Genomic DNA, 53,755 nt, shown 5'->3' on the forward strand with positions numbered 1-53,755 from the left:
TACGCGCTTCGAGGTTCCCGACGGCCGCGCCGAGGTCGGCGTCGTACTCGCCGACGCGGTCGGCGAGATCGACGGCCTCTCCGGCGTCCTCGTCGTCGGGGGCGGCGCCGTCCGTCGTCGTTCCGTCGGCCGTATCCTCTTGCATACCCGAAGGAAACGCCTCGGGTCGCTTAAGGCTTGCAGAACACGCTCACTGATACATCCCGAGCGGCCGCGCCTGCGAACTCGTCTCCTCGGCCTCCTGCATCTGTCGGGCCAGTCGGCGCTTGGCTCGCCTGATCTCCTCCGCGCTGTCGGTGAGTTCGTCAACCGGAATCTCCACGCCGAGCAGCGGGCCGATCCCGCTCTGGAGCAGGTGTGCGGCCGCCCGCGGGTCCGGGAACTGCGGTGTCGACTCCACGATCAGCCCCAGCGCCGTCGTCCCGGTGCGGACGGCGTGGCTCAACAGCGCTCCCGTCGGCCCCGAGACGAGCCCCGACTCGTCGGGAGCCTCGATTCCGACGGCTGCGAGGCTATCGTCGGCGTCGCCCGTGGCGATGCCGTACAGCCCCGGCGTCGTGCCGTCATCGCGCTCCCGACCGATCCCGCTCAGGTAGATGGGAGTCACCTCGTCGCCGTCCGCCCACGCCGACAGACATTCGGCGAACTCCAAGGCCGCCGGGGGTGTCACTGGGACGTCGCTCCGGAGTGCGAGCAGGTCCCGTTCCGCGTCGGCGTACAGCCGAACCGGCGTCGTCAGATCGTGGTCGCCGCTCTGATAGGTCGCCACCGGCGGCAACCCCTCGCAGTGGACGTCCGCGTAGTGGACCATGTCGAACGTCTCTGCGAGGTGGTCGGTCGCGAGTTTGCCCACGAGGCCGACGCCCGGGAGTCCCTCGACCAGCGTCGGCGCGTCGAGCGATACGTCGTCGTGGTGTATCTCGATCCCGCTCATGCGAACGCCTTCGACCGGGAGTCCCGTAAGGATGGTGCGTGGGATGATGTCCCCCCGGGCGTCGGGATCGGCCCCAAAGGCACAAATCCACCCACGCTCTACGGCGCGCATGGTCACGTTTCTCGCCGGCGGGACGGGCACGCCGAAGCTCCTCGACGGGGCCGAGGCCGCCTTCGATCCCGCGACGATCACGGCCGTCGCCAACACCGGCGACGACGTGGAACTCGGCGGCCTGCTGGTCTGTCCCGACCTCGATACCGTCCTCTTTCGGGGTGGCGGCGTCCTCGACCGCGAGACGTGGTGGGGGATCGACGACGACACGACCGCCACTCACGCGGAACTGGGGCGGATCGCCGCCGCCGCCGGACTCGACGACGGACCCCGGTATCTGCCACCCGACCGGCAGACTGCCGGCCGTCGCCTCGCCCGCTGGCGGCGCTTCTCCGGCGTCGCCGAATTCATGGAGATCGGCGATCGGGACCGGGCGGTCCACCTCACCCGGACCAGTCTGCTGGACGAGGGGTCGACTCTGACCGAGGCGACCCACCGTCTCTCCGACGCCTTCGACCTCACGGTCGATCTCCTGCCGATGAGCGACGACCCCGTGGCGACGATCGTCCACACCGAGGCGGGGGCGATGCACTTCCAGGAGTACTGGGTGGCTCGCCGGGCCGCGCCCGCGGTCGAGGACGTCGAGTTCCGGGGGGCGGCGTCGGCCGACCCTACCCCCGCCGTCCGCGACGCCCTCGACGGCCCGGTCGTGATCGGCCCATCGAACCCCGTCACGAGCGTCGGGCCGATCCGGGCGCTTCCCGGTGTCGAGGCCGCCCTCGACGACACACCGGTCGTCGCCGTCTCCCCCTTCATCGAGGACCAAGTGTTCTCGGGGCCGGCCGCCGACCTCATGCGCGGGGTCGGTCTTGATCCCTCGACCGCCGGCGTCGCTGAGGCCTACCCCTTCGCCGACGCGTTCGTCCTCGACGACGCGGACGGCACGGCGCTCGACCGCCCGGTCGTGCGGACCGACACCCGGATCGACGGGCCCGACGACGCCCGGCGGGTCACTCGCGCCGTCGCCGACGCACTCGCGGAGGTACGCTGATGCTCGCCCTCGCCAGCCTCAGCGGCGCGGCCGACGCCGCGTGGGCACGGGAAGGCGCCGCGTTCGCCGACCTCGCCTTCCTCGGCGGCATCGCCGTCGACGACGACGCTCGCGAGGCGGCCCGCGATCTGGTCGCCCGCGGACGCGAGGAGTTCCTCCCCGAGGACCCGGTCGCCTTCGTCGAGGCCGAACTCGCCGCCCTTTCCGACGCGCCGATCCGCCCCGGGATGAACGTCCGAAGCGCGACCGTCGACCCGCTCCGGGAGGCCGCAGCGATCTGTGCCCGCCACGACGCGGTCGTCGAGATCAACGCCCACTGCCGACAGGACGAACTCCGCGCGGTCGGCTGTGGCGAGACACTGCTTCGCGATACGGCGCGTCTGGAACGCTACGTCGCCGCGGCGGCCGACGCCGGGGCGACCGTGAGCGTGAAAGTCCGCGCCGAAGTCGACGGCGTGGACCTCCCGACGACGGCGCGGCGGCTCTCGGCGGCGGGAGCGGACGCCATCCACGTCGACGCGATGGACAGCGAACCCGTCGTCGCCGCCGTCGCCGCCGCCGCACCCGACCTCTTCGTCCTCGCGAACAACGGCGTCCGCGACCGGCGGACGACCTGGGAGTACCTCGGCTACGGCGCCGACGGCGTCAGCGTCGGTCGGCCGAGCGACGACCCCGCGGTCCTTCGGCGGGTCGCCCGCGCGGTCGACGCCTGGGAGTGCCGGAGCGCCGGCGACGCGTCGACGCTCCGGGGCGACGGGGAGGTGCCCGGATGAGCGATCACCCTCGCCCCGACATGACGCCGGTCGACCACGCCGAACTCGCCCTGTTGCTGGAGGTGGCGAGCACGCCCAAGCCGGGCAACGTGGACCGTCACCGCGACCACGACGACCTCCGGTTCGAGCATTTCCTCGCGGGAGCGGTGGGCGCTCGCCCCGGACTGCAACTGGCCGCCGACCCGGAGCGCCCGCCGATCGGCGACGCCTTCGAGCGCGCGGTTCGCGGCATGAGCCAGCAGGACGGCGACAACACGCAGTTTGGCTGTTTGCTCTTGCTCGTCCCGCTGGTTCGGGCGGCTGCGACGGATCGGCTCTCCCCCGCCGGCGTCGCCGAGGTGACCGAAGCGACGACCGTCGACGACGCCGCGGGCTTCTACCGCGCGTTCGACCACGTCGACGTGGCGGTCGACGACCCGCCGCCGGACGCGGACGCCCTCGACGTACGCCGCGGCGCCGACGCGGTCCCGGCGCTCCGGGAGCGCGACCTGACGCTTTCGGACGTACTGTCGTTGAGCGCCGAGCGCGACGGCAACGCCCGCGAGTGGACGACCGGCTTCGAGCGCACGTTCGCGGCCGCCGACCGGGTGCTGGTGGACGAGGGTCCCGTGACCGACCGCCTCGCTCGGATCTTCCTCGACCTGTTGGCCGAACGTCCCGACACCCTCGTCGCGATCGAACACGGCGACGAGCGAGCCGCAGCGGTGAGTCGACGGGCCGACGCCGCCCGCGGGGATCTGGCGGCCGCCGAGGAACTGGCCGAGGCGTTCCGCGAGGAGGGGATCAACCCCGGGACCACCGCCGACCTCACTGCGGCGGTGGCCTTCGTCGCGCTCGAACGCGGGGTGCCGGTGTGACGGCGTCCGGCGACTGGCCGGTCGACCTGCGCGGCGTCACCGAGTCGGTCGTGGCCACGCTCGGCCCGAACGATCGCTGGAACCAGGCGGCGCTCGGCCTCCACGCGCCCGACGACCCGGCCGATCCCGTGACCGCGACGACGTGGGGACGGACCCGAACCCGTGGCAACTTCGAGCGCCGCGGCGGTGGCGTCGTCCAGTTCACGACCGACCCCCGGGAGTTCGTCGACGCCGCCCTCGACGTGACCGAGACGGCCGACCCCGTGCGACCGGGCGCCGCCGCGTGGGTCGAGGTGACGGTCACGCGCCTCGACGAGGGCGTCGAGGACGGCACCGAGTGGGTCCAGTGGAAGCTCTCGCCCGGCGACCCGACGATCCGATCACGGACGGTCCCCACGATCAATCGCGGGTTCTACGCCGTCGTCGACGCGACGGTGGCCGCCTCGCGGCTCGACGTGCCCGCCTACGACACTGACAGGCTGCTCGACCGCCTGGCGTATTTCGCCGAGACGGTCGAGCGCTGTGGCGGGACGGGGGACCGCGAGGCCTTCGCTCGCATCGACGACTTGGTCGGGTGGCGTGAGCGATGGAACGACCCGTAGCTCGCGCGTATCGGTTGGGATGTCGGCTTCGGTACCCGGTAACCGATCCTCGACCGACCGGCCGGACGACGATTCCGAAGCGTCGTCCGCGGGAAGGTCGTCTCCGTCAACCGGTGATCGGATCCTCAGTACAGATCGCTGTTCATCGCCTCCAGTTCCGTCTCGATGTCGTCGAGGATACCGTTCGTCCGCCGCATCACCTCGACCTCCGAAGTACTTGACGAGACTCGTCGTATTCTATCGAAGGCGTCCACCAAGTCGATCGTTCCACCGAACGAATACTCGTTGCCGACGATGTCACTGCATTCGACCGTCCACGACAGAGACGGCTCCACTTCCGTCCCTCGTTGGTTCCGCAGGGATAGCTCCTCGGCCGCCACCAGTGGTTCGAGATGATCGACCGTGAGAGGGTCCTCGTGACCACGACCGTCGGTGATCGTGACGGGCATCCAGTAGTCCCTCCCGGACGAGAGAAACGGCGATCGCCAGGCGTCCTCGCTCTCTCCGAGCTCCCATTCCGCGGTAAGGTCGACGGCCGCTTCGCGCCCGGTATTTTCTATCAGAAAAACGATAGAATCGTCGATGACGTCGATATCCGCCCGGATCAACGGCTGATACTCCTTCTCCATGAGCTTTTCTTGGTTCCGAAGGATCTCCGTCTGTCGTTGATAGATGGAGACGAGGATGAACGTCAGCAACAGCGAGAGGGTCCCGACCAGTATGTCGGCTATCTCGCCGGGCGAATAAGGCAGACGTATCGCGACGAGGTTGAGGACGCCCGTGGTTTCCGCCGCCGCCCAGATGGCCAGAATCGTGGAGACGACGACGATTTCCCGTCGGTGGGTTCGAAACTGTGTGCGTATGATCTTCGATAACTGTGTCTCGAAGTCTTCTTCGTCCCCATCTTTTCGCATATATCGCCTCGTTTTTTTGCTTCCGGACATGTCGTTTCATAATCATTTCTTCCGTATATAGTCCACTGCCGGATGGATCGAACTCTTTTGACTTCCGCGGCGCCAAGACGAAACTTTACTAAACGCTCCCGAGGGTATGAGAGATATGGCTATCAAACCCAAATACGTCAAACAGCTCGGCGGGATCCTCCTGGAGCGATATCCGGAGGCGTTCAACACGGACTTCGAGACGAACAAGGAGAGCGTCTCGAAACTGACGAACGTCGAATCGAAGGGCGTTCGCAACCGGATCGCGGGCTACATCACGCGGAAGAAGTCGGGCGCGGCCGCAGAGGCCTGAGCCGGAGATCTTCTCGGTCCACCACGGTCGGGAGCGGCGGCGTCGCCCGCCTCGGTCGGCACCCTCAGTCGGGCCGCGGGAGTTCGACGTAGAACACGACACCGCTCGGATCGTTGGCTTCGGCCCACACGCGGCCGTCGTACCTGTCGACGAGGATGTCGACGATGGAGAGTCCGAACCCGCCCCAGTCGCGACTGTGTTCGAATCCGCCGCCGTCGAACAGCGCGTCGCGCCGCGCCGCCGGGATGCCGCGCCCATCGTCGGCGATGCTCACCGTCACCGTCTCCGCGTCCGCTTCGATACCGACGCTCACCCGGAGCGACTCGGGATCGTTGTGTTTGCACGCGTTCGTCAGGAGGTGATCGAACACCGTCTCCAGCATGTCGTCGGCGCGGACGCGGAGGTCGGCGTCCGGCGGGGATATCTCGACGGTCGCCGTGGGATACGACTCCCGAACGCTCTCGACCGCCGCCAAGAGCGGGTCGGCGATGAGGACTCGACGCTCGCTCGACTCGCCGGTCACGTCGGCCGCGAGGCGCCGTGCGGTCTGGACGAGGTCGACGATCTCCTCGCTCAGGTGGCGGGCCACGTCGACGTCTTCACGTCGATCCGACGGAACGGCGGCGGCGAGCGAGTCGAGTTTCGCCAACACGAGGTTCATGCCGTTGAGGACGTTGTGACGGAGCAGTCGGTTCAGGAACTCGATCCGGGCACGCTCCTCGGCGAGTTCGTGCTCGCGTTGCGTGCGCTCGGTCACGTCTCGCAGCGCCGAGAGGTGACGTCCCGGGAGGACGTTCGCGGTGGCGGCGAAGGCGACCGTTCGGGTCTCGCCGTCAGGACGGACGAGGTCGACCTCGCCGCGCTGACCACCGGCCTCGAGAAACGTCGACCACTGTGCCCCAGTGCTCGCGTCCTCGGGCATGAAGTCCTCGATCCGCTTTCCCACCAGTTCCGTCCGCGAGAGGCCGAACAGCTCTGCGGCTGCGGGGTTGGCGGCCACGTACCGTCCCCGGTCGTCCGTGATGACGAGTGCGTCGAGTGTCCCCTCGAACACCGCCCGGAACTGGCGCTCCTGTTCGCTCAGCCGCCGGTGGCGACGCCGGGAACGCACGTCGTACCGACTGACGAGCAAGCCGGCGACGGCGCCGGTCGCGGCCACGTCGTAGGCGAGAAACAGCGGCGACTCGACGACGTGGCCGTGAGCGACGTGCGCGGTGAGCACGTACAGCGAGACGGCTCCGGAGGCCGCGAGACCGGTCACGACCCAGAACGCCGTCACCAGCGGCGCCGTGCCATCGTCGCTTCCCCAGCGGAGCCACAGCCCCGTCAGAAGCAACACGGCACCAAAGGAAAGCGGCAGCAGGTCGCCGGCGACGGAATCGACGGTCGTGGCGTGTCGTGCGGCGTGGAGCACCGGAATCCCCATCAGAAAGAGCCCAACGCCGGCCACGGCACCGCTTCCGAGACGCCGCCGCCAGGGTACCGGCACGTCGTCGACGACCGCCCCCAGCCACCCGATCAACCCCGCCCGCCGGGGGTGCTCGCCGAGACGGGTGGTGAAGTCGCCTCCGACGGGCTCTCCGACGCGGTCGTCGGCGTTCCCGTGTCGTTCGCTCACGGGAGTGGCGTTCGAAGGGCCGCCGTATATGCGTATTGAACTTCGACGGGGCGGAATCCGGGCGCTTGGTCAGAACCGGTCGGTGCGGCCGGACGCGGTCCAGGCGTCGGTCGGCACGTTTCCGGGGACGCGGACCGACCGGTGCTGGAGCCCCTCGATCCGCCCGGCGAACGTCCAGGGATCCGTGGTCCGGGCGTCGTCGGACGACTCCGCGGCCGCCGCCGCGGCGAGATAGCCGTCGCGGACGTGTGCTCCGACCGCGGCGGCGATGGCGGCAGCCTCGTCGTCGGTCGCGTCGTCGGGAATCTCTACGTGCATCTCAGATCGGGATGTTACCGTGTTTCTTTTCGGGGTTCGACACCCGCTTGGTGGTGAGCATCCCGAGGTCGTCGACCAGTCGCGACCGGGTGTTCTGGGGTTCGATCACGTCGTCGATGAACCCGCGGTCCGCGGCCGTGTAGGGGTTGGCGAACTCCTCGCGGTACTCGTCGACGAGACCCTGACGCCGAGCCTCGGGATCGTCGGCGTCGGCGAGTTCGTCGCTGTAGAGGATGTTCACGGCCCCCTCCGGCCCCATCACGGCGAGTTCTGAGGACGGCCACGCGTAGTTCACGTCCGCGCCGAGGTGTTTCGACGCCATGACGCAGTAGGCGCCGCCGTAGGCCTTACGCGTGATGACGGTGAGCAGTGGAACGGTCGCCTCGGAGTAGGCGTACAGAAGCTTCGCGCCGTGGCGGATGATCCCCCGGTGTTCCTGGTCGGTGCCGGGCATGTATCCGGGCACGTCGACGAAGGTGAGGATCGGAACGTTGAACGCGTCACAGAAGCGGACGAACCGCGAGGCCTTCATGCTGGCGTCGACGGTGAGCGTCCCGGCGTTCGACCGGGGTTGGTTGGCGACCAGACCGACCGAACGCCCGTCGAGACGGCCGAACCCGACGACGACGTTTTTCGCCCAGTCGCCGTGGATCTCGAAGAATGAGCCCTCGTCGACGATGGCGTCGATCACGTCGGTCATGTCGTAGGGTTTCTGTGGCTGATCGGGCACCACGTCCGTGAGTTCGTCCGCCGAGCGGTCCGGGTCGTCCCAGGGATCGACCCGCGGCGGATCCTCGACGTTGTTCTGGGGGAGATAGGAGAGCAGGCGACGGATGTTGTCGAGGGCCGTCTCCTCGTCCTCGAAGGCGCGGTGGGCGACGCCGGTCTCCGAGGCGTGGGTGACCGCCCCGCCGAGTTCCTCGAAGGTTACCTCCTCGCCGGTGACCGTCTTGATGACGTCCGGCCCGGTGATGAACATGTGGCTCGTGTCCTTCACCATGAAGACGAAGTCGGTGATGGCGGGGGAGTAGACCGCACCGCCGGCACAGGGACCCATGATGCCCGAGATCTGGGGCACGACACCGCTTGCCTGCTCGTTGCGGTGGAAGATGTCGGTGAAGCCGGCGAGGCTCCGGACTCCCTCCTGGATGCGTGCACCCGCGGAGTCGTTGAGGCCGACGATCGGCGCCCCCACGTCCATCGCCTTGTCCATCACCTTGCAGATCTTCTCGGACATGACCTCGCCGAGCGACCCGCCGAAGACGGTGAAGTCGTGGGCGAAGACGAACGTCTTGCGGCCGTTCACCTCCCCGTATCCGGTGACGACGCCGTCGCCCGGGAGTTTCTTCTCCTCCATGCCGAACTTGTGGATCCGGTGGGTCCGGAACTGGTCGAACTCGGTGAAGGTCCCGTCGTCGAGGAAGTAGTCGATCCGCTCGCGGGCGGTCATCTTCCCCTTGTCGTGTTGGGACTCGATCCGGTCTTCACCCCCGCCGAGGAGCGCCCGCTCCCGTTTTTCCCGGAGTTCCTCGATCCGCTCGTCCATGGTCATGGCCGACCACCTATCATTGTCCACAAAAGGTCCGACCGGCGGCAAAAGGATTCCGCCGCGCTCACACCGCCGCGCGACCACGCCGCAGGCCGAGAAGCGCCAGACCGACGACGGCGACGGCGGCGCCGGCGGTCGGCCAGAATCCGACACGGGTGTCGACCCCGAGCGTCGTCAGCAGCGTAAACACCAGAAAGAGGGGAATCGCGACGCCGATGGCCAACAGCCACGGGATCCCGAGCCGTCGCGACAGCGGCCCAGCGCCCGTCGCGTACTCCGCGACCGCGTCGCGCCCAAGGACCCACCCCGCGAACAGCAGGAAGGCGATCAGCCCCCCGGTGAGCAACAGGTCGACCAGCGTGCCGGCGACGAAGTCGAAAAGCGACGGTCGAAACGCGGTGATCGTCCCGGTCGTCGCGATGAGTGCCAGGAGCACGCCGACTGCTTTCCGGCGCGACCATCCTCGTTCGTCGACGAGGATGGAGACCGGAATCTCCAGCATGCTGATCGAACTCGACAGCGCGGCGAAGGCGACCACGCCGAAAAACAGGACGGCGAGGAGCCCGCCGCCGGGCAGCGCCGCGAACGCACCGGCGATGCCGACGAACAGCGCACCCGGGCCGCCGCTCCCGGGATCGATCCCCTGCGAGAAGAGCAGCGGGAAGACCACGAGCCCCGCGAGGACGCCCACACCCGTGTTGAGCAGGGCGATGACCGACCCGTCGAACGGCAGCGATCGATTCTCGTCGATGTAGGAGGCGTACGTGATCATGGTGCCGGCACCGACCGAGAGGGTAAACAGCGCCTGTCCGGCGGCGGGACCGAGGATCGAAAAGAAGTTCCTACGGATGGTTTCGAGGTCGAAAGAGAGAAAGAAGTCGTACCCGGCACCGGCGCCCGCCCGCGTCGACACCCAGACGGCCATCCCGACCAGAAGCGCGAGGACGGCGGGCATCATCACCTTCGTCCCGAGTTCGATTCCGCGGCGGACTCCACCGAGGACGATCAGGCCGGTGAGCGCGAGAAAGAGGAGGTGGAAGCCGGCGGCCTCGACGCCGAAGGAGATCGACTCGAAGTAGGGTCCTGGATCGGCGAGGTATGCCGCGCCGTCGGTGACGGCACCGACGATCGAAACCAGCAGGTACCGCAGGATCCAGCCGCCGCCGACGCTATAAAAGGAGAGAAGCGCGACGCCGGTGATCGCCGAGATGCCGCCGACGGCGGCCCAGCGTCGCGAACCGGAGAGGTCACCGAGGGCGCCGACTGGGTTGCGCCGCGCCCGCCGTCCGATGACGAACTCGCCCAGGAGGCCGGGCACCCCGACCGCCAGCACGACGACCAGATAGACGAGCAGGAAGGCGCTGCCGCCGTTCTCGGCGGTCATCCATGGAAAGCGCCAGATGTTCCCCAGGCCTACCGCGCTTCCCGCGGCGGCCAGGATGAAGCCCGTTCTCGTCCCCCACGTCTCTCGTGTCATTACCACACCCTGCGTGGATGCCCGTGAAGTGGGTTTCGAGTCCGAAGCCGTCAGTCAGGTTAGACCAGCGGTGCCGCGAGCAGTCCCGCCTTGACCGCGAGGCTCTGGAGGCCGAGCAGGAGCGTCGCCAGCACGCCCAACGGGACGAGCGTGCGGACGAACAGGAGCCACGCGACGGCGCCCGACTCGCTCAGGCCGGTCCCGCGTCGGAGTTCGGCGACGGCGTCGTCGGTGTCCACCCAGCCGACAAAGAGGAGCAGGCAGAGCACCGACAGCGGAAGCAGGAGGTTGTAGGCGACGGCGTTGTACCACGAGAGGATGGGAACCCCCAGTGCGCTCGGCACGCCCAGAAGGAAGATGGCGACGCCGAGGGAGACGGCGAGCGTCGAGCGCGAGCGGTCGGTATTGTCGACGAGGTAGGACGTCACCACTTCGAGGAGGCTGATCGCGGAGGAGAGCGCGGCCAGCAGGAGGACGACAAAGAAGACGACCCCGAGGAGGCGGCCGGCGGGTAGCTGTGCGAACGCGCCGGCGAGGGTGATGAAGGCCGCGCCCAGTCCGCCGCTCCCGGGTTCGATGCCCAGCGAGAAGAGGATGGGAAAGACGACCAGCCCGGCGAGCAGCCCGACGAACGTGTTGAGGAGGACGATGGTCGCGCCGTCGGCCGGCAACGAGTCGTCGCGCCCGAGATACGAGGCGTAGGTGATCATCGCGCCCATCCCGAGCGAGAGCGTGAAGAAGGCCTGTCCCACGGCGGCGGGGAGGATGGTTCCGAAGTTCGCGATCAAGGCGTCGACGTCCGGCGAGAGGTAGTAGGCGTAGCCCGCGGCGCCGCCGTCGAGCGTCCCCGCCCAGGCGGCCAGGCCGCCGAGCAGGAGAACGATGCTCGGCACCATCAACTTGGTCGACCGCTCGATGCCGTCCGTGACGCCGAAGGCGACGACGCCGACGGTCAGCGCCATGAAGAGGGCGTGGAAGCCGACCGCCTCGGGGCCCGCGGCGATGGCGCCAAAGTACGCCTCGGAGCCGGAGAAGTACGCACCGGTGGCGCTCCCGAGGACGTACCGGACCACCCAGCCGCCGACGACGCTGTAAAAGGAGAGGATCCAGAACGCCGAGACGGTGCCGATGAGTCCCACGATACGCCAGTTACGGTGGCCCAGGCGGGCGAAGGCGTCGATGGGGTTGCGCTCGGCGCGCCGGCCGACGACGAACTCCGCGAGCATGGCCGGAAAGCCGATCAAGAAGACCGCAGCGAGGTAGACGACGATGAAGGCGGCGCCGCCGTTTGCTCCCGTCTGGAACGGGAACTGCCAGACGTTGCCCAGTCCGACGGCGCTGCCGACGGCCGCGAGAATGAATCCCACCCGCGTCGCCCACGTCTCTCGTTGTGACATGGGCCAGGGGTACCCCCACCACGGAAAAAAGGCTCACGGTCCGCGGCGACGGCTGTCACTGTCGTTACAGGCCGTCAACCCGACGGTCAGGCCTCCCCGTAGACCGGGACTGCGGCCCCGCTCGTCGCCGCCGTGGCCTCCGAGGAGAGCACCAGTACCGTCCGCGCGATGGTCGCGGGGTCGACCCACGCGTCGTGGTCGGCGTCGGGCATCATCTCCCGGTTCATCGGCGTGTCGATGACACTCGGCATGATCGCGTTCGCCCGCACGACGCCCCGATTCTCCTCGGCGACGGTCTCGGTCAGGAGTCGGACACCGGCCTTCGAGGCGCGGTAGGGACCGTCGCCCTCACCCCCCGACAGCGACGACCGCGCCGAGACGCTGACGATCGTCCCCTCGGTCGCCTGGAGATGTGGGAGCGCGTGTTTCGACGCCAGAAACGCGGTCTTCAGGTTCACGTCGAACAAGAAGTCGAACGTCTCCACGTCCGTCTCGTGGATCGGCGTCCCTCCGCGCCACGTCCCCGCGACGTTACAGAGGTGATCCAGCCGACCGTGTGTCCCGACGATTTCGTCCAACACCCGCGCCACGTCGTCCTCGTCGGTGAAATCCCCCTGGTAGTAGTCCACCACGTCCGGGTCGACGAGTGACTCCTCGTCGTCCGGCGCGACGATGTCCGCGCCACAGACGGTCGCTCCGGCGTCGTCGAAGGCAGTCGCGATCGCGCTCCCGAGCGCACCGCTCGTGCCCGTGACCAGGACCACCCGATCCGTGAAGTCGAAGGATGCCGACATGCGAAACCGTTCGGAACCGCGACACAAAAGCCCGAGGGAGGACGGCCCGCCGAGGCTATTTGTCGGTGGCGGCCGTCGCGGACGACGTGAACCCCGAATCGTTCTTCCACGTCGCACTGAAGGTCGAGGACGTCGACGCGTGTGCCGCGTTCTACCGCGAGCAGTTCGGAGCCGAACTGCTGGAGCGGGGCCACGCCGGCGACGGGGAGGGGGCGACGGCGGTCGAGCACGCGGCGCTCTCGGTCGCCGACAAGCGCGTCTACCTCTTCGACCGGGCACCCTACGAAGCGGCCGGACTGACCGACGACCTACCGACCGGCTTCCTCCATTTCGGGTTCGTCGTCGACGACGTCGAGGCGGCCCACCGGGAACTGGCGGCGTCCGGCGTCGAGTTCCTGATGGAGCCGTCCGTCTTCGGCGACCTGAAGATCGCATTCTTCGCCGATCCAGCCGGGGTCCGGATCGAACTCCTCGAACACCGGTGACGCGACCGCCGCGATCGGCCCGCACCCGCCGCGGGTGTGGCGGAGCGGCGCTCAGGGCGTCACGACTAGCTTCCCGAGGACGCTGTCTTCCATCACGTCTCGCTGGGCGTCGGCCACGTCGTCGAGGTCGTACGTGCGCGCCACCTCGATGTCGAGGTCGCCCGTCCCGAGCAGGGAGGCGACCCGCGCGAGCGGATCGCTCAGGTTGGGCGTGTTGAACATACTCATGAACTGGTAGGTGAGGTCCTTCCCGCGGGCGACGCCGTCGTTCGTGAAGCCGACGGCGGGGTCGTTCTCGCCGATGCCGACGATCCGGCCGTCGTGGGCGGCCACGTCGGCGTCGAACTGCAGGTAGTCGTCGAGGCGGTGATCGAGGATCACGTCCGGTCCCCCGGCGCTCGCCTCGGTCACGGCCGCTCGGAGGTCGTCCCGTGCGTAGTCGAGGACGGTGTCGGCTCCCAACTCGTCGAGTCGGTCGTGGTACGCGGGGTCGGCGGTGGCGACGACCCGTGCACCCGCGGCCGCAGCCACCTGTACCGCCGCGTGGCCGACGCCCCCGCTTCCGCCGTGGATCAGCGCCGTCTCGACGGGTTCGAGTCCCGCGTGGTCGATCAGCGCCCGCCACGCCGTGACCGCGGCGACGCCCGCGCCGCCGGCGGCGACGGGGTCGACACCCGACGGGAGCACTGCGAACCGGTCGTCCGGCACCGCCACGTACTCGGCACAGCCGCCGTAGTGGTCCTTGCTCAATCCCGTCGCGACGACGGCGTCGCCCACGCTCGCGCCCGCCACGGCGTCGCCGACGGCGACCACCTCGCCCGCGGCGTCGACGCCGGGGATCATCGGGAGCGTGAACGGTTCGTAGGAGCCCTCGCGGAAGTAGGTGTCAACGGGGTTGATCCCCGCAGCCGCCACTTGGAGCAGTATCTCGTCGGGGGCCGGTTCGGACCGGTCGACGTCGTCGACTCGCAGTACTTCGGGACCGCCGTGTTCGTGGTATCGAACCGCGCGCATGGGGGGGCGTAGGCGGAGCGGCCGAATAAAGCCACGCAGTCCCTGCCTCGGCGTCGCCGCCGAACGGTCCGTCTCCCAGGGGTTACTTGACCGTCTCCAGCACCCAGTCGTCCGGCGTCGCACGTCGCACCTGGACGTCGAACGACTCGCGTGACTCGTCGGCGACGCGACTCAGGAAGTCGCCGACCGGCGTCGGATCGCGGTCGCTGACGAGGACGAACCGGTCGCCAGCCGCCAGCGACTCGAAGCGGTCCCGAACCCGTTCCTTTCGCTCCTGCGGTGCGACCCCGCGGATGTCGACGGCGTCGTCCGGCACGTCCACCTCGCCCGCGCCGTCGAGGGCGTCGCGAACCCGTTCTCCGAGGTCTGCCACCGCGGCGGGCACGTCGGCGGGGGCCGGCCGTCCCTGCAGGTCCTGCGTGAAGGGCAGTTCCGCGAGGACGGGCGCGTCGAACCCGTCGAGGGCAGTCTCGTCGAACAGGTCGTTCGACTCGCCACAGCAGTTACAGACGTATTCGGCCATGTTGACCACGGCGCCGAGGACCGGCACGTCGTTGTCTCGGAACAGTTCCACGGTCCGTTCGGTGTCGCTGACGGCGGCGTGAAACGGCGTCGTGACGACGACGACGCCGTCGACTGGCACCTCCTGGAGCGTCGTGAGCACCACGTCGCCGGTTCCCGGCGGCAGGTCAACTACCAAGACGTCGTCGTTGCGCCACGCCGTGTTCCCGAAGAGATCCGAAAGCGCGTCGTGGGCCATCGCGCCCCGCCAGGCGAGGGGTGCGCCGGACTCCATCAGGCCGACGCTCATCACGTCCATCCCGTCGCGGCGGATCGGGAGGGGGTCGCCCTCCTCGCTGGAGCGCACCGGCCCGCTCACGTCGAGTAGCCTCGGCACGTTCGGGCCGTGAATGTCGGCGTCGAACAGCGCCACCTCGGCGTCCGCCGCGAGCGTACAGGCCAGGTGGGTCGCCACCGTCGACTTCCCGACGCCGCCTTTCGCGCTCGCGACGGCGATCACGTGGTCGAACGCCTCGACCCGGGCGCTGTCCTCGCTCGACGGTGCCGCCTGCTCGACGTGGACGCTCTCGACGCCCTCGACGTCGTCGACGGCCCGCAAGGTCGCTTCGATCACCCCCTGTCCGGTTTCCTCGTCGACGGCCGTCAGGTCGGTCTCGACCGTCACGTCGCCGTCGTCGACGGTCAGGTTCTCGACGAAGCCGGCCTCGAAGACCGAGAGGTCGGCCGCCGGATCGCGAACGGTTCGCAGCGCCGCTTCGACGCGGTCTTTGAGTGTCGTGGTGTCGGTCATAGATCGGGCATACGGTTGAGTCGGTCCTCGCCGGGCAGTAGCCGGCCGTCGTTCTCCAGGGCACCGAAGTTCCGGCGGAACCGTGCCGGGTCGGCGTCGAGCGCCCGTTCGGCGGTCTGGCGGACCACCGTGGCCGGATCGTCGGTCAGTTCCTGCAGCCGGTCGCGGGCGCGGTTCTCGTCGACGCCGCCGAGCATGTGCGCCGCCCACTCACGGACCCGTTCGCTCTCGTCGTGACTCAGGTCGAGCAGACGGTCGGCCATCGCCGCCCCCCGGAGCTTGAACAGCGAGACGGCCGCGTTCCGGCGCACGGCGTGGTGGTCGTCGTCGACGGTAGCCGCGATGTCGTCCTCGTGGGCCTCCCGGTCGAGGTTGTCGAGGGCGACGACGGCCTCGGCGCGCACCCAGGGGTCGTCGTCGTCGAGGAGTTCGACGGCGACGGCGGCCGCGCGTTCGCCGCTCGTGCCGGTCCCGTCGCCCCCGTGGGCGGTCAGCGCCTCCACCGCGAACTGCCGTACGTCGGCGTCGTCGTCGGCCGTGGCTGCCCGCGCGAGTCCGCTGACGACCGCCGACGCCGTCGGTTCGTCCTTCAGCGCGAGGGCGGCGCGGCGGCGATCGACCGGGTCGTTCGCCTCCAGATCCGCGAGGAGCGCCGCCGCGTCGCTGTCGGCGACCGGTTCCGTGTCGGCCGCGGACAGTTCCGCCGGCGACGCCTCGCCGATGGTCACGTCCTCGCGACCGACTTCGATGTCCTCCAGTGCCTCGATGTCGCTCCCGACGCCCGGGCTCCGCATCGGATCGAGTTGTGGGTCCGGCTCCTCGTCGAGGTGTTTCTCGAACTCGTCGTCGTGACCGTCGCAGGTCATCGGTCCACCTCCTGGAGCGCGAGCGTCGCGACGCCGAGGGCGAACGGCACCGCGCGGCCGAGCGTCGCCGGGACGCCGGCGCCGGCGACCAGCGTTATCCCGGCGAGGAGTAGCCACTCGCGTCGCCGCGCCGCGGCGCTCGCAGCCGTGACGGCCCCGCCGGCGGCGAGCGCGACGACTGGGAGCGGTGTCCCGACGACGCCGCCGGCGACCAGCGTGATCGCGCCGACGACGAAGGGCAGCGACAGGCCGACGCCGACGACGGCGGCGGTCGCGACGCCGCCGTCGAGCAGGGACCGGGTGGTCGGTGCCGCGACGGCCGGCGTGATGGCGACGGCCGCGAGGGCGAGCGTCGAACCGGCCGGCCTGAGCGCAGTGACGCCGCCGACGCCGCTCGCGAGGCACACCGCCAGCGCGACCAGCAGGGCGCCGATCGCGACGCCGTGGACGGTTGGAAGCCGGTCACGGCGGGTGATCGCGACGGTGGCCGTCCCCCCGACGACGGCGACGGCCGCGGGAACCGCGACGGCAGGCACCGCGAGTGACAGGAGGCCGAAGACGCCGACGAACAGGAGTCCAACCCCCGCCACCGGATCGGTCTCGGTCAGTGCGAAGCAGATGGTGCCGGCGCCGGCGAGGGCCGTCGCGCCGACTGCCACGGGTTCGACGACGGCGGCCGTCGGTCCCGTGGGCGCGTTGACGAGCGTCACGATCAGGACGCGAGCGAGAAGGCCGAGGGCGGCCACCCCCGCCGCGCCCGTGACGACGGCCCGCCGCCTGTCGTCGAGGATCGACGGGTACTGCCTCCGACCCTCGGCAGTCGCACTGGCCGTCATTCCGACCCCTCCAGACGGGCCGCGAGGTCGTTGCGGTCGGCCCGGACGAACGTTTCCAGCAGGGTCGCGAGGTCGCCGTAGACGCCCGTCCCGGGTTCGCCGTCGAGCCGATCGGCGACCCCTGCGGCGGCGTGACCGAGGTGGCGGTCGTGGAAGTCGAGTCTGGCCGCGGCCGCGTCGGTACGCTCACCTGCCATCGCGGCCTCCCGCCTGGCGAGATAGCCCGCGAACTCCAGTTCGTATCGCAGGGCGTCGTGATTGTCGCGGGCTGACGGGTCGATCTCCAACCCGTAGTACTCGTAGGCCCGCGCCAGGTCGAGGTTCACGTCGTTCCAGGACTGATCGGGCCGGTACTTCGACTCGTAGAGGGGCACTGGCGGACCCTCGGCGTCGAGCGTGCCGTCCGTCCGATCCTCGTACTCCGCGTGGCCGATCGCGAACAGGTCGTTGTATCGGGCGGCCAGCGTCTCGTAGTCGTCGTCGGTTGCGAGTGTCGGGACGGTCACGTCGAGGGGCGTGAGATCGAGACATCGCGTCAGATCGGCGTACAGGCGACCGTCGGTGACGGCCTCGTGGAACTCCCGGTTCGGGTGTCGGAAGGCGCCGGCAAGCGTCGCGAACACCGTCCCGCGGGCGGCTGGGTCGGTCTCGACGCTCCCGCGGTCCTCGGAGCCGTCGGCCGTCGCCATTAGGACCCACCCCCGTCCCCGCCGTGGGTACGGAGGACGCCGAAGGCCGTCACTCCGATCACGGCCACGATGGCGACGCCGGCGACGGTCCACAGGAGCGTCTGGTAGGGCGCCCCCTCGGCACCCTCGCCGGTCGGGAAGTAGTGCCACTCGCTGACCGCCTTCCGTCCGGCGCGTTCGCCGTTACCCCCGTTCCAGACGGCGACGGCGACGTCGAGTCGGTCGTCGTCGTCGAGTGTCGTTCGATTCTCGCTCGCGCCGGTCACGTCACGTGTGTAGACGACCGTCCAGGTGCCGTTCGTGTAGGTGGCGTTCGCGTCGACGGTCGGCGACTGGAACGTCGTCGTCGAGCCCGCACCGCCTGCCAACAACTCCTGGGTTGCGCCGTTCCCGGCCCAGTACCAGACGTTCACGCGGTTGTCCCGTCCACCCATCGCGATCGGCGGGCGCGAACTCGTGTCCACGGGGAACTGGATGGCCGCAGCGTCGGGGAAGGCTCGCGGCGACCCCGCGGTGACGTTCCGCGTCGGATCCGACCACTGCAGACGGACGTGGAACTGCTCGCCGCTCCGGGCGGCCTGCACGTGGACGCGGTCGATGGACGTGTCGCCGGCGTTCGGGACGCCGCTGGGGGCGCTCGCGAGGGGTACGTCGGCGGCGGGCACCCGTGACCAGTCGGGGGCGCTCGGCGTCGAGAGGTCGGCCTCGGGCATCGTACTCACCGGGATTTCGTGGGCCGGGCGGGCATCGGCGGACGGAACCGCCACGGTCGCCGAGACGACGAGCGCGCCGACGAGCGCCGCAACCAGTAGCGCACGGGCCCGTCTGTTAGTCATCGTCGAAGACTCCCAGCCGGTACTGTTTGGCCGGATTCTTGTGCTGGAGCAGTTCCATCAGTTCGCTGTCGTCGCCCTGCCGGGCGCGCTGGCGCTCGCGCTCGATGGTGTTGAGCGCTTGGTCGACGCCGTCGCCGAAGAGTTCCCGGAGATACCCCCTGGGAATGCGGTCGACGTCGACCGATTCGCCGTCCTCCGTATGCTGACCGGGGGCGTACGGCGGGATGTAGTAGACGTTTGGCTGGGTGCGGAACTCCGGATGCAGGGGCAGCGCCACCTCGTACTCCTCGACGAGCTTGTAGATGGGGCCGTCCTCGTCGTCCAGAAACCCGACCAGCCGCAGTTGGGGCGGGCACTCCTCGGCACAGGCGGGCGCGTACGTCTCCCCGTCCGGCCCCTCGCCTTCCAGCCGCGGGTAACAGAAGATGCACTTCTCCGATTTCTTCGAGACGGTGTTGTAGTACACCTTCTTGTACGGACAGCCCTCGACGCAGTAGCGATAGCCCCGACAGCGCTCCTGGTCGACGAGGACGATACCGTCCTCCTCGCGCTTGTAGAGCGCCTGCCGCGGACAGGCCTCCACGCAGGAGGGGTGGGTGCAGTGGTTGCAGATCCGGGGCAGGTAGAAGTAGTAGCTGTTTGGGTACTCCCCGGCGCCTTGGTCCTCGTCCCAGTTGGGACCCCACTCCGCCCCCTCGCGCGGGCGGAGAGGCTCGTCGCTCCCCTCGTACATGATCTCGGAGTGGTTGAACTCCCAGGGGCGGCCGTAGTCCTCGCGGGAGGGAATCTCGCCCGCGACCCGTTCGGAGCCGTCGTCGGTCCACCCGCCGCCGGACTCCTCCCAGCCGCGGGGATAGCCCTCGCCGGGCTTGGTCTCGACGTTGTTCCAGTACATGTAGTCGGTGCCGCCCCCCTCCGTCCAGAGGTCCTTGCACGCGATGGTACACGTCTGACAGCCGATGCACTTGTTGAGGTCCATCACCATCGCCACTTGGTGGTCGACCCCGTCCGCGACGTTGATGTTCGTGTCGTCCTGGGTACTCATGAGTCCTCACCTCCGTCGGCGTCGCCGGCGGGCCGCACGTCGACGTTCACGTCGCTGTTGACGCCGGTCGGCCCCCAGTAGTTCGGGAAGAAGTGGAGATGCTCGCCCGTCTCGGCGGGGTACTGCACCAGTTGTGTCGGCTTCATGTACATCGGCACGAGCGAATTGAAGTTCTCGCGGTCGGGATACTGGAACTTCTCCCACGCGAAGAACTGTCGGAGCGTCCCCGGTTCACCCGAGGGATAGATCTTGGCCTGTACCTCGACGCTGGCGAGGTCGTTGTACACCTCGACCGTGTCCCCGTCCTCGATGCCCCGCGCTTCGGCATCTTCGGGGTTGAGGTAGACGACGGGTTCGCCACGCTGGAGGCGGAGCATCTTCTCGCTGTCCCGCCACGTCGAGTGGATCGACCACCGACCGTGCGGGGTGTTGTACGAGAGGGGGTAGTCCCCGCCCGTCGACGACGGCGGCTCCTTGTGGGTCGGCAGTTCCTCGCCGAGTTCGAGGAACCAGTCGTGGTCGATGTAATACTGCTGGCGGCCGGTGAACGTCGGCCACGGCTCCTTGTCGTGGACGTAGCGCTGCCACGGGACGTACGCCTCGCCCTCCTCGATGTCGGAGGTCCAGTGGTCGCCGGCCGCGAGCAGTCGCTGGGGTTGTTCGACCGTGTCCTCGAAGGTGATCCGCTCGTCGCTATCGCTGGGGTTCGACTCCTCGGAGTGATCCAGGATGAACTCCGCGGCTGCGCGGTCCTCGACGAGCGCGCCGTCCTGGTCGGTCTCCCAGTCGCGCACGTAGTCGTCGTGGACCGTCGTGAGGTCGATGGTCCGGTCGAACTTCCGATCATCGACGGGGTCGACGCCGCGTTCCCGGGCCCGTTCCTGAATCTTCGCGGCCAGGTCGCGGAAGATGGCCCAGTCCGTCCGCGCCTCCCCCAGCGGTTCCACCGCCGGAGTGAACGGGTGAACGTAGGTGTGCATATCCGTCTCCGAGAGGTCGTGTTTTTCGTAGTGGCTGGCCGCCGGGAGGACGATGTCCGAATACAACGCCGTCGAGTCCATCCGGAAGTTGATATCGACCACCAGGTCGAGTTTGGGCCACAGTTGCTCCTCGACGGCGACGTTGCCCTTGGCTTGGTTGAAGAGGTTTCCACGCCAGACGAACAGTGTCGAGGGATCGGGCCGGGACCCGTCCTCGCGCTCGCTGGGGTAGACCGGCATCCATCCCCGGTCGATCGACTCGCGGATCTTCTCGGCCGTGTCGGGGTCGGTGTTGTCGAGGATGCCGGCGTGGAAGTACGTCCACAGCGTCGTGGGTACGCCGCGAACCGAACCGGTCGGGAACGAGAGTACCTGCCAGCCGTGGAACGTCCAGATCTTCTCCTGACCGACGTAGTGATCGAGACCGGTCCCGGGATCACCAAGGTTGCCGGTCAGCGTCACGAGCAACTGGATCGCTCGGTTGCCGAGGTCGTTGTGGTACCAGTCGTTGACGCCCTTGCCGTGGATGATCTTCGCGGCGTCGGCCCCCGCGAACTCGCGGGCGATCCGCTGGTAGGTGTCTTCGCCGACGCCCGTCTCCTCGTGGACGAACTCGGGGGTGTACGCCGCGAGTTCGTCCCGCAGGTTCGTCCACACGGAGCGCACGGCGACGGAGCCGTCGGCGGCGTCGACCGACCGATCCACCGACAACTGAGGATCGAAGCCGAGTTCGATGCTCGCCGCGGAGTCGTGTTGGCCGTCGCGGTCACCGAGCGAGCCCGGGGCCGCCCGGAGGCCGCCGTCGGCGTCGACCATCACGAACACCTTCTCGGGGTCGTCGGCGTCGGTCGCCAGTCCCACCTCTCCGGCCCGGAGGAACTTGCCCGTGTCTTCGCGGACCAACAGGGGCATGTCCGTCTGCTCTTTCAGGTGGGCTTCGTCGTACAGCCCCTCTTCGACGATGGTCCGGGCCATGCCGAGCGCGAGGGCGGTGTCGGTGCCGCCTTCCGGGGCCAGCCACTCGTCGGTGTGGATGGCGGTCTGGGAGTAGTCCGTGAAGATCCCGACCCGCTTTGCCCCCTCGTAGCCCGCGTCGAGGAAGTACTTCGCGTCCGGGATGCGGGTGACGTTGATGTTCGACCCCCACGCGATCAGGTAGTCGGCGTTGTGCCAGTCGGCGGATTCGGCGTTGTCGGTCTGGGTTCCCCAGGTGATGGGTTGCCCCGGCGGGAGGTCGGAGTACCAGTCGTAGAAGCTGTGGGAGACGCCGCCGAGGAGGTTGATCAGCCGGCTCCCCGACGCGAAGGAGACGGGGCTCATGGCGGGAATGGGCGTGAACCCGGAGATGGCGTCGTAGCGCCCCGCCTGCACCTCGTCGATGACGTGGTCGGCGATCTCGGTCAGCGCCTCGTCCCAACTGATCCGCTCCCACTGGCCCTCGCCGCGCTCGCCGGTGCGACGTAGCGGGTGGAGGACGCGCTGGTCGGCATTGACGTAGTCGGTGTAGCAAGCGCCCTTCTGACAGCCCCGCGGGTTGGGATCGGGGAGGCTCTCGTCGAAGGTGGGGTAGTCGCCGGCCTGTTCCTCGCGCCAGACCTGGCCGTCCTTGACGAAGACGTTCCACGAGCACGACCCCGTGCAGTTGACGCTGTGGGTCGACCGTGCGATCGAGTCCCAGTCCCACTCCTCGCGGTAGAGGTCCTCCCACTCGCGGTAGGGGTAGTTCCCGATGGGGTCGTCGACGGTCTGGAGGCCGCTCATGCCGTCGTCCGCGAAGGAGAGGCCGGTCGCCCCGAGGAAGGAGGCGACACCGAGGCCCTTCACGAAGTCACGTCTCCCGATTCCCGTGCTGTCCGTCCAATCGTCGTCCGCCGTGTTGTCACTCATTGGTCACGAACACCGTCGCGGTCGCACAGACGGCGCCGGCGACGGCGAGGGCGAGGCCGGCGGCCGTGCCGCCGCCGACGTCGAGGCCGACGGCCACGAGGCCGAGGCCGAGCAGTTTGCTCGCCGTATCTAGCAGACTATACTCCCGGTCCGACAGCGGGAGTCGGACGAGCGGGTCGGTCTCAGTCATCGCTCCCACCTCCTGCCGTCGGGGCGGTGCCGCCCTCCTCTGTCCCCGACTCCTCGCTGGCGTCCCGGAGGAGCAGGTAGGTGATCCCGCCGAACAGGGGCGGCACCCCGAGCAGCGCCGCCGTCAGGATTGGGTTGACGACGCCGGTCGACACACCCAGTACCTGCGCCGCGAGGATGTTGTTCATCCCCGCGATGGACGCGATCATGACGAACGCGACGGCGGCGACGCCGACGGCGGTCTGTCGGGGGCGCTCCAGGGGATCGGTCGTGAAGTGGGTCGGGCCGGTGCGGTCCACGAAGGGCCACGCCACGATGGCGGCGAAGACGAGGCCGGGGAGGACGATACCGCCGACGAACTCGGTGGAGACGTGGACCGGCCCGACCGAGAAGGAGAGCCACGTCGGCAGGAGTTTGAGGAAGCCATACACCCACATCAGAAACCAGTCGGGCATGATGAGCGCCGGCGTCGACGCGGGGTCGTTCGGGCCGTACTCGGCGACGTTGTGAACCGGGAGGAGGCCGGCCAGCGCCGACAGCGTGGCGGCGGTCAGGAAGAAGACGACCGCCGAGACGGCGGCCTGGTTCGGGAACGCCGGCAGGCCGACGATCACGCCGTCGTCCTCCCGATCGACCGTCCGCCCGCCCCCCTGCACGTCGCTCTCGCGTGGCGCCTCGGTGTGTTTCTGCCGAATCAGGAGCGCCATGTGGACCGCCAGTCCCACGGCGATGGCCGCCGGGATGAGAAGGACGTGCATGAAGTAGAGCCTCGGGATGGTCGCGCTCGTCGGGAACTCCCCGCCGAAGACGATCTCGCCGAGGAAGTCGCCGACGAGCGGCACCGAGACGGTGAGGTTGTAGCCGATACTGGTCGCGGTGGCCGCGAACTCGTCGAAGGGGAGGGCGTAGCCCGTGTAGGCCGCACCCATCGCCAGCACCGCCAGTCCCGTTCCCACCACCCAGTTGATCTCACGGGGGTTGCGATACGCCCCCGTGAAAAACACCCGTAACATGTGTAAGCCGATGGAGGCGACGAAGAGGTGGGCCGCCCAGTGGTGGAGCCGTCGGATGAACATGCCGAACGGGACGGTGTAGGTGATGTGCAACACCGAGGCGAACGCCTCGGGCATCTCCTCGCCTTGGAACTCGGCGACGCTCCCGTCGTACTCCACGTCCGACGTGGAGGGTTCGTAGAAGAACCCGAGGAAGACGCCGGAGAGGACGAGAAAGAGGAAACAGAACAGGGCGACTTCGCCGAGCAGGAAGGAGTCCTCCGCGGGGAACGCCTTTCCAAGGAACGACTGACCGCTCCGCAGGTCGAGGCGGGCGTCGAACCAGTCGTACAGCCGCTCGGCGCGCGAGTCGGCCACGACTACCCACCTCCCGGCCCGACGGCGGCCTCGAAGTCGCCCGTGGCGACGAGGACGCCCTCGCTGGACAGCGTGATCGGTAGCTGTGGGAGCGGCCGCCCCGGCGGGCCGCCCACGACCGCCGCGCCCGCGGTCGGGTCGAACTTCCCGAAGTGACAGGGACAGACCAGTGTGTCGCCCTCACGGTCGGAGACCATACAGCCGGCGTGAGTACACACCTTCGAGTAGGCCGCGTAGCCACTGACGGTGAAGGCCATGTTTGTCCCGCCGCCGTAGGCGTTCTCGGGGTATCGCACCAAGAGCGTCGGCGCGTTCTCGATGCCCGGCCGCGGTTCGGGGAAGACGGTGAGCTGTTCGCCCTCGGCCAGCCGATCCTCGGTGACGGGCGTCCCGTCGCCGTCGACGAGAGTGATGCCGTCGGAGTAGATCGGTCCGCTGTACCCCCGCTCGAACACCTGGGTGAGGCCGGCGAGCGGGGCGGCGAGGCTGCCGATGGCGGTCAGTCCGCCGGCCGTCGCGAGCAACTTCGCGACGTCCCGACGGCGGACGGTGGTCCGCGCGCGCTCGTCCGCGAAGATGCTCGGCCGTGTCGTCTCACCGTGGCAGGGACAGTCCTCGCAGTCGTCGTCCGACGCCGTCATCCGTCGTGCCCCCGGCGTTCGGCCACCTCGATGTGTGGCATGAACCACGCGTAGTAGGCCACGGTCGACAGCGCCAGCGAGGTGAACATCCCCGCGGCGTATAGTCCGAAGTACTGGGTCCGGGCGAGCGTCAGATACTCGCCCGTAAAGAGCGCCGCGAAGACGATGGCGAGGACGGTCAGCCCGCCCATCGCGATCAACCCCTCGATGGCGTCGGACGCGTCGTGGTACTCGACGATCCAGCGACGCCCCGTCTCCAGCCACGGCAGGGTGACGACGCCGCCGTCCGTCTCAGCGGCGGCGTCGACGTCGTCCGGGGGCCTCACCGCGTCGTTCATGAAGCGATGCGCCGCGGTCAGCGCGCCGACGAGGCCGAAGAGCGCGACCCAGACGACGACGCCGACCTGGCTCGGCGACAGTTTGTTCGGCGCATCGACGAAGCCCTCCAGCGGCCGAATCTCCGTGACACTCTCGTCGATGGCGACTTCCTCCGAGGGCGGTTCGCCGTGGAGCGCGACGAACCACATCGGCAACAGGACCGTGACGATCATCGCGCCGATCAGTAGCGTGTTGCGTCTCATGGTTGGGAATCGTTGGCGAGCGAACGATGCACTCTCCGCCCACGGATGACCTCACCTGTCGCCGCAATAAACTATCCTGAGAATTGTAATGATTTGGGAACAACGTTCGGGGCGGGATTTATGCGTGGGCCGGTTCCCAGTCGGGGACGCGGCGGGCAGCGGACCGGATGATCGACACTACTAACTCCCGGTCACGGGAACTCGGGAACGACCCGAACATGAAACTTCACGAGTATCAGGCGAAGGGCGTCTTCGCCGACGCCGGGATTCCGACGCCGGACTCCCAGTTGGCGACGAGCGTCGACGAGGCCGTCGATGCCGGGGACGCCCTCGGCTATCCGGTGGCAGTCAAGGCACAAGTCCAGGTCGGCGGGCGGGGCAAGGCCGGCGGCATCGAGATCGCGACCGACGCGGACGAACTCCGCGCGGCCGCCGAGAACATCCTGGGCATGGATCTCAAGGGATACCACGTCGACCGCGTCCTCGTCGAGTCTGCCGTCGACTTCACGAACGAACTCTACCTCGGCGTGACGATGGACCGCGGCGAAGGCGAACCCGTCGCCATGGTCTCCTCCGAGGGCGGCGTCGACATCGAGGAGGTGGCCGCGGAGACACCCGAGGCCATCGCCCGCGAACACGTCGATCCCGCGTTCGGGATGCACTCCTACCAGGCCCGGAAGGCGGTCTACGAGGCGGACATCCCCCGCGACGTCTCGCGGGCCGTCTCCTCGGTGCTGGAGACGCTGTACGACCTCTGGGAGGCCAACGACGCCAGCGAGGCGGAGATCAACCCGCTGATGGTGACCGACGGCGGCGACGTCGTCGCCGCGGACGCCGTGATGAACGTCGACGACGACGCCCTCTTTCGGCACCCCGACCTCGCCGACATGGAGGAGGAGTCCTACACCGACGACCTCGAACGCAAGGCCGGCGAATACGGCTTCGACTACGTCCGTCTCTCGGGGAACGTGGGCATCATCGGCAACGGTGCCGGTCTCGTGATGGCGACGCTCGACCTCGTCGATCATTACGGCGGCGAGCCCGCGAACTTCCTCGACATCGGCGGCGGCGCCAAGGCCGAACGTGTCGCCAACGCCCTCGATATGGTCTTTTCGGACCCGAACGTCGACTCGGTCGTGTTCAACATCTTTGGCGGCATCACTCGCGGCGACGAGGTGGCCCGCGGCATCAACGAAGCGCTCTCACAGTTCGACGAGATTCCCAAGCCCGTCGTGGTCCGCCTCGCCGGTACCAACGCCAGCGAGGGGATGGAGATCCTCGATACCAGCCTCGTACGGGTCGAGGAAACCCTAGAAGAGGCCGTCCAGCGTGCCGTCGACGACGCCGCGGAGGTGACGAACTGATGAGTGTGTTAGTCGACGCTGACACCCGCGTCGTCGTCCAGGGCATCACCGGCGGCGAGGGCAAGTTCCACGCCGGGCAGATGATCGAGTACGGCACGAACGTCGTCGCCGGCGCGGTGCCCGGCAAGGGCGGCCAGGACGTCGACGGCGTCCCAGTCTACGACACCGTCCACGAGGCGGTCCGAAAGGAGGACGCCGACGCCTCCGTCGTCCTCGTCCCACCGGCCTTTGCGGCCGACGCGCTGTTCGAGGCGCTCGACACCTCGCTGGATCTGGTCGTCGCCATCACCGAAGGCATCCCGACCCAGGACATGGCGAAGGTAAACCGTCGGCTCCGCGAGACTGACACCCACCTCGTCGGGCCGAACTGTCCCGGCGTCATCACGCCCGGCGAGGCGAAACTCGGTATCCTGCCGGGCAACATCTTCGCCCCGGGGAAGGTCGGGCTAGTCTCCCGGTCGGGCACGCTGACCTACCAGGTCGTTGACAACCTGACCAGCCGAGGCATCGGTCAGACGACCGCCATCGGCATCGGCGGCGACCCGATCATCGGCACCTCCTTCATCGACGCTCTCGAACTCTTCGAGGCCGACGAAGAGACCGAGGCGGTCGCCATGTGCGGTGAGATCGGTGGCGAAGACGAGGAGGAGGCCGCCGAGTACATCGCCACGCAGATGGACACGCCCGTGGCGGCGTTCATCGCCGGGCGGACGGCCCCGCCGGGCAAGCGCATGGGCCACGCCGGCGCCATCGTCTCCGGGAGCGGCACCGGGACGGCCGAGAGCAAGATCGACGCGCTCAACGCCGCGGGCGTTCCCGTCGGCGACACCCCCGAGGAAGTCGCCGACCACATCGAGGGCTACCTGTAGCGACTTTCGCCCCGACTGCCCGCTCACGGGCGTGACCGACCCCGCCCGGCCTACGGTGCCGTCGACGACTAGTCGTCGGTCGCTTCGTCGGCGGACTCGGCGGTCGCCTCCGTCCTATCCAGGGGCGGCAGCGACGACAGGGGCCCGTGGTAGGTCGACCGATAGCCAAAGAGGACGTCGTGACCGTCGTCGGACATGAGGACGGGCCAGAACTCCTCGTCGGCGACGAGCGAGTCGCCGTCGACGTCGGCGAACCGGTCCCCGGGCGCGACGCGTTCGAAGTTCTCGCCGCGGAAGTGGTACGTCCGCCCCGGTTCCTTGTAGATGGGTTCGGTCACCTCGTAGAACTCCGGGTTCGGATCCGGCGGATCGCCGGGGAGGACACCCGTAACCTGGAGGAAGGCAACCAGACAGTCGTAGGCGTTGTCGGCGGCCGCCGCCGACCCCTGGTGGCCCGCCTCGATGTCGACGAAGCCCGGCAGTTCGGCGGATCGGCCGTCGGCGACGACGGTGAAATCGACCACCTGTTCGACGGGCAGGTGAGCCACGATCCCGCGTTCCCGTCCGTCCAGACACGCCACGTTGGCGAAGGGACGAGCGTACGAGACCGTCGAGTGGATGCCGAGCGCGGTACAGCCTCGCACTTCGGCCATGAGTTCGTGCGCCAGTCGCTCCTCGTACTGGTCGCTCTCCGGATCGCCGGGGAGACACCGGTTGAGATCCGTATCGACGTAGCGGACGCCCCGTTCGAGGGCACGTTCGTTGGCGACGATCAGTTTCGCCGGGCGGTCGACGTCCGGGTCCTCGTCGAGGAATCGCTCGATGGCACGGGCACCACAGGGTTCGTCCCCGTGGATCGCCCCGACGACGGCTACCTCGGGGGTGCCCTCGCCGAGCGTGTAGACCTGCATGGGCGTGTCTCCGACGCCCGTGACCGAAAAACTGTCCCATCGGGAGCGCCGATAACAAGCTTGATACTCGTCGCCGGGGACCGTTCGGCCAATGAGCACCCGAGTCAGCCGTCGGGAGGTGAGGACGACGACCGGCCCGGACGGTCGTCCGGATCGGTGATCCCGTCGCCGCCGCGGGCCATCGCCCGCCGACTCGCCGCGACGGCCCGTTTATCCACGGCGAAGCGGGCGATCCTGGGATACTACGCGGAGACCGGCCGTCTCGATTACCGTGCGCTCCGGATCAAGTCGGCGGTCGACGACACGCTCGATGCCATCCTCGACGACGTGTACGACGAGATCGAGGTCGCCGTCGCCGACGAACTGGGCGTCGACGAGGACGGAGTGACGTTCGCCTACGAGACGAAGCTCACGCTGCCGGCGGAGCTGACCCTGGGCTATCTGTACCGTCGGGCGCTCGGCCGGTCGACGGCGGGCTACGATCCCGTGGCCGACGAGACGACGGGTCTTCGCGGACGGGTCGGACTCGTCGATCCGTCGGCCCCCGCGAACCGCGAGGCCCGCGAGTACGTCGAACGGGCGGAGGAAGCGACGGCGCTCATCGTCCAAGCGCTGCTCGATGGCGACATGCGCGACGCGATCAACGACGACGAGTTCGCGGACTTCGAGGTGTCGGTGGCCGGCGACCCGGTTCCCGACCCCCGCCGGGTCGCCGAGATCGCACAGGCACACCTCCAGGACGTCGTCGAGACGGCGTTCGACCGCGCGCCCGATGCGGTCAGGACCGCCTACGACGACGCAGTCGAGCGATCGGAGGCCCACCAGGAACAGGACGACCGCTTCCGTGACCTGCTGGCGGCCGCCCTCGACGGCGACGTCGACGCTGCCGGGCGCATCGACGCCGAGTACAAGTTCGCGCCCGTTCCTGCGGACGCTCCGCTTCCAGCGCGCGAGCACGACCTGCCCTATCTGCGGACGCAGTACGACCGCGTCGGCGTCATCTACCGGGGGATGCTCGACGCCTACCGCGGCATCGGCTTCGAGATCCCAGACGCGTTCGGCACGTCCATCGTCCTCGCGATCATCGGCGCGCAGATCTGGTTGGACGACGTCGACGACTACCGGGACGACGTGGCCGAGGGACAACTCACGCCCGTCACCGCCGAGTACGTCCTCGCTGGGGACGACGCGACGGCCTACGAGAACGTCGTCTCCATCACGGAGCGGTATCTCGATCTGGCGCGGGCCCACGCGGAGGCGGCCGGGTCGCCACTCAACGGCATCGCCATCGAGTACATCCTTCGCTCCGGGGAACCGGGGCGACTGCCGGGAAGCGAGGCGTAGCTACCCGGGAGCGCCGCCGCCGCCACCGGCGTACATCCGGCCGACCTCCTCGAGATCCGTCGAGCCACAGTTGTCACACGTGACGGATTCCTGCTCTTCGCTACTCGTGAAGGTCGTCTCGCACTCTTGGCACTCGTAATCGTAGAGGACCGTCTCCCCTTCGTCCGGAGCCAGTAGTTCTTTCACCTTGTCCATGAGGCTCATACGGTACCACCATCCGAACGTTATCAGTTATCATTCATAATTGTTCGTGTTGTCCATCAGTTGCGTCCCAGGTCGAGGGTCGAGCCCTCCGCCACCAGTACGCCGCGGTCGATCGCGGTCTCGATGATCCGCTCACACTGGGGTTCGGATACGTCGTACGCGCCGGTCACGAGTCCGGTCAGGTCGGCCCGATCCATCGGGAACTCGCGGTTCTGGAGGAGACGGAGGACCTTGTAATACTCCGCGGGAACGTCGTCATCGTCGTCGGCCTCCCGCGTTCCTTCGCCCCCACTCGGCGACCCTTTGTCGTCGGTGGCCGATCCAGCCGCCGCCGCTCCGTCCTCCTCGGTCGTCGCGTCGTCCGCCGCGGTGCCAGTCGGGCCGTCCGGGGGCCCCGCCGAGTCTCCGTCGTCGGTCGCCGACTCGAAGGTGACTTCCTGGTGTGACGCGGGGGCTGGATCGACCGATCCCTCACCGGACTCCGGATCGGCCGCCCCGGCCAGCGGTTCCACCACCCGGCGAAGCTTCTCGTGACAGTCCGAACACAGCACCGCCGACCGTCCGTCCCCGGAGGGATCGAGGCGTTCCGGTACCACCTCGTACTCTCGAAGCGAGTCGCCGACGGCGCCACAGAAGTAACACGACCGCAACTGGACCATACCCGCACCTCCTGCAGGCGCGTGCTAAGTGTTTTCCCTCCGGCCTCACCACGGCCTGTGTGACCGTTCGTCAGCATACATCGCAGATATTTCCACGTCCATCCTCGAACACCACGAAAATATTTAATTAGCGACGGTACGTTGGTGGCTGTGTGATGGCACGCTACGTCTGCCCCGGCTGTGATCGGGAACTGGAAGCGGGGCCGTTTCGGATGACCTGTCCGACCTGTGGCGGACGGCTGATCAACTACCGACGGTCCCGGTCCTGACCGACGCCATCGCGCCTGCCGCGGTCAGTGGACGAGTTCGTCCCGATCGACCGGTTCGGCCGTCTCCCAGTACTCTCCGAACGTTTCCGTCGCCCAGGTACGAACCGCCGTTTCGTCGGTGTCGACCGATGCTTGGAGGACGCCGTTCGTATCCCGCAGGAGCATGTGTACGACGCCGTCGGCGACGGTGACGGCCAGTGGAATCTCCCCGTCACGGACCCGCACTTTCGCGGCCGGCGTGTCGAGCAACGAGTCGAGTCGTCGCCGCAAGCCGTCGTCGTCGGCGACGGCGTCCAGGGCCCGTCGGGAGAACACTCCTCGGGACGTCATCTCGCCGGCGCTTGCCCGCTCTTCGATCACCGTGAGGCTCCCCTCGTTGAACGCGTGGGAGAACACCCGGACGCTCTCGGCGGTGCGGAGGATGTCGAGCACCCGCTTGACCGGTGCGTTCGGCTTCGTTCCGCTCGGGACGGTGATCGTCGCGTCCTTGAACCGTCGCAGATCGACCCCGAGCGCATCGGTCGGGAGATACCGAACGATCGGACGGAGTTCGCCCTCGATCTCCATGATCTCCAGCAGATCGAGGAAGCCGTCGGCGACGAGTTCCCCGGTCGCGGTGGCGACGTATCCTCCCTCGGCGCGTCGAATCCACGACCGATCCTCGAAGTCCCGGAGGATCCGCCCCAGTGTCGCCTGCGAGGCGCCGGTTGCCACCGCGAGATCCGTCCGGGTGTGTCGCTCCCTCACGAGGCGTCGAAGCACTGCCACCCGGTTCGACGAGAGGGCGAGGAACTCGATCTCCGACAGTGCGGACTCCATACCCGCAGTCCTCCCCGACGAGACAAACCACTTTCGCCCCGTGAAATCGTTGCACGCTCCGCAGGACTGTGACGGTCTACGCCTATTTCTTGCCATGAAATAATTTATGAATTAAAATATACGTGGGCGGCACGTACGGTGGTCAATGAGTCACCTACTGCGGTTCTCGGCTTACGGAACGGGCGGTAACCTCCCCTTCGACGGGGTGGGGGAGTGAACGCGGCGAATCGCCGCTCGCTCGCCGCGTTCGCGGTGGCGGGTATCCTCTTTGGCGGCACCTTCGTCGCCGCGAAAGCCGGCCTCGCGTACTTCCCGCCCCTGCTTTTCGTCGCCCTCCGGTTTGACGTCGCCGCAGTGGCGCTGCTCGGGTACGCCGCGCTCACGACGGACCGCGTGGACCTGTTTCCCCGGACGTGGCGCGACGCCGCCGGCATCCTCGCTACCGGCGTGGTCGCCATCGGGATCACGAACGCCCTGCTGTTCGTGGGACAGGAGCACACCACGAGCGCCGTGGCCGCCATCGTGTTCAGTCTCAACCCCATCCTGACGCCCCTCTTCGCGTCCCTCCTGCTCGCGGACGAACGACTCTCACTCCGGGGCGTTGCGGGCATGGCCCTCGGCTTCGTCGGCGTCGCCATGGTCGTCAACCCCGATCCAGCGACCCTGATGGCCGGCGGCGTCGGCAAGGCCATCCTCTTTACCGGTGCGGTCTCCGGCGCACTCGGCAGCGTCCTCATCAGGTGGGCCGGTGGCGGGCTGTCGAGCACGGTGCGTACCGCTTGGGGACTCCCCTTCGCGGCCCTCTGTTGTCACCTGTTCAGCGTGTGGGCGGGCGAATCCCCCGGCGCGATCACGTGGGCACCCGAGGCGGTCGCCGCCCTCACCTACGTGGGCCTACTCGCCGGGGCAGTGGCGTACATCGCCTACTTCGGCCTCCTCGACGCAGCGGGCGCCATCCGTGCGAACCTCGTGTTCTATGTGGTGCCCGTCGTCGCCGCGGTTGGTGGCTGGGCGCTCCTCGCCGAGACGATCACGGCCCTCGCCGTCGTCGGGTTCGGAACCATCTTCGTCGGCTTCGCGGTGATCGGCAGCGAGTCGATTGACCTTCCGTCGATCCGCCACCGGATCGTGGGCGGCAGCAGCGAGTCGCTCGACGTTGGGACCGACGAACCACGGGGGTTCGAGGCGGACTGAGCGCGGTTATCGCCTACGCGGACGATGTGGACGCCGACGTGATCGTTCTCGGGCATCGAGGGTTGACCTATGGGTGGTCCACTCACCTCGGGAGCGTGGCCGACTGCGTCGTTCGGAACGCGGGGCGGCCCGTCCTCGTCGTCTGAGGCTTCGGTTCGACTTTTCTCCCTCCGTCTCGTAGTCCCAATATGGATCACGTCGACTACGTGTACACGACCGGGATGGACGAATCCGACCTCGATACTCGTCTCCGGGAGGAAACGAGCGCCGTCGTCGCTCTCGCCGACGGCGACGAAGCCTACGCAGTCCCGCTGAGCGACCATTACGACGGCGACCGACCCTCCTCCGTATCAGCACCCACGACGACAACGCCGAGAAGCGTCGCTTTCTGGAGACCACCGAGACCGCCACGTTCGTCCTGTACGCTGACGACCCCGGATCGTCCTGGAGCATTCACGTCCGCGGGCCGATCCGAAAGTGGGACGACGACCCCGACGAGACGACGCTCAACCAGTGGTTCCCGCCCTTTCGGCTGTTCGACGAGGCCGTCGGAGACGTGTCCTTCTCGCTGTACGAACTGGAGATGGACACCGTGATCGGTCGGGAACAGGTGTGAGCGGTCGTCGAGTGGGACGTGACTTCCCGCCTCGGGCGTGTTTCCCGGTCGGAAACGGTTGGGGGCGTCGTATCGATCGGCTCCGAGACGCGTATGCGATCACACATCGTCGGTAGGAGTAGGAGCCAGGGGTGGGATTCGAACCCACGAAGTCTCGATTACAAGTCGAGTGCATGAACCGCCCATGCTCCCCTGGCACGCCGACAGCTTATCCGTCCCCGCGGGAGCGTTTATCGTTTTCGACCTCCTGCTCCAACGTGATCCGGTCGGGTCGATATCCCCGTCGCTCGTACAGGCGGATCGCGTCCTCGTTGTCGGCCATCGCTTCCACGCTGATGACGTCGGCACCCCGATCACGAAGAGCCGTCTCGGCGGCGTCCAGTAGCGCCGTGCCGACGCCGGACCCCCGCTGCTCGGGGACGACATAGAGGTCGTGGACGCGTCCGCGGACCGCGTCCTGCACGAGCGGTCCGCGCTCGATGCCGTACCGGACGAAGCCGACGAGCGTCGCCGCCGCTCGGGCGACGTCGAGGCGTCCGTCAGCGGCCGCGCGGGCCATCCTCTCCCTGATCGGCTCCCGACTCGCCTCCGCACGGATGTGGGATCCGTACCGACGCTGGCCGGACGCGAGCGACACCCAGAAGTCGGCAACCTGCGCCGCGTCGGCCGGTTCCGCCGGTTCGACGGTGACCATGTTCGGTCTACGGGGACGCCGCCGAAGTCAGTTCCGTCCGGTCGCATCCTCGAACTGTCCATCAGTTAAAAGAAAGGTTTATACTTGCGTCACGTTCCCACACAGCACGAGAGGATCAATGGGATTTACCGAATCGTTCACGGGCGGGCGACGGCTGACGGCCGACCGAATCCTGGCGGCCGTGTTCGTCGCCGTCGGGCTCTTTCTCGCCGGCGATCTACTCTGGGGGCTGTTGGTCTCCGGTGCGATCCGCTTCTCTCGCGTCGGCTCCCTCGTCTGGGACGGCATCATGCGTGGCCTCGTCGTCGGGCTGGCCGGCATCGGCCTCTCGATGACCTACAGCATCCTGAACTTCGCGAACTTCTCGCACGGTGACTACATCACGAGCGGCGCGTTCGCCGGGTGGGCGACGACCTACCTGCTCGCCGGTCTGGGCCGAGCGGACGTGGGGTCGCTCCTGCTCGTCGGTGCCGGTGGTTCGGTCCTCGGCGGGGCACTCGGCATCGGCGTGACGACGACGCCCGTGGCGGTCGCGGCTGGTGTCGTGGTCGCCGGCGTCGTCACCATCCTACTTGCGCTGGCGCTCGACCGGGTCGTTTACGAGCCCATCCGCTCGGAGAGCGGGATCACCCTGCTGATCACGAGCATCGGCGTCGCGTTCGCACTTCGCTACCTGATCCAGTTCGTCTTCGGCTCCAGCGTTCGCGGAACCACCGCTGCCGGCGCCATCCCGCAGGTGCCGCTCTACTTCGTCGACGGGGTCGTCCGCGTCGACGCCCACGACGTCACCCTCCTCGTCGTCTCCGTGGGGCTGATGCTCGCCGTTCATCTCCTCCTCCAGCGGACGAAACTCGGCAAGGCGATGCGGGCGATGTCCGACGACGAGGACCTCGCGCGCATCACGGGCATCCCGACCGAACGGGTCGTCCGTGCGACTTGGATCGTCGGCGGCGGCCTCACCGGCGTCGCCGGCTACGTGTTCGTCCTCTGGAAGGGGACCCTCGGGTTCAACGACGGCTGGCTGCTCCTCCTCCTGATCTTCGCGGCGGTCATCCTCGGCGGGATCGGCTCCATCTACGGCGCCATCGTCGGCGGCCTCGTCATCGGCGTCACAGCCTCCGTCTCCGTGCTCTGGATCCCCGCCGCCTTCTCGCGGGCCGCCGCGTTCGTCGTGATGATCGTCATCCTGCTCGTCCGCCCCCAGGGGCTGTTCTCCGGGAGGTCGACCGCATGAGCGCCGTCGACTCCGCGAGACGGCTCTGGGAGGAGGACGCGGCCAAGATCACTGCCGTCCTGTTCGCCATCTACGCCGCGTATCTACTGAGCGGGCTCGTCCTCGGCTACAGTCTCCGTGGCCAGTTGAACTCCCTTGCGTCGCTGACTTTCTACATCGGCGTCTTCGCCACGCTCGCGCTCGCGCTGAACCTCCACTGGGGGTACACCGGCCTGTTCAACATCGGCGTCGTGGGCTTCATGGCCGTCGGCATCTACGTGATGGCGTTCGTCTCCAAACCCCTGTACGGCTCCGGCGGCGCAGCCCAGGTCGGCGGCCTCGGTCTTCCCATTCCGGTCGGCATCCTCGCCGGGATGGCCGCCGCCGCGCTCCTCGGGTTCGTCGTCGCCCTTCCCGCGCTCCGCCTCCGCGCGGACTACCTCGCCATCGTCACCATCGCCATGTCAGAAATCGTTCGCTTTACCTTCCTCTCCTCGACGTTCCAGCGGTTCCAGGTCCCTCACACCCTCGCCGGAGACACCACCCGCGTCGGCTTCGGCGGTGGGAGCGGCCTCATCCTCGATTTCCCCGACCCCCTGCTGGCGTTCATCGACATGCTCGGTCTCTCGGGCGTCTACGGCGGCCTCGTCGCACTCGTCGGGCGGGTAGTGCCGAACAACCCCGACCCCATCGTCCACAGCCTGGTCTACGGGATCGTCCTCCTCGGGATCGTCGCCGCCTACTTCTGGCTCCTGAAGCGGACCGGCGAGTCGCCGTTCGGCCGCGTGCTGAAGGCGATCCGTGAGGACGAGGACGTGGCCCGCGCCCTCGGCAAGAACACCGACCGGTTCAAGATCAAATCGTTCATGCTCGGTTGTGCGCTGATGGGTCTGGTCGGCATCCTCTGGCTGATGGGACAGGGGGCAGTCACGCCCAACTTCTTCCGCCCGCGACTCACCTTCTTCGTCTGGATCGCGCTCATCATCGGCGGCGCCGGATCGAACACCGGCAGCGTGATCGGGGGGGCCATCTTCGCGGCCGCACTCTACCAGGGACCGCTGTACTTCCAGAACCTCGTCACGAGCGTCTTCCAGCCCGGCGACGCGCCGGGGAGCTTCGGGCCCGCCGTCGCGCCGCTGATCGCCGAACTCGATCCCGTCCCCTTCCTGGTTTATACGCTCGACTCCGTCCGCCAGCTCCAGCTCGTCGTCATGGGCGTGGTGTTGGTCTGGCTGATGCACAACCGCCCCCAGGGGATACTCGGCCACCGCAAGGAGACGGCGGCTGCCATTCCTCTCGTCGGTCGATCGGCCACCGAGGCGGCCGGGAACGAGGCCGCCACCGAATCCGACGGAGGTGAGGAGGGTGAGTGACGCCGCGGAGCGGTCGCGACCCGAGGTCACCGACACGCCACTCCGGGTCGAGGGACTGGAGAAGCGCTTCGGCGGCATCACCGCCGTCGACGGTGCGACGTTCGAGGTCGAGCGGGGCACCCTCACGGGGCTGATCGGGCCGAACGGTGCCGGCAAATCGACGACGTTCGATCTCATCACCGGGATGCTCACCCCCGACGCCGGGAGCGTTGTCTTCGACGACGAGGACATCACCGGGCTCGACCCTCACCGGATCGCCGACCGCGGTCTGGTCCGCACCTTCCAGATCGCCCGCGAACTCAAGGAGATGACGGTCCTGGAGAACATGATGCTCGCCCCGAAGGCCCAGCGTGGCGAGCGGCTCTGGCGGTCGTTCCTCCCCGGCGCCCGCGGGAGCGTCGTCGAACAGGAGACGGAACTGCTCGATCGGGTGTGGGAGACCCTGGAGTTCTTCGAGATCGAGCACCTCGCCGAGGAGTACGCCGGCAACCTCTCGGGGGGGCAGCGAAAGCTGCTCGAGATGGCGCGGGCGCTGTTGACCGATCCCGACGTCCTGCTGCTCGACGAGCCCTTCGCCGGCGTCAATCCGACCCTCGAGAGCCGACTGCTCGAACACGTCCACGAACTCCGGGATCAGGGGTATACGTTCCTGCTCGTCGAACACGACATGGATCTCATCATGAACAACTGCCGGCACGTTATCGTGATGCATCAGGGACGGATCCTGACCGAGGGGACCCCCGCGGAGGTCAAGGCGAACGAGGAGGTCATCGAGGCGTATCTGGGAGGCGACGTATGAGTGTTGACGGTGACTTGCTCGTCGTCGAGGACCTCGACGCCGGCTACGACGACCTGCAGATCCTCGACGGCGTCGACCTGACCGTCGACGACGAGGAGTACGTGACCATCGTCGGCCCGAACGGCGCCGGCAAGTCGACCGTGATGAAGTCCGTCTTCGGGCTGACGACACACATGGGCGGGACGATCCGGTTCGACGGCGCGGACATCACCGATCGCTCGCCCGAGGAGATCATCCACGAGGGCATCGGCTACGTCCCCCAGTCCGACAACGTGTTCGCGTCCCTCTCCGTCCGGGAGAACCTGGAGATGGGCGCGTACATCCTCGACGAGATCCCAGAAGAGCGGCTCGGGGCGGTGTTCGAGCGCTTCCCGATCCTCGAAGAGCGACAGGCCCAGTCCGCGGGGACGCTCAGCGGCGGGCAACGCCAGATGCTCGCGATGGGACGGGCGCTCATGCTCGATCCGGGACTCCTCCTGCTGGACGAACCCAGTGCCGGTCTCGCCCCGGATCTGGTCGACGAGATGTTCGATCGAATCGACGGGATCAACGACGCCGGGACCGCGATACTGATGGTCGAACAGAACGCGAAGGAAGCACTCCGGCGGTGTGATCGCGGCTACGTCCTCGCCAACGGACGGAATCGGTTCGAGGGCGACGGACGGACGCTCCTCGACGACGAGGAAGTCCGCCGCGAGTTCCTCGGCGGCTAGCCCGACAGCGCCGTCTCGATGACCGAGGAGTACGACGACTCACCGATGTTGAACGCCACCTGATCGGTGACCGTCCCGTCGAAGGCGTTCTCGAACACTTCGGTGAAGCGATTCGAGAGCTGTTGGCCGTAGTCGTTGTTGACGTAGAGCGTCGCAGCCGTCGAGTTACCGAGCCGATCGGAGGCTACCTGTGCCATCACCCGTCCCTGTAGCTGATCCGAGGGGGCCGTCCGGAAGATGTAGTCGTCGTCCTCGAGGTTGGTGACCGAGAGCGCGGTACTCGACGGCGAACAGCCGACGATCTGGTTGGGGATGAACACTTCCTGTGAGACGGGGACGTTCACGCCCGAAGACGCCGAGCCACAGACGCTCGGCATGCCCGCGTTGACGAGCGTCTCCGCCGCCGTGACCCCCGCCGAGGGCGAGGTTTGGGTGTCCTCGACCTGCGCGTTGACCTCCAGATCCAGGTCCGAGTCGTTGACCTGCCGGGCCGGCAACTGGGCCGCCTGGATCATCGGGCCGCCGACGGACGCGAGGTCACCCGTCTCCGGCAGCAGGATGCCCACGTCGATGGTCCGGCCCACCCCGCCCGGTCCGCTGTCGGCGCTCGGCCCGCCGCCATCCGGGTTCTCGCTCTCGAAGTTCTGGACCTCGATCTGTGTGGTTCCTTCGGTGTCGGCGCCCTGGAACTCCCAGATGGAGTAGGCCGCGGAGGCGGGGTCGCCCGCCGAATTGAAGTTGGTCGAACTGGAGGCGCCCTGGTAGTTGATGTCCTCGCCGTTCGCCGCCGCTTCGACGGCGTCGAGGAAGTTCTGGGGGCCGTACTCGTCGCCGCCGGGGTTGGCGATCCGGCGCATCTGATCCTTGACGGACGTCCCGTCGTTCTCCCCCGCCGCCGCGTTCGCGAGGATCTGAATGGCGACCGAGTCGTAGGACTGTGAGGTGAACACGCCCGGCGAGGAGTCATACTGGTTCTGGAACAACTCGTTGAACGCCTCCTGGTTGGGCCCGCCCGCGGCGGGCGCCGTTCCGATGACGTTGGCCATGTCGTTGCCGACTTGTCCGGGCATGGCACCGTCGCGGAGGCCGTCCGGGACGAGGATGTCCTGTTCGCCACTCGACATGGAGTAGTAGTCGCGGAACAGCTGGATCCCGCTCTCGGGGTAGCCGATGACGACGAGCATATCGGGTCCGCCGTCGCCGCCGTCGCCGCCGCCGTTACCGTTGCTGCCGATACATCCTGCGAGTCCGACGGTACCGGCCGTTCCGGCACCGACCAGGAAAGCACGTCGACCGATATCGCGTACCATACAGTGTGCAACGGTCGGATAATTTATAAACTCTTCCGAGAACTTTCCCCAGTCGCTGGCGTTGCCCGCCGCGACGTCTCCGCGACGCGTCGTCGGTTGGTACCGGAGGGGCCGCGCGTCTCAGGCGTCGCCGACGAACGCTTCGGCGCCCTCGTAGAACCAGTAGCCGTTCTCGCGCATCGCCTCGCCGAGGGCACGGTGGAGTGCGACAAAGTCCTCGAACTCGTCCTCGTCGACACCCTCGAAGACGTCGCGCACCGAGACGACCGTCTCGAAGTCGATTCGCACGGGGTCGTCCCCGTACTCCTCGACGAACGCCGCGACGTCGAGCGGGAAGTCCTCCTCTTCGTCCACCTTCTTCGCGATGACGGCGTGACCGTACTTCCGTCGGCCCTCGCTTCCCTCCTCGCCGTCGGGGTCGTGTGGCCAGTCCATACCCGACCCTCGGACGGGCGGCCCAAAGCCGTTACGTTCGGTCCGCGAAAAGTGGGGGGTCGGTCACCACGGGGTGAACCGGTGTACGTTTCGGGCGTGTTCGAGGAGTTCCTCCGTCGAATCGAAAGACTCACCACACCCACACCGGTGCAACGACGCCGGGGTCGACCCCTGTGTCGACATACACGACCGTTGTACGTCCACATATATAATTATTGTTCGGATCGTTTGGTGACGTGTATCGTGGTGACTCGTCGCACGGTCGCCTTTCCACTGGCGGTCGCGACAAAACGGTGGGACTTCCGCGAGTGAGCGGTCACCGACAGATCGAGACGAACGGAGTGAATCGAGAGAGGTCGGTCGGACTCGGATTCGAACCACGGTCGGACGCTATCTTGCTCGCTTCGCTCGCAAGACTGCGACCCCCCCGATTCGAATCTCAGTGGCCGCTTTTCGCTCACTGGGGTTCGCGACAAAACGGTGGGACTGGGATTCGAACCCAGGAAGCCGTGAGGCTACCTGCTTTCAAGGCAGGCGCAATGGGCCGCTCTGCCATCCCACCACGACCTGTCGGTCGTAACCCTGCGCAGTCCGGCGATTATCTCAATCCATCGGTCAATCCAGCATGAACTCCGCTCAACCCATCGAACCTGAGTCGAACCGACTCCAAACCGCTCACACGCCGGATCATGGCAGGTACACGGACGTCTGACCGGGAATCAGTTGAAGGTGTCGTTCTTATTAGCGAGCCAGCCCTCAACGCGCTGACTGAGTGGTAACGTATCTCGACAACGTCAAGCTTGCCGTCAGATCCTCCTTCGGGTGCAACGACGATCCGTTGGGTACGGATATCAAGGTCGAAGGCGGAAAGTCGGGGGGTCGTACAGCCGAGGGACTACTCCACCAACCTGGAACGGCAGCGGACTAGAGATACTGTCCTCGAATACGAGAGCGTCCAGTCCTACGCCACCCTCGCTCCAGAGAAGCGACGGCAGCGAATGATGTGTTTCGCGGAACGCTTCGCGAAAGGGTGAACGATATTGGCCGAGAAGACTGGGAGTGGGCTAGCGGCGTCAAATACGTCTCTCTCGTCAACGTGTCCCTCGACGGAGGACTCCGCCCGGTCGAAGCCGGTCGCGCAACCGTCAATCGGGCCGTCTCGACGACTGCGTCCTCCGGATTCCCGAAGAAGAATCGTCGAAGAGCACCGGTGACTGGCAGGTGCGTCTCACCGAAACGACGACTGGTGTCTAGCTCGGTCGCTGGAGGAACGCGGGTTATACGACAGACACGCCGATACGGACGCGCTCGACGACATCGGATGGTGTAGTGATCGTCAGGCGACCAGATCCTTGTTAATAATCACCGTCTGTGAGGGGTTGTGAACAACGCGTACGGAGATCGCGCTCCCTCGTCTCAGTTCACAATCCCCTTTTGCTATCCGGAAAATAATGCTGTCGCCAGTGGTGTACTGCCCTCCCTGTAAGAGCGCCACGCCGTTATCCACACCGTCTACCTGATTGTCGATCGTATTCAACGAACTCTCGTCAAAAATGTCATCCCCCTCGATTTGCCCATCTGATTCGCGGATCGCATTGCCCGATCCTGCTGGAAGATTGACTATTCGTCCTTGTTTCGTTCCTGCTTCACACTCAGCCCGCACCGATATCTCGATATCCGAGACTGCGATAGAGTCACCGGCAACATGCATCAATTTGACAATACTTCCACTGTCCCCTTCTTGTGGTATAAACTCGCCACTCGTCTGAGCAACCATCGGCGCGGGGTCGTTGAGGTTCTCTGTAAAACCGAGAGCGAACGAAGCGATAGTCGCGGCTAAGATAACGACAATCGCGACCAGTAAAATAACCGAGATAACGGACGAGACGGCTCGATTTCCACGCACGATCTGTATCTCGAGTCGTATGATAATACAGGGTCGTTTGAACCCTTTATTGTATCGACTCCGTATTCAGCCCGCTGCTCCTGTCGATTGCTGAGAACTTCAAGAGAGACCTATTCACAACATCCGACCGACGTTGCCAACGGCTGACTTCGGGGAGGCGCGGAACAGCATCACCTCCCGACGCTCCCATCCGTCCAGATGTAGATCCCGATCCAGAACTGAGCCACGTATTTTGTTACCAGGGTCACGTGCCGATGGATGCTCCCGCCGGGAGTTCGCCGATCTGAGGTTCCTGTCTCGGAAGATGCGCGCAATAGGTCGCTCTCTCACCACGGCGCTTCGAACCCCCTGCCGATCAGAGGCCGTTCGCCGTCCTTGCGGACGGATCGTCGACGCTCAGCTCCGGACGAGCCGTGGCTCCGCCCCATCGCGATCCACCCGGAGGCCAATCCGGTCCAGAAACGCGGCGGTGTTCGCGGGGACGATCCGTTCGGCGTCGACTCGCGCGTTCAGGAGGGGGAGCACGTCCACCAGGTCCGCGCCCGTCTCGAGGACCGGCTGGATCGGCAGGAAGTCGACGTCGTGGCCGGCGTCGCGTCCCCGGTCGGTGAGCGTCTCCACGGCCGGCGGGGTGAACGCGTCGGCGAAGTCGACGGGGTCGGTGAAGCCGGCGTAGTAGACCCGCCCGCGGGTCGACGCGCCGAGGACGACTTCGGCTCTGCGGAGCTTCATCGCCGCGTTGTCGACGAGCGTACGGGTCAGAAACGGCGCCGACCCCTGAACGACGGCCGCGGAGGTGACGCCTTCCTCGCGCAAGAGATGCGTGATCGTGTTGCCCGCACGGGCGTCGAACGCCGATCCGACCTGTGGCTCGAACCGTGCGTCGCCCGGATCGTCGAGGGCGCCGGCCGCGAGCGCCCGGACCGCCGCCTTCGCGGTCGTGTCGGTGACGTGTTCGGACGGCAGGAGGTCGTCCGGACGGTAGTTGACGAGGAGGTCGCCACCCGAACGGGAGACGGCGACGAAGACGTCGCGACACATCGCGGCGTAACACTCCGCGGCCTCTGCCTCGGTCAGGGGGCTGGTCGCCGCGAGGTCGGTCGCGACAAGTCCCTCGCGTGGGGGGTCCGCCATGACAGCGATGGTGGTCATGGCTCCCGTTCGTGGCGGCGTGGCCTTGAACGCGCCGGTCCGGGATCAGTCGCGGGCGCCGCTTCGGCCCTTCGTCTGTCGATAGTCCCGGTCGAGCACCGACTCGGCGACGTGTTCGACGAACGCGTCGGTGTCGGCGTCGGTCTGATCGCTCAGGCCCTGCATCGGAACGAGTTCGAACCCGCGTCCGCGGATCGTCGTCGCGTGACACTCCTCGACGGAGAGCGCGTCGGCGTCCCGCGTCGTGTGTTCGACCGCCACCCCCCGAAGTGCCAGCGCACCGATCGGGACGATGATCTCCGGATTGATCATCCGCACGTCGGCGGTCAGATAGGCGTCACAGGTCGCGACTTCCTCGTCCGTCGGTCCGCGGTCGGGGTGCCGACAGCGGGTGAGGTAGGTTAGGTAGGCATTGTCGAGTTCGGGTTCGGCGGCGTCGGCTGGCGAGTTCGAGAAGCCGAGGTCGCCCAGGATCCGCTGGAGGCGACGGCCGGCGTCGTCGCCGGTGAAGGGGATGCCGGTGCGGTCCGCTCCGGGTCCGGGCCGGCCGCCGACGAACATGAAGTCCGCTCCCACGTCGCCGTAGCCGTGGACGACGTTCGTCCGCACGTCACGGAGGTTCGGGCAGTTCCGACACTCCTCGTCCATGCCGAACGGGTTGTCGGGGTGTTCCTGTGCTGGGTCCACACGCACTGCAAGGCTCCCCTGAGTGAAAAGCGGTCGGTCCCGACCGGGCTTAGGAGTTCGAGACGCGCCGCCGGTTGACGACGCCGACGTTGTTGGCGACGTCCTCGGTGATGACGCGGAAGGCGTCGGCTGTGGGGTTGTCGTCTTTCAGGACCATCGGCTCGCCACCCGTTCGGATCTCGGGGTCGAGCGGGACTCCTCCCAGATAGGGGAGGTCGTTGGCCTCCGCTAGCCCGCGACCGCCGCCGGAGCCGAACACGTCGTGTTCGCCGCCGCAGTCCGGACAGATGAAGGTGCTCATGTTCTCGATCAGACCGAGAACGTTCGTGTCGTGGCGGCCGAACATCCGGATGCCCTTGCGGGCGTCGTCGACGGCGACTTCCTCGGGCGTGGTGACGATGACGGCACCGGTAAGCGGGAGGGTCTGGAGGATGGTGAGTTGGGTGTCGCCGGTACCGGGTGGCAAGTCGAGCACGAGGTAGTCGAGTTCGCCCCACTTCACGTCCTCGACAAGTTGGGTGAGCACCTGGTGGACCATCGGGCCACGCCAGATGACCGGGTCGTCCTCGCCGACCATGAACGCCATACTGATGAGCTTCACGCCGAACCGCTCGGGCGGGACGATGGTGTCGTCGTCGGTCGTAGTCGGGGGATCTTCGGAATCGAGCATCCGGGGGACGTTCGGCCCGTAGACGTCGGTGTCGAACAGGCCGACACGAGCCCCGAGTTTCGACAGGCCGGCCGCGAGGTTCACCGCGACGGTCGATTTGCCGACGCCGCCCTTCCCGGAGGCGACCGCCACGATGTTTTTCACGCCCGGTAACACCTCGTCGTCGCGTAGTTCGGCCGGCCGTTTCGCCGTGAGATCCACGTCCAGTCCGGCCGCCCCGAGGGTCTCCCGTACGTCGGCGGCGATGGCACTCTCCGAGGGGGCGTAGGGCGCCCCAAGTGCCAGCGAAACCTTCGCCGTCTCCCCCTCGACGGCCACGCCGTTGACCAGTCCCAGCGACACGATATCGTCGCCGAGATCGGGGTCGGTCACCTGGCCGAGCAACTCCCGTACGTCGGCTTTGTCCATGCGGTAGCCTCGGCGAGAAGGTCTGATAAGGGTTTTGTCGCGCGTGGGGACGAGAAACCGATCGGACCAACACGGACCGGACGGATGTAACTGCTGTTGGTTACATAATGCCCGGAAGAGGGTCGACATTTAAGCCTCTCCGGACGAACGATACGGTAGAATGCTGGAGGACGACTTCGGGCGGGAGGTATCGGGCGTACGCGTCTCGCTCACCGACCGCTGTAACTTCGACTGTGTCTACTGCCACAACGAAGGACTCGGTGACACGCGGGGGCCGATGGAGCCACAGGACGACGAGATGTCGACCGACGACGTCGTCACCTTTCTCGAAGTCGCCACGGAGTTCGGCGTCGACAGCGTGAAGTTCACCGGCGGGGAGCCGATGCTCCGGGACGACTTGGAGGAGATCATCCGTCGGACGCCGGACTCGATGGAAGTGTCGATGACGACCAACGGCACCTACCTGCCCGGTCGCGCCGACGCCCTGGTCGACGCCGGCCTCGAACGCGTCAACGTCTCGCAGGACGCCCTCGACCCGGAGGCGTTCGCGGAGATCACGAAGTCGGGAGCCTACGAGAAGGTGATGGAGGGGGTCGACGCGGCGCTCGACGCGGGGCTGGACCCCGTGAAACTGAACATGGTCGTCTTCGAGCACACCGCGGGCTACGTCGAGGGCATGGTCGACCACGTCGCCGAAAACGAGGGGCTCCAGCTCCAGTTGATCGAGTACATGCCCGAACTCACGGGCAAGCCCGAGTGGAACGTCGACATCGAACGCGTCCACGACTGGCTGGCAGATATCGCCGACGAGGTCGAACACCGCGAGATGCACGACCGCAAGCGCTACTGGGTGAGCGGGACCGCCCCGGACGCTCCGGCCGCGCCTCCGGACGATCGAGGGATGGTCGAAATCGTCGACCCCGTCGAGAACCCGACTTTCTGTGCCAACTGCCACCGGGTCCGGGTCACCCACGAAGGCTACCTGAAGGGCTGTCTCAACCGCAACGACGACCTCCGGTCGATGGGCGAGATGACGAAAGCCGAGATCCGCGAGACGTTCCGTGAGACCGTCGCCAACCGCGTCCCCTACTACGGCGAGTACATGATCCGGAACGACGACGGTGAATGGGAGGTCAACGAGAAGTACCTCGGCACGCCGACGGCCTGACCGCAACCGCCCTCTGTTTTGTCGTGCGAGGCCGGCACACGCCCCTGGCCTTTCGTGATGTTTAAGTATCGCCCCCGGGTTGAACCGAGTGCATACGCTGCAGGGGCGCCCGGCCCCGAGTCCGGAAGAGCGATGATTCGGACGACGAATCATCTGCCAGCAAATCCGCATGGATTTGCGAGGGCGACGATACAGAACGCAAGTGTTGCGGTAGCCAAGCCTGGCCCAAGGCGCAGGGTTGCTAACTCTGTGGCGTCAAGCCTCCGGGGTTCGAATCCCCGCCGCAACGCTCGCACCCACATACACATGAGTGCAGAAGAACCACAGGACGGCTCCCCCGATGACGACGAAGACCTTCGGTACTTCGTCCGAATCGGCCAGACCGACCTCGACGGGACGAAAGCCGTCGAGCGGAGCCTCACCGACATGAACGGAATCGGCAAGCGCACGGCGCGCATCGTCGCCGACGCGGCCGACGTGGATCGAACCGCCACGTTCGGTCGCCTCGACGACGACGAAATCGACCGCGTAATCGAGGTCGTGGAGAACTTCGCCGACGAAGTCCCCGAGTGGATGGTGAACCGCCGGGACGACTTCTACACCGGCGAAAGCAGCCATCGAGTCGGCTCCAACCTCAGCCAGACGCGCACGCAGGACATCAACCGGATGAAGATGATCGACTCCTACCGTGGCGTCAGGCACAAGCGCGGCCAGAAGGTGCGCGGCCAGCGGACGAAGTCCACCGGCCGCACCGAAGGCACCATCGGCGTCAACGTCGAGGCCATCAAGGAGGACATGGCCGAGGAAGCCGCCGAGGAGGAAGAGGCCTAACATGACGACCGGCAAGAACACCAAGTTCTACGAGACGCCGAATCACCCGTATCAGGGCGAGCGCATCGCCGAGGAGGCGGACCTCCTCGATCGCTACGGCCTGAAGAACAAAGAGGAGCTCTGGCGGGCACAGTCCGAGCTACGCTCCATGCGTCGCGAGGCGCGGCGACTGCTCGGCGACGCCCAGGGCGACGTCGAGGTCGCGGCCGAGGCGGGCAGCGAGTTCGTCGCCCGCCTCCAGCGACTCGGCATCCTCGGGAGCGAGGACGACATCAGCGACGTCCTCTCGCTCGAGGTGACGGACCTGCTCGAACGGCGACTGCAGACGGTCGCCTACCGGAAGGGGCTCGCACACACGCCCCAGCAGGCCCGTCAGTTCGTCAGTCACGGACACATCACCGTCGACGGCGCACGCGTGCAGACGCCCTCGAAGAAGGTGGAAATCGACGAACAGCCGACCGTCGACTTCGACGAGAACAGTCCGCTCGCGGACGACCTGCACCCCGAACGCGCGGAGGCCCAGGAATGAGCGCCGAAGAGGAGGACAAGTGGGGTATCGCCCACGTCCACGCGTCGTTCAACAACACGCTCATCACGATCACCGACCAGACCGGCGCGGAGACGCTCGCCAAATCCAGCGGCGGGACGGTCGTGAAACAGAACCGCGACGAGGCGTCGCCCTACGCCGCCATGCAGATGGCCGAAGTGGTTGCCGAGGAGGCCATCGCGGCCGGCGTCGAGGGCGTCCACGTCCGCGTGCGCGGCCCCGGTGGCAACGGCAACAAGTCCCCCGGGCCGGGCGCACAGGCGACGATCCGTGCGCTGGCCCGTGCCGGCCTGGAGATCGGTCGCATCGAGGACGTCACGCCGATGCCGCACGACGGCACGCGCGCGCCGAAAAACAGCCGCCTCTAACATCATGGTAGCCGACTTCGAGGTCGAGTTCATCGAACGCGACGACCGGAACGCGCGGTTCCTCGTGCGAGGAGTCACGCCGGCTTTCGCCAACGGCATCCGCCGGGCGATGATCGCCGACGTGCCGACCTTCTCCATCGACACCGTCCGGTTCGTCGAGAACTCGTCGGTCATGTTCGACGAGATGATCGGTCTCCGACTGGGGCTGGTGCCGCTGACGACCCCCCTCGACGACTTCGAGGTGGGCGAGACGGTGACGCTGGCGCTCGACGTCACGGGACCGGATACGGCCTACTCGGGCGACATCGAGACGTCCGAGCCGCTGGTCGAACCGGCGGACGACAACATCCCGATCATCGAACTCAAAGAGCAACAGCGGATCGAACTCGAGGCGGACGCCGTACTCGAAACGGGCCGCGACCACGCCAAACACCAGGGCGGCGTGGCCGTCGGCTACCGCCATCTCCAGCGCGTCGAGGTCGTCGACGACGCCGGCGAGTTCGACGAGGGCGAACCGAACATCCTTCGCGGGGTCATCGAGACCGAGGACGGCGAACTCGTCCCGACCGACGAGTTCGATCACGACCTCACCAACCGGTATCCCGGCAAGGATCTGGCGGTACACGACGTGTCCGACGCGTTCGTCTTCCACGTGGAGACCGACGGGTCGTTCAGCGTCGAGGAACTGGTCACGCGCGCCGCCGAGTCCATCGGCGACCGCGCGGCGGAACTGGAAACGAAAGTCGCAGTCTAACTACGAGACCCCATGCCCCGAACACCACTACCGACGCTCGCCCGCCCGCACAGCGATGCGGCCGCGGCCGGCGCGGGGACCGAAAGTGGTTTGAAGGGGCGACCGATACTGCGACGTGCGTGCAGGGATAGCCAAGTTAGGCCAACGGCGCAGCGTTCAGGGCGCTGTCCCATAGGGGTCCGCAGGTTCAAATCCTGCTCCCTGCACTCCTTTCTGGAGGTAGACAATGAGTAAGACGAATCCGAGACTCAATAGTCTCATCGCCGAGTTGAAGGCGGTTTCCCGCGAGTCCGGTGCCGGTGTCTGGCAGGACGTCGCGGACCGCCTGGAGAAGCCACGGCGCACCCACGCGGAGGTCAACCTCGGGCAGATCGAACGCTACGCCCGCGAAGAGGAGACCGTCGTCGTGCCCGGCAAGGTGCTGGGCAGTGGTGTGCTCGAAAAAGAGGTTACGGTCGCGGCCGTCGACTTCTCGTCGACGGCGCGACAGAAGATCGAACGGGTCGGGGACGCCGAGCGACTGGAACACGTCGCCGAGGCGAACCCCGAGGGCGCCAACGTCCGGGTGATTCGATGAGCCTCGCCGAGTTCGACGCCGACGTGGTCGTCGACGCCGGTGACTGCATCATGGGCCGGGTCGCCAGCGAGGTGGCCCAGCGCGCCCTCGACGGCGACCGGGTCGCCGTGATCAACGCCGAGGACGCGGTCATCACCGGTAACGAGGAGGACACGATGGAGACCTACCGGACGCGGGCGGGGCTCGGCTCCGACAGCGGGCCGTACTACCCGAAGCGGCCGGACCGCATCTTCAAGCGGTCCATCCGCGGCATGGTCCCCTACAAGAAGCCACGCGGCCGCGAGGCGTTCGAGAACGTCCGCGTCTACGTCGGCAATCCCTTCGACGAGGACGGCGAAGTGCTCGATGGCACGTCGCTGGACCGCCTCTCGAACATCAAATTCGTCTCCCTCGGAGACGTCTCCGAACAACTGGGTGCGAACGTCACATGGTAACCAACACGAGCGGCAAGAAGAAGACGGCCGTCGCCCGCGCCACGGTGCGCGACGGCGAGGGTCGCGTGCGTATCAACTCCCAACCCGTCGAACTGGTCGAACCGGAGCTGTCGAAGCTGAAGATGCTGGAGCCGTTCCGCATCGCCGACGACGAACTCCGCGACACCGTCGACATCGACGTGACCGTCTCGGGCGGCGGCTTCGCCGGCCAGGCGGACGCGGTGCGGACCGCCGTCGCCCGCGGGCTGGTGCAACATCACAACGACGCCGAACTCCGCGACGCGTTCATGGAGTTCGACCGCTCGCTGCTGGTCAACGACGTCCGTCAGTCCGAACCCAAAAAGTGGGGCGGCCCCGGTGCGCGGGCCCGCTACCAGAAGTCCTACCGCTGAGGTGAGCCACCCATGATGATCCCAGTCCGGTGTTTCACGTGCGGGAAGGTCATCGGCGAGCACTGGGAGGAGTACCAGACCCGCCTCGAGGCGGGCGAGGACCCCGCCGACGTGCTCGATGACCTGGGCGTGAGCCGGCACTGCTGTCGACGGATGTTCGTCTCGCACAAGGACCTGGTCGACGTCGTCTCCCCGTACCAATGAGTCAGGGACGCTACAACCGCTACGAGAAGGCACGCATCCTGGGGGCGCGAGCCCTGCAGGTGTCCTACGGGGCACCGGTCCTCGTCGAGACCGAGCAGAGCGAACCGATCCTCGTGGCGGCCGAGGAGTACGACGCCGGGGTGCTCCCCTTCACGGTCAGGCGGGAGGGCAAATGACGCGGATTCGCTCGGTGAGTCTGCGCCGGATCCTCGACTCGCGGGGGAATCCGACGGTCGAGGCCGACGTGTTGACCGAGTCTGGCGGCTTCGGCCGCGCGGCCGCACCGAGTGGCGCGTCGACCGGCGAGTACGAAGCGATCGAACTCCCGCCGGCGGAAGCCATCGCGTCCGCTCGCCAACACGCCGTCCCGCGTCTCGTCGGCGAGGTGCACGCGGGTAACCAGCGCGACGTGGACGCCGCCCTCCACGGCGCGGATGGCACCGACGACTTCTCGGAGATCGGCGCCAACAGCGCCGTCGCCATCTCCATGGCGGCCGCGAAGGCCGGCGCCGACGTACTCGGCCTGCCGCTCTACCAGCACCTCGGGGGCACCTTCCGCGGCGACGACTTCCCGATTCCGCTGGGGAACGTCGTCGGCGGCGGCGAACACGCCAAGGAAGCCACCCACATCCAGGAGTTCCTCGCCGTCCCGTACGGCGCCCCGAGCGTCTCGGAGGCGGTCTTCGCCAACGCTGCGGTCCACGACCGGATCGGCTCCCTGCTCGACGAGCGGGGAGTACCGGCCGGCAAGGGCGACGAGGGAGCGTGGGCGCCACCCGTCGACGACGCCGAGGCGTTCGAGATCGTCGCCCAGGCGACCGACGACGTGGCCGAAGAGGTCGGCTTCGACGTGGCCGTCGGACTCGACGTTGCGGCCTCCGAACTCTACGACGCCGACAACGAGGTCTATCGCTACGGCGACGTCGAGCGGACGCCCGACGAACAGGTCGACTACATCGCCGACCTCGTCGACGAGTACGATCTCGCGTACGTCGAGGACCCCGTCGAGGAGAACGACTTCGGCGCTTTCGCCGACCTGACCGCTCGGGTCGGCGACCGGACCGTCCTGTGTGGCGACGACCTCTTCGTCACCAACGTCGACCGCCTACAGCGGGGGATCGACGAGGGGGCGGGCAACGCCATCCTCGTCAAACCCAATCAGATCGGGACGCTCTCGGACGCCGTCGACGCGGTGGAACTGGCCACCCGCAACGGCCTCGACGCCGTCGTCTCCCACCGCTCGGGCGAAACGGAGGATACGACCATCGCACACCTCGCCGTGGCGACCGACGCCCCGTTCATCAAGACGGGGACGGTCGGCGGCGAGCGAACCGCCAAACTCAACGAACTCATCCGCATCGCGGAGGACGCTGTATGACAGACAACGACATCGAATCCCCGGACGCCGAGGAGGAGACGCCGGCCACCGAGGCCGCCGACGCTCCCGACGCCGACGCCGGGGCCGAGGAGACGGAGGAACCGACCGCCGAGGCGGCCGACGAGGCCGCGGAGGCAGAGCAGGCCGAGGACGACGCCTCGCCGTTCGACGAGAACGTGATGCCCGACGACGAGGCCGACCTTCTCATCCCGGTCGAGGACTACCTCGGGGCGGGCGTCCACATCGGGACCCAGCAGAAGACCGAGGACATGGAGCGGTTCATCCACCGCGTCCGCGACGACGGCCTGTACGTACTCGACGTGAGCCAGACCGACAACCGCATCCGGACGGCCGCGGACTTCCTCGCGAACTACTCGCCCGAGCAGGTCCTCGTGACCTCCTCGCGTCAGTACGGTCGCTTCCCGGCCGAGAAGTTCGCCGAGGCGATCGGCGCCCGCGCCCGCACCGGCCGTTTCATCCCGGGCACGCTGACCAACCCCGATTACGACGGCTACATCGAGCCGGACGTCCTCGTGGTGACCGACCCCATCGGCGACTCACAGGCGGTCAAGGAGGCCATCACGGTCGGCATCCCCGTCATCGCCATGTGCGACTCGAACAACCAGCTCAGCAACGTCGACCTCGTCATCCCGACGAACAACAAGGGTCGGCGTGCGCTGTCGGTCGTCTACTGGTTGCTGGCCAACGAGACGCTCGACCGCCGTGGCGCCGAGCCGGCCTACGCCCTCGACGACTTCGAGGCGGGCATCTAGGCCGTCGAGACACGTTCTGCGACGCGTTCGGCGACAACCGGACCGAGAGCGGTGGTGCCGTCGTCGGCACGGAAACGTTTTCAGTCGGTACCGATACCCACGGATATGGACCTCTTTCGGAGCGTTCGAACCGTCACCGGCGCCGGTGTCTCAGGGACCGGCTACGTCGACTGGGCGGCCGTCGCCGAGGCTGCGAAGGACAGCACGGCGCCGGGTGACCTGACGCTCACCGACGCCGAGCGGGAGGGGTACGCGTCGGACGTGCGCGACGCGCGTGATCGCCTCCGCTCGCTTGGGGGCGTCGCGTTCGACCTGCCCGACGCGGTCGAGATCCAGAACCGCCACCACTGGATCGACGCGAACGTCGACACCTTTCGCCGCGTGATGGCTCCCATCGAGCGCTCGGGACCGGAGATTCGCTTTCCCGGCGTCTCCCGCGTCGTCAACACCGGGACGCTCTCCTTCCTGCTCGCCTTTCTCGGTCGGAACGTCCTCGGTCAGTACGATCCGCTCCTCCTCGCGGAGGCGGATCCGGTCGACCGGGACCACGGGCTCTACTTCGTCCATCCGAACATCGTCTCGGTGGCGGCGGCACTCGACGTCGACGTGCCTCGGTTTCGGCGCTGGATCGCCTTTCACGAGGTGTCCCACGCCGCCGAGTTCGGCGCCGCACCCTGGCTCTCGGACCACCTCGAAACCCGACTGGAACGTGGGATCGACGCGCTCGTCGCCGGCGACCTCGATCGCGAAGCGTTTCGGGAACTCGACGCCGCCATGACCGCCGTCGAGGGATACGCCGAGTTGCTGATGGATCGTGCTTTCGACGACGACTACGCGGACCTGCGGGCGAAACTCGACGCTCGCCGACGCGGGGGCGGACCGGTGGCTCGCCTGGCCCGGCGACTGCTCGGACTCGGTCTGAAGCGTCGCCAGTACGAGCGCGGGGCGGCGTTTTTCCGGGCCGTCGCCGACGAACGCGGCCTGGAGGGCGCGAGTGCGGTGTGGGAGCGGCCGGAACACCTGCCGACGGATGCGGAACTCGACGCCCCCGAGCAGTGGCTGGAACGGGTCGCTCCCGACGGGTGAGCCTACCGCCGCCGCCGCGAGGCCTTCCACTCGTTCCCGACCGACGCGAGATAGCGGAGGAGCGCCCACCCAACCAGGAGGCCGACGGTGACGGCGAGGAGGCTCTGTATCGGCGTGGCGTCGGCGGCGAGGGCTGTCAACCCTCCCGAGACGCCGACGAGCGAAACGAAGCCGAGTTTGAGGCGGCGTGATGCGACCTGCCGTTCGTCGTCCGTGATGCTGGGTCCG

The 53,755-nt window shown here is 67.5% G+C and carries 61 protein-coding genes and 4 tRNA genes (2 of these 65 cut by a window edge); 30 read left to right on the plus strand and 35 right to left on the minus strand.

All coding sequences use genetic code 11. The features are described 5' to 3' along the window. On the minus strand, positions 1-145 hold the 5' end (the start) of the coding sequence (locus NBT82_RS05070; RefSeq protein ID WP_345780675.1) for a nucleotide exchange factor GrpE. The gene continues 458 nt to the left of window position 1, outside the view; the window shows 145 of its 603 coding nt (coding positions 1-145); the start codon lies at positions 143-145; its stop codon lies beyond the left edge, outside the window. 45 nt (positions 146-190) lie between these two features. Continuing rightward, positions 191-934 (minus strand): proteasome assembly chaperone family protein, encoded by a 744-nt coding sequence (locus NBT82_RS05075; protein ID WP_251331352.1) that lies wholly within the window; start codon positions 932-934, stop codon positions 191-193. A gap of 109 nt (positions 935-1,043) precedes the next feature. On the opposite strand from NBT82_RS05075, the gene cofD reads away from it, so the two are divergent. Genes cofD through NBT82_RS05095 form a run of 4 tightly spaced genes read left to right on the plus strand, consistent with a single transcriptional unit; the run spans position 1,044 to position 4,268 of the window. Further along, positions 1,044-2,036 (plus strand): 2-phospho-L-lactate transferase, encoded by a 993-nt coding sequence (gene cofD, locus NBT82_RS05080; RefSeq protein ID WP_251330488.1) that lies wholly within the window; start codon positions 1,044-1,046, stop codon positions 2,034-2,036. Next, entirely contained in the window at positions 2,036-2,809 is a 774-nt protein-coding gene (locus NBT82_RS05085; RefSeq protein ID WP_251330489.1) for a tRNA-dihydrouridine synthase, read from the plus strand. The genes cofD and NBT82_RS05085 overlap by 1 nt, the downstream gene beginning before the upstream one ends. Next, positions 2,806-3,666, plus strand: coding sequence for a triphosphoribosyl-dephospho-CoA synthase (locus NBT82_RS05090; RefSeq protein ID WP_251330490.1), 861 nt, complete (start codon positions 2,806-2,808; stop codon positions 3,664-3,666). Before NBT82_RS05085 ends, NBT82_RS05090 begins: the two co-directional genes overlap by 4 nt. After that, a complete protein-coding gene (locus NBT82_RS05095) occupies positions 3,663-4,268 on the plus strand; it encodes a DUF447 domain-containing protein (protein ID WP_251330491.1) in 606 nt (201 codons plus the stop codon). Before NBT82_RS05090 ends, NBT82_RS05095 begins: the two co-directional genes overlap by 4 nt. A 125-nt stretch (positions 4,269-4,393) precedes the next feature. Here NBT82_RS05095 and NBT82_RS05100 read toward each other — a convergent pair whose 3' ends face one another. Beyond that, positions 4,394-5,182 (minus strand): hypothetical protein, encoded by a 789-nt coding sequence (locus NBT82_RS05100; protein WP_251330492.1) that lies wholly within the window; start codon positions 5,180-5,182, stop codon positions 4,394-4,396. Between the two features lie 145 nt (positions 5,183-5,327). Here NBT82_RS05100 and NBT82_RS05105 point away from each other — a divergent pair, with 145 nt between their 5' ends. Then, positions 5,328-5,522 carry a 30S ribosomal protein S17e gene (locus NBT82_RS05105; protein WP_251330493.1) on the plus strand — a complete coding sequence of 65 codons (195 nt, stop codon included), beginning with the start codon at positions 5,328-5,330 and terminating at the stop codon, positions 5,520-5,522. Between the two features lie 64 nt (positions 5,523-5,586). On the opposite strand, the gene NBT82_RS05110 is transcribed toward NBT82_RS05105, so the two are convergent. From NBT82_RS05110 to NBT82_RS05135, 6 genes are all read right to left on the minus strand, one after another. Continuing rightward, on the minus strand, positions 5,587-7,140 hold the full coding sequence (locus NBT82_RS05110; protein WP_251330494.1) for an ATP-binding protein: 1,554 nt from the start codon (positions 7,138-7,140) through the stop codon (positions 5,587-5,589). Between the two features lie 69 nt (positions 7,141-7,209). Then, positions 7,210-7,458: a DUF8022 family protein gene (locus tag NBT82_RS05115; RefSeq protein WP_251330495.1), complete on the minus strand. Its 249-nt coding sequence runs from the start codon at positions 7,456-7,458 to the stop codon at positions 7,210-7,212. A 1-nt stretch (position 7,459) separates the two neighbouring features. After that, positions 7,460-9,004, minus strand: coding sequence for an acyl-CoA carboxylase subunit beta (locus tag NBT82_RS05120; RefSeq protein ID WP_251331353.1), 1,545 nt, complete (start codon positions 9,002-9,004; stop codon positions 7,460-7,462). Positions 9,005-9,071: 67 nt separating this feature from the next. After that, on the minus strand, positions 9,072-10,484 hold the full coding sequence (locus NBT82_RS05125) for a sodium-dependent transporter (protein WP_251330496.1): 1,413 nt from the start codon (positions 10,482-10,484) through the stop codon (positions 9,072-9,074). Between the two features lie 59 nt (positions 10,485-10,543). Then, positions 10,544-11,881 carry a sodium-dependent transporter gene (locus NBT82_RS05130; protein WP_251330497.1) on the minus strand — a complete coding sequence of 446 codons (1,338 nt, stop codon included), beginning with the start codon at positions 11,879-11,881 and terminating at the stop codon, positions 10,544-10,546. Between the two features lie 86 nt (positions 11,882-11,967). Further along, entirely contained in the window at positions 11,968-12,675 is a 708-nt protein-coding gene (locus NBT82_RS05135) for an SDR family NAD(P)-dependent oxidoreductase (protein WP_251330498.1), read from the minus strand. A 65-nt stretch (positions 12,676-12,740) separates the two neighbouring features. Here NBT82_RS05135 and NBT82_RS05140 point away from each other — a divergent pair, with 65 nt between their 5' ends. Next, entirely contained in the window at positions 12,741-13,160 is a 420-nt protein-coding gene (locus tag NBT82_RS05140) for a VOC family protein (protein ID WP_251330499.1), read from the plus strand. 51 nt (positions 13,161-13,211) lie between these two features. Here the strand turns inward: NBT82_RS05140 and NBT82_RS05145 are convergent, their stop codons facing one another. The 12 genes from NBT82_RS05145 to NBT82_RS05200 form a co-directional block, all read right to left on the minus strand. Continuing rightward, a complete protein-coding gene (locus NBT82_RS05145; protein WP_251330500.1) occupies positions 13,212-14,174 on the minus strand; it encodes an NADPH:quinone reductase in 963 nt (320 codons plus the stop codon). 82 nt (positions 14,175-14,256) lie between these two features. Next, positions 14,257-15,486, minus strand: coding sequence for a P-loop NTPase (locus NBT82_RS05150; RefSeq protein WP_251330501.1), 1,230 nt, complete (start codon positions 15,484-15,486; stop codon positions 14,257-14,259). Continuing rightward, positions 15,483-16,352: a HEAT repeat domain-containing protein gene (locus tag NBT82_RS05155; protein WP_251330502.1), complete on the minus strand. Its 870-nt coding sequence runs from the start codon at positions 16,350-16,352 to the stop codon at positions 15,483-15,485. The genes NBT82_RS05150 and NBT82_RS05155 overlap by 4 nt, the downstream gene beginning before the upstream one ends. Further along, positions 16,349-17,188 carry a DUF8068 family protein gene (locus tag NBT82_RS05160; protein ID WP_251330503.1) on the minus strand — a complete coding sequence of 280 codons (840 nt, stop codon included), beginning with the start codon at positions 17,186-17,188 and terminating at the stop codon, positions 16,349-16,351. Before NBT82_RS05160 ends, NBT82_RS05155 begins: the two co-directional genes overlap by 4 nt. Further along, the gene (locus NBT82_RS05165) at positions 17,185-17,877 is read right to left on the minus strand and encodes a molecular chaperone TorD family protein (protein ID WP_251330504.1); all 693 of its coding nucleotides are present in this window, start codon (positions 17,875-17,877) and stop codon (positions 17,185-17,187) included. Before NBT82_RS05165 ends, NBT82_RS05160 begins: the two co-directional genes overlap by 4 nt. After that, positions 17,877-18,713, minus strand: a complete 837-nt coding sequence (locus NBT82_RS05170) for an ethylbenzene dehydrogenase-related protein (RefSeq protein ID WP_251330505.1) — start codon at positions 18,711-18,713, stop codon at positions 17,877-17,879. Before NBT82_RS05170 ends, NBT82_RS05165 begins: the two co-directional genes overlap by 1 nt. Next, on the minus strand, positions 18,706-19,758 hold the full coding sequence (gene narH / locus NBT82_RS05175) for a nitrate reductase subunit beta (RefSeq protein WP_251330506.1): 1,053 nt from the start codon (positions 19,756-19,758) through the stop codon (positions 18,706-18,708). Before narH ends, NBT82_RS05170 begins: the two co-directional genes overlap by 8 nt. After that, entirely contained in the window at positions 19,755-22,625 is a 2,871-nt protein-coding gene (gene narG / locus NBT82_RS05180) for a nitrate reductase subunit alpha (protein WP_251330507.1), read from the minus strand. Before narG ends, narH begins: the two co-directional genes overlap by 4 nt. Beyond that, the gene (locus NBT82_RS05185; RefSeq protein ID WP_251330508.1) at positions 22,618-22,815 is read right to left on the minus strand and encodes a DUF8120 family protein; all 198 of its coding nucleotides are present in this window, start codon (positions 22,813-22,815) and stop codon (positions 22,618-22,620) included. The genes narG and NBT82_RS05185 overlap by 8 nt, the downstream gene beginning before the upstream one ends. Beyond that, entirely contained in the window at positions 22,808-24,184 is a 1,377-nt protein-coding gene (locus NBT82_RS05190) for a cytochrome b (protein ID WP_251330509.1), read from the minus strand. The genes NBT82_RS05185 and NBT82_RS05190 overlap by 8 nt, the downstream gene beginning before the upstream one ends. Before the next feature lie 2 nt (positions 24,185-24,186). Further along, positions 24,187-24,825 carry a QcrA and Rieske domain-containing protein gene (locus tag NBT82_RS05195; RefSeq protein WP_251330510.1) on the minus strand — a complete coding sequence of 213 codons (639 nt, stop codon included), beginning with the start codon at positions 24,823-24,825 and terminating at the stop codon, positions 24,187-24,189. Beyond that, positions 24,822-25,406 (minus strand): hypothetical protein, encoded by a 585-nt coding sequence (locus NBT82_RS05200; RefSeq protein ID WP_251330511.1) that lies wholly within the window; start codon positions 25,404-25,406, stop codon positions 24,822-24,824. The genes NBT82_RS05195 and NBT82_RS05200 overlap by 4 nt, the downstream gene beginning before the upstream one ends. A 218-nt stretch (positions 25,407-25,624) precedes the next feature. Between NBT82_RS05200 and sucC the strand changes: the two genes are divergently transcribed. Then, positions 25,625-26,770 carry an ADP-forming succinate--CoA ligase subunit beta gene (gene sucC / locus NBT82_RS05205; protein WP_251331354.1) on the plus strand — a complete coding sequence of 382 codons (1,146 nt, stop codon included), beginning with the start codon at positions 25,625-25,627 and terminating at the stop codon, positions 26,768-26,770. Then, complete coding sequence (gene sucD / locus NBT82_RS05210; RefSeq protein WP_251330512.1) at positions 26,770-27,639, plus strand: succinate--CoA ligase subunit alpha; 870 nt, start codon at positions 26,770-26,772, stop codon at positions 27,637-27,639. The genes sucC and sucD overlap by 1 nt, the downstream gene beginning before the upstream one ends. Positions 27,640-27,707: 68 nt before the next feature. Here sucD and NBT82_RS05215 read toward each other — a convergent pair whose 3' ends face one another. Further along, positions 27,708-28,550 carry a M14 family metallopeptidase gene (locus NBT82_RS05215; RefSeq protein ID WP_251330513.1) on the minus strand — a complete coding sequence of 281 codons (843 nt, stop codon included), beginning with the start codon at positions 28,548-28,550 and terminating at the stop codon, positions 27,708-27,710. A 156-nt stretch (positions 28,551-28,706) separates the two neighbouring features. On the opposite strand from NBT82_RS05215, the gene NBT82_RS05220 reads away from it, so the two are divergent. Beyond that, positions 28,707-29,894 (plus strand): hypothetical protein, encoded by a 1,188-nt coding sequence (locus NBT82_RS05220; protein WP_251330514.1) that lies wholly within the window; start codon positions 28,707-28,709, stop codon positions 29,892-29,894. On the opposite strand, the gene NBT82_RS05225 is transcribed toward NBT82_RS05220, so the two are convergent. The 3 genes from NBT82_RS05225 to NBT82_RS05235 form a co-directional block, all read right to left on the minus strand. Continuing rightward, positions 29,895-30,098, minus strand: coding sequence for an FmdB family zinc ribbon protein (locus NBT82_RS05225; protein WP_251330515.1), 204 nt, complete (start codon positions 30,096-30,098; stop codon positions 29,895-29,897). A gap of 56 nt (positions 30,099-30,154) precedes the next feature. After that, positions 30,155-30,757, minus strand: a complete 603-nt coding sequence (locus NBT82_RS05230; RefSeq protein ID WP_251330516.1) for a hypothetical protein — start codon at positions 30,755-30,757, stop codon at positions 30,155-30,157. Positions 30,758-31,050: 293 nt separating this feature from the next. After that, positions 31,051-31,845 (minus strand): helix-turn-helix transcriptional regulator, encoded by a 795-nt coding sequence (locus NBT82_RS05235; protein ID WP_251330517.1) that lies wholly within the window; start codon positions 31,843-31,845, stop codon positions 31,051-31,053. A 213-nt stretch (positions 31,846-32,058) separates the two neighbouring features. Between NBT82_RS05235 and NBT82_RS05240 the strand changes: the two genes are divergently transcribed. Both NBT82_RS05240 and NBT82_RS20150 read left to right on the plus strand, forming a co-directional pair. Beyond that, positions 32,059-33,039, plus strand: coding sequence for a DMT family transporter (locus NBT82_RS05240; RefSeq protein ID WP_251330518.1), 981 nt, complete (start codon positions 32,059-32,061; stop codon positions 33,037-33,039). Between the two features lie 8 nt (positions 33,040-33,047). Then, positions 33,048-33,185, plus strand: a complete 138-nt coding sequence (locus NBT82_RS20150) for a universal stress protein (protein ID WP_345780713.1) — start codon at positions 33,048-33,050, stop codon at positions 33,183-33,185. Between the two features lie 593 nt (positions 33,186-33,778). Here the strand turns inward: NBT82_RS20150 and NBT82_RS05245 are convergent. Together NBT82_RS05245 and NBT82_RS05250 are read right to left on the minus strand one after the other, a co-directional pair. Then, positions 33,779-33,852 (minus strand) — tRNA-Thr (locus NBT82_RS05245). 11 nt (positions 33,853-33,863) lie between these two features. After that, entirely contained in the window at positions 33,864-34,349 is a 486-nt protein-coding gene (locus NBT82_RS05250) for a GNAT family N-acetyltransferase (RefSeq protein WP_251330519.1), read from the minus strand. 289 nt (positions 34,350-34,638) lie between these two features. Between NBT82_RS05250 and NBT82_RS05255 the strand changes: the two genes are divergently transcribed. The 4 genes from NBT82_RS05255 to NBT82_RS05270 are packed head-to-tail and all read left to right on the plus strand — an operon-like array spanning position 34,639 to position 38,447. Next, a complete protein-coding gene (locus NBT82_RS05255) occupies positions 34,639-35,583 on the plus strand; it encodes a branched-chain amino acid ABC transporter permease (RefSeq protein WP_251331355.1) in 945 nt (314 codons plus the stop codon). Then, positions 35,580-36,935, plus strand: a complete 1,356-nt coding sequence (locus tag NBT82_RS05260) for a branched-chain amino acid ABC transporter permease (RefSeq protein ID WP_251330520.1) — start codon at positions 35,580-35,582, stop codon at positions 36,933-36,935. Before NBT82_RS05255 ends, NBT82_RS05260 begins: the two co-directional genes overlap by 4 nt. Beyond that, positions 36,919-37,734: an ABC transporter ATP-binding protein gene (locus NBT82_RS05265; protein WP_425601763.1), complete on the plus strand. Its 816-nt coding sequence runs from the start codon at positions 36,919-36,921 to the stop codon at positions 37,732-37,734. Before NBT82_RS05260 ends, NBT82_RS05265 begins: the two co-directional genes overlap by 17 nt. After that, positions 37,731-38,447: an ABC transporter ATP-binding protein gene (locus NBT82_RS05270; RefSeq protein ID WP_251330522.1), complete on the plus strand. Its 717-nt coding sequence runs from the start codon at positions 37,731-37,733 to the stop codon at positions 38,445-38,447. Before NBT82_RS05265 ends, NBT82_RS05270 begins: the two co-directional genes overlap by 4 nt. Here NBT82_RS05270 and NBT82_RS05275 read toward each other — a convergent pair. From NBT82_RS05275 to NBT82_RS05305, 7 genes are all read right to left on the minus strand, one after another. After that, positions 38,444-39,757 (minus strand): ABC transporter substrate-binding protein, encoded by a 1,314-nt coding sequence (locus NBT82_RS05275; RefSeq protein WP_251330523.1) that lies wholly within the window; start codon positions 39,755-39,757, stop codon positions 38,444-38,446. The two genes, NBT82_RS05270 and NBT82_RS05275, sit on opposite strands and share 4 nt — an antisense overlap. A gap of 120 nt (positions 39,758-39,877) precedes the next feature. Continuing rightward, positions 39,878-40,192 (minus strand): DUF5785 family protein, encoded by a 315-nt coding sequence (locus NBT82_RS05280; RefSeq protein WP_251330524.1) that lies wholly within the window; start codon positions 40,190-40,192, stop codon positions 39,878-39,880. A gap of 478 nt (positions 40,193-40,670) precedes the next feature. Continuing rightward, positions 40,671-40,754 (minus strand) — tRNA-Ser (locus NBT82_RS05285). A gap of 774 nt (positions 40,755-41,528) precedes the next feature. Further along, positions 41,529-42,098 carry a type IV pilin domain-containing protein gene (locus NBT82_RS05290; RefSeq protein ID WP_251330525.1) on the minus strand — a complete coding sequence of 190 codons (570 nt, stop codon included), beginning with the start codon at positions 42,096-42,098 and terminating at the stop codon, positions 41,529-41,531. A 396-nt stretch (positions 42,099-42,494) separates the two neighbouring features. Beyond that, positions 42,495-43,250, minus strand: coding sequence for a DUF2064 domain-containing protein (locus NBT82_RS05295; protein ID WP_251330526.1), 756 nt, complete (start codon positions 43,248-43,250; stop codon positions 42,495-42,497). A gap of 45 nt (positions 43,251-43,295) precedes the next feature. Further along, the gene (locus tag NBT82_RS05300) at positions 43,296-43,937 is read right to left on the minus strand and encodes a uracil-DNA glycosylase (protein ID WP_425601764.1); all 642 of its coding nucleotides are present in this window, start codon (positions 43,935-43,937) and stop codon (positions 43,296-43,298) included. A 49-nt stretch (positions 43,938-43,986) separates the two neighbouring features. Beyond that, a complete protein-coding gene (locus tag NBT82_RS05305) occupies positions 43,987-45,015 on the minus strand; it encodes an Mrp/NBP35 family ATP-binding protein (protein ID WP_251330527.1) in 1,029 nt (342 codons plus the stop codon). Between the two features lie 160 nt (positions 45,016-45,175). Here NBT82_RS05305 and moaA point away from each other — a divergent pair, with 160 nt between their 5' ends. The 15 genes from moaA (at position 45,176) to NBT82_RS05380 (ending at position 53,527) form a co-directional block, all read left to right on the plus strand. Further along, a complete protein-coding gene (moaA, locus tag NBT82_RS05310) occupies positions 45,176-46,183 on the plus strand; it encodes a GTP 3',8-cyclase MoaA (protein ID WP_251330528.1) in 1,008 nt (335 codons plus the stop codon). Between the two features lie 204 nt (positions 46,184-46,387). After that, positions 46,388-46,472: transfer RNA gene (locus tag NBT82_RS05315), tRNA-Ser, on the plus strand. A 17-nt stretch (positions 46,473-46,489) separates the two neighbouring features. Continuing rightward, positions 46,490-47,014 carry a 30S ribosomal protein S13 gene (locus tag NBT82_RS05320; protein ID WP_251330529.1) on the plus strand — a complete coding sequence of 175 codons (525 nt, stop codon included), beginning with the start codon at positions 46,490-46,492 and terminating at the stop codon, positions 47,012-47,014. 1 nt (position 47,015) lies between these two features. Further along, positions 47,016-47,543: a 30S ribosomal protein S4 gene (locus NBT82_RS05325; protein WP_251330530.1), complete on the plus strand. Its 528-nt coding sequence runs from the start codon at positions 47,016-47,018 to the stop codon at positions 47,541-47,543. Further along, the gene (locus NBT82_RS05330; RefSeq protein WP_251330531.1) at positions 47,540-47,929 is read left to right on the plus strand and encodes a 30S ribosomal protein S11; all 390 of its coding nucleotides are present in this window, start codon (positions 47,540-47,542) and stop codon (positions 47,927-47,929) included. The genes NBT82_RS05325 and NBT82_RS05330 overlap by 4 nt, the downstream gene beginning before the upstream one ends. 4 nt (positions 47,930-47,933) lie before the next feature. Continuing rightward, entirely contained in the window at positions 47,934-48,683 is a 750-nt protein-coding gene (locus NBT82_RS05335) for a DNA-directed RNA polymerase subunit D (RefSeq protein ID WP_251330532.1), read from the plus strand. 121 nt (positions 48,684-48,804) lie between these two features. Beyond that, positions 48,805-48,889, plus strand: a tRNA-Leu gene (locus NBT82_RS05340). A gap of 20 nt (positions 48,890-48,909) precedes the next feature. Beyond that, positions 48,910-49,260: a 50S ribosomal protein L18e gene (locus NBT82_RS05345; protein WP_251330533.1), complete on the plus strand. Its 351-nt coding sequence runs from the start codon at positions 48,910-48,912 to the stop codon at positions 49,258-49,260. Continuing rightward, positions 49,257-49,694 carry a 50S ribosomal protein L13 gene (locus NBT82_RS05350; RefSeq protein WP_251330534.1) on the plus strand — a complete coding sequence of 146 codons (438 nt, stop codon included), beginning with the start codon at positions 49,257-49,259 and terminating at the stop codon, positions 49,692-49,694. The genes NBT82_RS05345 and NBT82_RS05350 overlap by 4 nt, the downstream gene beginning before the upstream one ends. Next, a complete protein-coding gene (locus NBT82_RS05355; protein ID WP_251330535.1) occupies positions 49,688-50,086 on the plus strand; it encodes a 30S ribosomal protein S9 in 399 nt (132 codons plus the stop codon). The genes NBT82_RS05350 and NBT82_RS05355 overlap by 7 nt, the downstream gene beginning before the upstream one ends. Positions 50,087-50,098: 12 nt before the next feature. Then, the gene (locus tag NBT82_RS05360; RefSeq protein ID WP_251330536.1) at positions 50,099-50,290 is read left to right on the plus strand and encodes a DNA-directed RNA polymerase subunit N; all 192 of its coding nucleotides are present in this window, start codon (positions 50,099-50,101) and stop codon (positions 50,288-50,290) included. Then, on the plus strand, positions 50,287-50,466 hold the full coding sequence (locus NBT82_RS05365; protein WP_049936586.1) for a DNA-directed RNA polymerase subunit K: 180 nt from the start codon (positions 50,287-50,289) through the stop codon (positions 50,464-50,466). The genes NBT82_RS05360 and NBT82_RS05365 overlap by 4 nt, the downstream gene beginning before the upstream one ends. Next, a complete protein-coding gene (eno, locus tag NBT82_RS05370) occupies positions 50,463-51,668 on the plus strand; it encodes a phosphopyruvate hydratase (protein WP_251330537.1) in 1,206 nt (401 codons plus the stop codon). The genes NBT82_RS05365 and eno overlap by 4 nt, the downstream gene beginning before the upstream one ends. Continuing rightward, the gene (gene rpsB, locus NBT82_RS05375; RefSeq protein ID WP_251330538.1) at positions 51,665-52,441 is read left to right on the plus strand and encodes a 30S ribosomal protein S2; all 777 of its coding nucleotides are present in this window, start codon (positions 51,665-51,667) and stop codon (positions 52,439-52,441) included. The genes eno and rpsB overlap by 4 nt, the downstream gene beginning before the upstream one ends. A 105-nt stretch (positions 52,442-52,546) precedes the next feature. Further along, positions 52,547-53,527 carry a zinc-dependent metalloprotease gene (locus NBT82_RS05380; RefSeq protein ID WP_251330539.1) on the plus strand — a complete coding sequence of 327 codons (981 nt, stop codon included), beginning with the start codon at positions 52,547-52,549 and terminating at the stop codon, positions 53,525-53,527. 2 nt (positions 53,528-53,529) lie between these two features. On the opposite strand, the gene NBT82_RS05385 is transcribed toward NBT82_RS05380, so the two are convergent. Next, positions 53,530-53,755 carry the 3' portion of a hypothetical protein gene (locus NBT82_RS05385; RefSeq protein ID WP_251330540.1) on the minus strand. 5 nt of this gene lie beyond the right edge of the window, so the window shows 226 of its 231 coding nt (coding positions 6-231); the start codon falls outside the window, past its right edge; it ends in the stop codon at positions 53,530-53,532.

The sequence above is a fragment of the Haloplanus sp. HW8-1 genome (genome assembly GCF_023703795.1).
In the GTDB taxonomy this organism is placed as follows: Archaea; Halobacteriota; Halobacteria; order Halobacteriales; family Haloferacaceae; genus Haloplanus; species Haloplanus pelagicus.

Excerpts from the sequence above, each read along its gene's own strand:
- NBT82_RS05270 (WP_251330522.1), top strand. The coding sequence starts at position 37,731 with ATGAGTGTTGACGGTGACTTGCTCGTCGTCGAGGACCTCGACGCCGGC.
- NBT82_RS05125 (WP_251330496.1), bottom strand. The coding sequence starts at position 10,484 with ATGACACGAGAGACGTGGGGGACGAGAACGGGCTTCATCCTGGCCGCC.
- NBT82_RS05100 (WP_251330492.1), bottom strand. The coding sequence starts at position 5,182 with ATGCGAAAAGATGGGGACGAAGAAGACTTCGAGACACAGTTATCGAAG.
- NBT82_RS05170 (WP_251330505.1), bottom strand. The coding sequence starts at position 18,713 with ATGACTAACAGACGGGCCCGTGCGCTACTGGTTGCGGCGCTCGTCGGC.
- narG (WP_251330507.1), bottom strand. The coding sequence starts at position 22,625 with ATGAGTGACAACACGGCGGACGACGATTGGACGGACAGCACGGGAATC.
- NBT82_RS05350 (WP_251330534.1), top strand. The coding sequence starts at position 49,257 with ATGAGCCTCGCCGAGTTCGACGCCGACGTGGTCGTCGACGCCGGTGAC.
- NBT82_RS05260 (WP_251330520.1), top strand. The coding sequence starts at position 35,580 with ATGAGCGCCGTCGACTCCGCGAGACGGCTCTGGGAGGAGGACGCGGCC.
- NBT82_RS05305 (WP_251330527.1), bottom strand. The coding sequence starts at position 45,015 with ATGGACAAAGCCGACGTACGGGAGTTGCTCGGCCAGGTGACCGACCCC.
- NBT82_RS05085 (WP_251330489.1), top strand. The coding sequence starts at position 2,036 with ATGCTCGCCCTCGCCAGCCTCAGCGGCGCGGCCGACGCCGCGTGGGCA.
- NBT82_RS05255 (WP_251331355.1), top strand. The coding sequence starts at position 34,639 with ATGCGTGGCCTCGTCGTCGGGCTGGCCGGCATCGGCCTCTCGATGACC.
- NBT82_RS05120 (WP_251331353.1), bottom strand. The coding sequence starts at position 9,004 with ATGGACGAGCGGATCGAGGAACTCCGGGAAAAACGGGAGCGGGCGCTC.
- NBT82_RS05380 (WP_251330539.1), top strand. The coding sequence starts at position 52,547 with ATGGACCTCTTTCGGAGCGTTCGAACCGTCACCGGCGCCGGTGTCTCA.
- NBT82_RS05335 (WP_251330532.1), top strand. The coding sequence starts at position 47,934 with ATGGTAGCCGACTTCGAGGTCGAGTTCATCGAACGCGACGACCGGAAC.
- moaA (WP_251330528.1), top strand. The coding sequence starts at position 45,176 with ATGCTGGAGGACGACTTCGGGCGGGAGGTATCGGGCGTACGCGTCTCG.
- NBT82_RS05145 (WP_251330500.1), bottom strand. The coding sequence starts at position 14,174 with ATGCGCGCGGTTCGATACCACGAACACGGCGGTCCCGAAGTACTGCGA.
- NBT82_RS05250 (WP_251330519.1), bottom strand. The coding sequence starts at position 34,349 with ATGGTCACCGTCGAACCGGCGGAACCGGCCGACGCGGCGCAGGTTGCC.
- NBT82_RS05365 (WP_049936586.1), top strand. The coding sequence starts at position 50,287 with ATGAGTCAGGGACGCTACAACCGCTACGAGAAGGCACGCATCCTGGGG.
- eno (WP_251330537.1), top strand. The coding sequence starts at position 50,463 with ATGACGCGGATTCGCTCGGTGAGTCTGCGCCGGATCCTCGACTCGCGG.
- NBT82_RS05075 (WP_251331352.1), bottom strand. The coding sequence starts at position 934 with ATGAGCGGGATCGAGATACACCACGACGACGTATCGCTCGACGCGCCG.
- NBT82_RS05195 (WP_251330510.1), bottom strand. The coding sequence starts at position 24,825 with ATGACGGCGTCGGACGACGACTGCGAGGACTGTCCCTGCCACGGTGAG.
- NBT82_RS05235 (WP_251330517.1), bottom strand. The coding sequence starts at position 31,845 with ATGGAGTCCGCACTGTCGGAGATCGAGTTCCTCGCCCTCTCGTCGAAC.
- sucD (WP_251330512.1), top strand. The coding sequence starts at position 26,770 with ATGAGTGTGTTAGTCGACGCTGACACCCGCGTCGTCGTCCAGGGCATC.
- NBT82_RS05325 (WP_251330530.1), top strand. The coding sequence starts at position 47,016 with ATGACGACCGGCAAGAACACCAAGTTCTACGAGACGCCGAATCACCCG.
- narH (WP_251330506.1), bottom strand. The coding sequence starts at position 19,758 with ATGAGTACCCAGGACGACACGAACATCAACGTCGCGGACGGGGTCGAC.
- NBT82_RS05280 (WP_251330524.1), bottom strand. The coding sequence starts at position 40,192 with ATGGACTGGCCACACGACCCCGACGGCGAGGAGGGAAGCGAGGGCCGA.
- NBT82_RS05225 (WP_251330515.1), bottom strand. The coding sequence starts at position 30,098 with ATGAGCCTCATGGACAAGGTGAAAGAACTACTGGCTCCGGACGAAGGG.
- NBT82_RS05135 (WP_251330498.1), bottom strand. The coding sequence starts at position 12,675 with ATGTCGGCATCCTTCGACTTCACGGATCGGGTGGTCCTGGTCACGGGC.
- NBT82_RS05130 (WP_251330497.1), bottom strand. The coding sequence starts at position 11,881 with ATGTCACAACGAGAGACGTGGGCGACGCGGGTGGGATTCATTCTCGCG.
- NBT82_RS05330 (WP_251330531.1), top strand. The coding sequence starts at position 47,540 with ATGAGCGCCGAAGAGGAGGACAAGTGGGGTATCGCCCACGTCCACGCG.
- NBT82_RS05215 (WP_251330513.1), bottom strand. The coding sequence starts at position 28,550 with ATGCAGGTCTACACGCTCGGCGAGGGCACCCCCGAGGTAGCCGTCGTC.
- NBT82_RS05320 (WP_251330529.1), top strand. The coding sequence starts at position 46,490 with ATGAGTGCAGAAGAACCACAGGACGGCTCCCCCGATGACGACGAAGAC.
- NBT82_RS05355 (WP_251330535.1), top strand. The coding sequence starts at position 49,688 with ATGGTAACCAACACGAGCGGCAAGAAGAAGACGGCCGTCGCCCGCGCC.
- NBT82_RS05160 (WP_251330503.1), bottom strand. The coding sequence starts at position 17,188 with ATGACGGCCAGTGCGACTGCCGAGGGTCGGAGGCAGTACCCGTCGATC.
- NBT82_RS05105 (WP_251330493.1), top strand. The coding sequence starts at position 5,328 with ATGGCTATCAAACCCAAATACGTCAAACAGCTCGGCGGGATCCTCCTG.
- NBT82_RS05360 (WP_251330536.1), top strand. The coding sequence starts at position 50,099 with ATGATGATCCCAGTCCGGTGTTTCACGTGCGGGAAGGTCATCGGCGAG.
- cofD (WP_251330488.1), top strand. The coding sequence starts at position 1,044 with ATGGTCACGTTTCTCGCCGGCGGGACGGGCACGCCGAAGCTCCTCGAC.
- NBT82_RS05165 (WP_251330504.1), bottom strand. The coding sequence starts at position 17,877 with ATGGCGACGGCCGACGGCTCCGAGGACCGCGGGAGCGTCGAGACCGAC.
- NBT82_RS05150 (WP_251330501.1), bottom strand. The coding sequence starts at position 15,486 with ATGACCGACACCACGACACTCAAAGACCGCGTCGAAGCGGCGCTGCGA.
- NBT82_RS05295 (WP_251330526.1), bottom strand. The coding sequence starts at position 43,250 with ATGACCACCATCGCTGTCATGGCGGACCCCCCACGCGAGGGACTTGTC.
- NBT82_RS05200 (WP_251330511.1), bottom strand. The coding sequence starts at position 25,406 with ATGAGACGCAACACGCTACTGATCGGCGCGATGATCGTCACGGTCCTG.
- sucC (WP_251331354.1), top strand. The coding sequence starts at position 25,625 with ATGAAACTTCACGAGTATCAGGCGAAGGGCGTCTTCGCCGACGCCGGG.
- NBT82_RS05155 (WP_251330502.1), bottom strand. The coding sequence starts at position 16,352 with ATGACCTGCGACGGTCACGACGACGAGTTCGAGAAACACCTCGACGAG.
- NBT82_RS05275 (WP_251330523.1), bottom strand. The coding sequence starts at position 39,757 with ATGGTACGCGATATCGGTCGACGTGCTTTCCTGGTCGGTGCCGGAACG.
- NBT82_RS05115 (WP_251330495.1), bottom strand. The coding sequence starts at position 7,458 with ATGCACGTAGAGATTCCCGACGACGCGACCGACGACGAGGCTGCCGCC.
- NBT82_RS05230 (WP_251330516.1), bottom strand. The coding sequence starts at position 30,757 with ATGGTCCAGTTGCGGTCGTGTTACTTCTGTGGCGCCGTCGGCGACTCG.
- NBT82_RS05345 (WP_251330533.1), top strand. The coding sequence starts at position 48,910 with ATGAGTAAGACGAATCCGAGACTCAATAGTCTCATCGCCGAGTTGAAG.
- NBT82_RS05090 (WP_251330490.1), top strand. The coding sequence starts at position 2,806 with ATGAGCGATCACCCTCGCCCCGACATGACGCCGGTCGACCACGCCGAA.
- rpsB (WP_251330538.1), top strand. The coding sequence starts at position 51,665 with ATGACAGACAACGACATCGAATCCCCGGACGCCGAGGAGGAGACGCCG.
- NBT82_RS05185 (WP_251330508.1), bottom strand. The coding sequence starts at position 22,815 with ATGACTGAGACCGACCCGCTCGTCCGACTCCCGCTGTCGGACCGGGAG.